The organism is Nocardioides acrostichi, from assembly GCF_015319165.1.
Lineage (GTDB): Bacteria > Actinomycetota > Actinomycetes > Propionibacteriales > Nocardioidaceae > Nocardioides > Nocardioides acrostichi.
Map to the genome: position 1 here is coordinate 1 of NZ_JADIVZ010000004.1, position 56,949 is coordinate 56,949.

The 56,949-nt window shown below is 70.8% G+C and carries 56 protein-coding genes and 1 pseudogene (1 of these 57 only partly in view); 21 read left to right on the forward strand and 36 right to left on the reverse strand.

Annotation, left to right across the window (positions count from 1 at the left end; all coding sequences use genetic code 11):
- The 3 genes and pseudogenes from ISG29_RS09840 to ISG29_RS09850 all read left to right on the forward strand — a co-directional run.
- A pseudogene (locus tag ISG29_RS09840) lies at window positions 1-772 on the forward strand (DUF222 domain-containing protein); the annotation flags it as partial.
- A gap of 24 nt (window positions 773-796) precedes the next feature.
- Entirely contained in the window at window positions 797-1,336 is a 540-nt protein-coding gene (locus tag ISG29_RS09845; protein ID WP_194503268.1) for a hypothetical protein, read from the forward strand.
- Between the two features lie 7 nt (window positions 1,337-1,343).
- The gene (locus tag ISG29_RS09850; protein ID WP_194503269.1) at window positions 1,344-2,150 is read left to right on the forward strand and encodes an Fpg/Nei family DNA glycosylase; all 807 of its coding nucleotides are present in this window, start codon (window positions 1,344-1,346) and stop codon (window positions 2,148-2,150) included.
- Here ISG29_RS09850 and ISG29_RS09855 read toward each other — a convergent pair.
- Window positions 2,147-2,563, reverse strand: coding sequence for a hypothetical protein (locus tag ISG29_RS09855; protein ID WP_194503270.1), 417 nt, complete (start codon window positions 2,561-2,563; stop codon window positions 2,147-2,149). The genes ISG29_RS09850 and ISG29_RS09855 overlap by 4 nt on opposite strands.
- A gap of 445 nt (window positions 2,564-3,008) precedes the next feature.
- Entirely contained in the window at window positions 3,009-3,788 is a 780-nt protein-coding gene (locus ISG29_RS09860; RefSeq protein ID WP_194503271.1) for an alpha/beta fold hydrolase, read from the reverse strand.
- Between the two features lie 49 nt (window positions 3,789-3,837).
- On the opposite strand from ISG29_RS09860, the gene ISG29_RS09865 reads away from it, so the two are divergent.
- Window positions 3,838-5,589: a GNAT family N-acetyltransferase gene (locus ISG29_RS09865; RefSeq protein WP_194503272.1), complete on the forward strand. Its 1,752-nt coding sequence runs from the start codon at window positions 3,838-3,840 to the stop codon at window positions 5,587-5,589.
- Here the strand turns inward: ISG29_RS09865 and ISG29_RS09870 are convergent.
- The 3 genes from ISG29_RS09870 to ISG29_RS09880 are packed head-to-tail and all read right to left on the reverse strand — an operon-like array spanning window position 5,586 to window position 8,015.
- Window positions 5,586-6,329 carry an SGNH/GDSL hydrolase family protein gene (locus ISG29_RS09870; RefSeq protein ID WP_194503273.1) on the reverse strand — a complete coding sequence of 248 codons (744 nt, stop codon included), beginning with the start codon at window positions 6,327-6,329 and terminating at the stop codon, window positions 5,586-5,588. The two genes, ISG29_RS09865 and ISG29_RS09870, sit on opposite strands and share 4 nt — an antisense overlap.
- Entirely contained in the window at window positions 6,326-7,216 is an 891-nt protein-coding gene (locus ISG29_RS09875; RefSeq protein ID WP_194503274.1) for an aldo/keto reductase, read from the reverse strand. Before ISG29_RS09875 ends, ISG29_RS09870 begins: the two co-directional genes overlap by 4 nt.
- 10 nt (window positions 7,217-7,226) lie before the next feature.
- Window positions 7,227-8,015 (reverse strand): alpha/beta fold hydrolase, encoded by a 789-nt coding sequence (locus ISG29_RS09880; RefSeq protein ID WP_194503275.1) that lies wholly within the window; start codon window positions 8,013-8,015, stop codon window positions 7,227-7,229.
- Between the two features lie 406 nt (window positions 8,016-8,421).
- Here ISG29_RS09880 and ISG29_RS09885 point away from each other — a divergent pair, with 406 nt between their 5' ends.
- Complete coding sequence (locus tag ISG29_RS09885) at window positions 8,422-9,132, forward strand: class I SAM-dependent methyltransferase (protein ID WP_194503276.1); 711 nt, start codon at window positions 8,422-8,424, stop codon at window positions 9,130-9,132.
- On the opposite strand, the gene ISG29_RS09890 is transcribed toward ISG29_RS09885, so the two are convergent.
- Together ISG29_RS09890 and ISG29_RS09895 are read right to left on the reverse strand one after the other, a co-directional pair.
- Entirely contained in the window at window positions 9,118-10,827 is a 1,710-nt protein-coding gene (locus tag ISG29_RS09890; protein WP_328828664.1) for an alkaline phosphatase D family protein, read from the reverse strand. The genes ISG29_RS09885 and ISG29_RS09890 overlap by 15 nt on opposite strands.
- Window positions 10,828-10,832: 5 nt before the next feature.
- Window positions 10,833-11,864 carry a zinc-dependent alcohol dehydrogenase family protein gene (locus ISG29_RS09895; protein ID WP_194503277.1) on the reverse strand — a complete coding sequence of 344 codons (1,032 nt, stop codon included), beginning with the start codon at window positions 11,862-11,864 and terminating at the stop codon, window positions 10,833-10,835.
- Window positions 11,865-11,950: 86 nt separating this feature from the next.
- Between ISG29_RS09895 and ISG29_RS09900 the strand changes: the two genes are divergently transcribed.
- The 4 genes from ISG29_RS09900 to ISG29_RS09915 all read left to right on the forward strand — a co-directional run bounded on the left by ISG29_RS09900 (window position 11,951) and on the right by ISG29_RS09915 (window position 16,165).
- Window positions 11,951-13,477: a helix-turn-helix domain-containing protein gene (locus ISG29_RS09900; protein WP_194503278.1), complete on the forward strand. Its 1,527-nt coding sequence runs from the start codon at window positions 11,951-11,953 to the stop codon at window positions 13,475-13,477.
- A 25-nt stretch (window positions 13,478-13,502) separates the two neighbouring features.
- Complete coding sequence (locus ISG29_RS09905; protein WP_328828667.1) at window positions 13,503-14,312, forward strand: glycerophosphodiester phosphodiesterase; 810 nt, start codon at window positions 13,503-13,505, stop codon at window positions 14,310-14,312.
- On the forward strand, window positions 14,309-15,655 hold the full coding sequence (locus tag ISG29_RS09910) for an MFS transporter (RefSeq protein WP_194503279.1): 1,347 nt from the start codon (window positions 14,309-14,311) through the stop codon (window positions 15,653-15,655). The genes ISG29_RS09905 and ISG29_RS09910 overlap by 4 nt, the downstream gene beginning before the upstream one ends.
- Before the next feature lie 123 nt (window positions 15,656-15,778).
- The gene (locus ISG29_RS09915) at window positions 15,779-16,165 is read left to right on the forward strand and encodes an RNA polymerase-binding protein RbpA (protein WP_194503280.1); all 387 of its coding nucleotides are present in this window, start codon (window positions 15,779-15,781) and stop codon (window positions 16,163-16,165) included.
- Here ISG29_RS09915 and ISG29_RS09920 read toward each other — a convergent pair.
- The 3 genes from ISG29_RS09920 to lnt are packed head-to-tail and all read right to left on the reverse strand — an operon-like array spanning window position 16,162 to window position 18,871.
- Window positions 16,162-16,632, reverse strand: coding sequence for an FxsA family protein (locus ISG29_RS09920; protein WP_194503281.1), 471 nt, complete (start codon window positions 16,630-16,632; stop codon window positions 16,162-16,164). The genes ISG29_RS09915 and ISG29_RS09920 overlap by 4 nt on opposite strands.
- Entirely contained in the window at window positions 16,629-17,369 is a 741-nt protein-coding gene (locus tag ISG29_RS09925) for a polyprenol monophosphomannose synthase (protein WP_328828669.1), read from the reverse strand. The genes ISG29_RS09920 and ISG29_RS09925 overlap by 4 nt, the downstream gene beginning before the upstream one ends.
- Complete coding sequence (gene lnt, locus ISG29_RS09930; RefSeq protein WP_194503282.1) at window positions 17,366-18,871, reverse strand: apolipoprotein N-acyltransferase; 1,506 nt, start codon at window positions 18,869-18,871, stop codon at window positions 17,366-17,368. The genes ISG29_RS09925 and lnt overlap by 4 nt, the downstream gene beginning before the upstream one ends.
- Window positions 18,872-19,308: 437 nt before the next feature.
- Between lnt and ISG29_RS09935 the strand changes: the two genes are divergently transcribed.
- The 4 genes from ISG29_RS09935 to ISG29_RS09950 are packed head-to-tail and all read left to right on the forward strand — an operon-like array spanning window position 19,309 to window position 24,019.
- The gene (locus ISG29_RS09935; RefSeq protein WP_194503283.1) at window positions 19,309-20,070 is read left to right on the forward strand and encodes an enoyl-CoA hydratase/isomerase family protein; all 762 of its coding nucleotides are present in this window, start codon (window positions 19,309-19,311) and stop codon (window positions 20,068-20,070) included.
- Window positions 20,063-21,514, forward strand: coding sequence for an AMP-binding protein (locus tag ISG29_RS09940; protein ID WP_207792977.1), 1,452 nt, complete (start codon window positions 20,063-20,065; stop codon window positions 21,512-21,514). Before ISG29_RS09935 ends, ISG29_RS09940 begins: the two co-directional genes overlap by 8 nt.
- On the forward strand, window positions 21,504-23,132 hold the full coding sequence (locus ISG29_RS09945; RefSeq protein ID WP_194503284.1) for an amidohydrolase: 1,629 nt from the start codon (window positions 21,504-21,506) through the stop codon (window positions 23,130-23,132). The genes ISG29_RS09940 and ISG29_RS09945 overlap by 11 nt, the downstream gene beginning before the upstream one ends.
- 23 nt (window positions 23,133-23,155) lie before the next feature.
- Window positions 23,156-24,019, forward strand: a complete 864-nt coding sequence (locus ISG29_RS09950; RefSeq protein WP_194503285.1) for an SURF1 family cytochrome oxidase biogenesis protein — start codon at window positions 23,156-23,158, stop codon at window positions 24,017-24,019.
- On the opposite strand, the gene ISG29_RS09955 is transcribed toward ISG29_RS09950, so the two are convergent.
- Complete coding sequence (locus ISG29_RS09955; protein WP_328828673.1) at window positions 23,968-25,809, reverse strand: ABC transporter ATP-binding protein; 1,842 nt, start codon at window positions 25,807-25,809, stop codon at window positions 23,968-23,970. The two genes, ISG29_RS09950 and ISG29_RS09955, sit on opposite strands and share 52 nt — an antisense overlap.
- Before the next feature lie 81 nt (window positions 25,810-25,890).
- Window positions 25,891-27,489 carry an ABC-F family ATP-binding cassette domain-containing protein gene (locus ISG29_RS09960; RefSeq protein ID WP_194503551.1) on the reverse strand — a complete coding sequence of 533 codons (1,599 nt, stop codon included), beginning with the start codon at window positions 27,487-27,489 and terminating at the stop codon, window positions 25,891-25,893.
- 102 nt (window positions 27,490-27,591) lie between these two features.
- Between ISG29_RS09960 and ISG29_RS09965 the strand changes: the two genes are divergently transcribed.
- Window positions 27,592-27,732, forward strand: a complete 141-nt coding sequence (locus tag ISG29_RS09965) for a neutral zinc metallopeptidase (protein ID WP_328828853.1) — start codon at window positions 27,592-27,594, stop codon at window positions 27,730-27,732.
- On the opposite strand, the gene ISG29_RS09970 is transcribed toward ISG29_RS09965, so the two are convergent.
- The 14 genes from ISG29_RS09970 to ISG29_RS10035 form a co-directional block, all read right to left on the reverse strand.
- A complete protein-coding gene (locus tag ISG29_RS09970) occupies window positions 27,713-27,862 on the reverse strand; it encodes a hypothetical protein (protein ID WP_194503594.1) in 150 nt (49 codons plus the stop codon). The genes ISG29_RS09965 and ISG29_RS09970 overlap by 20 nt on opposite strands.
- Before the next feature lie 8 nt (window positions 27,863-27,870).
- On the reverse strand, window positions 27,871-28,791 hold the full coding sequence (locus ISG29_RS09975) for a phosphotransferase (RefSeq protein WP_194503287.1): 921 nt from the start codon (window positions 28,789-28,791) through the stop codon (window positions 27,871-27,873).
- A gap of 19 nt (window positions 28,792-28,810) precedes the next feature.
- A complete protein-coding gene (locus ISG29_RS09980; RefSeq protein ID WP_194503288.1) occupies window positions 28,811-29,464 on the reverse strand; it encodes an acVLRF1 family peptidyl-tRNA hydrolase in 654 nt (217 codons plus the stop codon).
- 114 nt (window positions 29,465-29,578) lie between these two features.
- Window positions 29,579-30,097 carry an ASCH domain-containing protein gene (locus ISG29_RS09985; RefSeq protein ID WP_194503289.1) on the reverse strand — a complete coding sequence of 173 codons (519 nt, stop codon included), beginning with the start codon at window positions 30,095-30,097 and terminating at the stop codon, window positions 29,579-29,581.
- 18 nt (window positions 30,098-30,115) lie between these two features.
- Window positions 30,116-30,508: a metal-sulfur cluster assembly factor gene (locus ISG29_RS09990; RefSeq protein WP_407940187.1), complete on the reverse strand. Its 393-nt coding sequence runs from the start codon at window positions 30,506-30,508 to the stop codon at window positions 30,116-30,118.
- On the reverse strand, window positions 30,505-30,972 hold the full coding sequence (gene sufU, locus ISG29_RS09995) for a Fe-S cluster assembly sulfur transfer protein SufU (RefSeq protein WP_194503290.1): 468 nt from the start codon (window positions 30,970-30,972) through the stop codon (window positions 30,505-30,507). The genes ISG29_RS09990 and sufU overlap by 4 nt, the downstream gene beginning before the upstream one ends.
- A 12-nt stretch (window positions 30,973-30,984) precedes the next feature.
- Window positions 30,985-32,241 carry a cysteine desulfurase gene (locus ISG29_RS10000; protein ID WP_207792997.1) on the reverse strand — a complete coding sequence of 419 codons (1,257 nt, stop codon included), beginning with the start codon at window positions 32,239-32,241 and terminating at the stop codon, window positions 30,985-30,987.
- Between the two features lie 132 nt (window positions 32,242-32,373).
- Window positions 32,374-33,132 (reverse strand): Fe-S cluster assembly ATPase SufC, encoded by a 759-nt coding sequence (sufC, locus tag ISG29_RS10005; protein ID WP_194503291.1) that lies wholly within the window; start codon window positions 33,130-33,132, stop codon window positions 32,374-32,376.
- Window positions 33,129-33,464, reverse strand: a complete 336-nt coding sequence (locus tag ISG29_RS10010) for a non-heme iron oxygenase ferredoxin subunit (RefSeq protein ID WP_194503292.1) — start codon at window positions 33,462-33,464, stop codon at window positions 33,129-33,131. The genes sufC and ISG29_RS10010 overlap by 4 nt, the downstream gene beginning before the upstream one ends.
- On the reverse strand, window positions 33,461-34,645 hold the full coding sequence (sufD, locus tag ISG29_RS10015; protein WP_194503293.1) for a Fe-S cluster assembly protein SufD: 1,185 nt from the start codon (window positions 34,643-34,645) through the stop codon (window positions 33,461-33,463). The genes ISG29_RS10010 and sufD overlap by 4 nt, the downstream gene beginning before the upstream one ends.
- Window positions 34,646-34,692: 47 nt before the next feature.
- On the reverse strand, window positions 34,693-36,138 hold the full coding sequence (gene sufB / locus ISG29_RS10020; protein ID WP_194503294.1) for a Fe-S cluster assembly protein SufB: 1,446 nt from the start codon (window positions 36,136-36,138) through the stop codon (window positions 34,693-34,695).
- Window positions 36,135-36,818: a helix-turn-helix transcriptional regulator gene (locus tag ISG29_RS10025; protein WP_194503295.1), complete on the reverse strand. Its 684-nt coding sequence runs from the start codon at window positions 36,816-36,818 to the stop codon at window positions 36,135-36,137. The genes sufB and ISG29_RS10025 overlap by 4 nt, the downstream gene beginning before the upstream one ends.
- 59 nt (window positions 36,819-36,877) lie before the next feature.
- Window positions 36,878-37,285, reverse strand: coding sequence for a hypothetical protein (locus ISG29_RS10030; RefSeq protein ID WP_194503296.1), 408 nt, complete (start codon window positions 37,283-37,285; stop codon window positions 36,878-36,880).
- On the reverse strand, window positions 37,278-37,643 hold the full coding sequence (locus ISG29_RS10035) for a hypothetical protein (protein WP_194503297.1): 366 nt from the start codon (window positions 37,641-37,643) through the stop codon (window positions 37,278-37,280). The genes ISG29_RS10030 and ISG29_RS10035 overlap by 8 nt, the downstream gene beginning before the upstream one ends.
- 57 nt (window positions 37,644-37,700) lie before the next feature.
- Here ISG29_RS10035 and ISG29_RS10040 point away from each other — a divergent pair, with 57 nt between their 5' ends.
- Genes ISG29_RS10040 through ISG29_RS10050 form a run of 3 tightly spaced genes read left to right on the forward strand, consistent with a single transcriptional unit; the run spans window position 37,701 to window position 40,233 of the window.
- On the forward strand, window positions 37,701-38,633 hold the full coding sequence (locus ISG29_RS10040) for an ABC transporter ATP-binding protein (RefSeq protein ID WP_328828682.1): 933 nt from the start codon (window positions 37,701-37,703) through the stop codon (window positions 38,631-38,633).
- On the forward strand, window positions 38,630-39,400 hold the full coding sequence (locus ISG29_RS10045; protein WP_194503298.1) for an ABC transporter permease: 771 nt from the start codon (window positions 38,630-38,632) through the stop codon (window positions 39,398-39,400). Before ISG29_RS10040 ends, ISG29_RS10045 begins: the two co-directional genes overlap by 4 nt.
- Window positions 39,391-40,233: a COX15/CtaA family protein gene (locus ISG29_RS10050; RefSeq protein ID WP_328828684.1), complete on the forward strand. Its 843-nt coding sequence runs from the start codon at window positions 39,391-39,393 to the stop codon at window positions 40,231-40,233. Before ISG29_RS10045 ends, ISG29_RS10050 begins: the two co-directional genes overlap by 10 nt.
- Here the strand turns inward: ISG29_RS10050 and ISG29_RS10055 are convergent.
- From ISG29_RS10055 to ISG29_RS10075, 5 genes are all read right to left on the reverse strand, one after another.
- Complete coding sequence (locus ISG29_RS10055; RefSeq protein ID WP_194503299.1) at window positions 40,202-41,512, reverse strand: glycosyltransferase family 4 protein; 1,311 nt, start codon at window positions 41,510-41,512, stop codon at window positions 40,202-40,204. The genes ISG29_RS10050 and ISG29_RS10055 overlap by 32 nt on opposite strands.
- 259 nt (window positions 41,513-41,771) lie before the next feature.
- Window positions 41,772-44,087, reverse strand: a complete 2,316-nt coding sequence (locus ISG29_RS10060; protein WP_194503300.1) for a hypothetical protein — start codon at window positions 44,085-44,087, stop codon at window positions 41,772-41,774.
- Entirely contained in the window at window positions 44,084-45,277 is a 1,194-nt protein-coding gene (locus ISG29_RS10065) for a glycosyltransferase family 4 protein (RefSeq protein WP_207792978.1), read from the reverse strand. The genes ISG29_RS10060 and ISG29_RS10065 overlap by 4 nt, the downstream gene beginning before the upstream one ends.
- A complete protein-coding gene (locus ISG29_RS10070) occupies window positions 45,274-46,134 on the reverse strand; it encodes a glycosyltransferase family 2 protein (protein WP_194503301.1) in 861 nt (286 codons plus the stop codon). The genes ISG29_RS10065 and ISG29_RS10070 overlap by 4 nt, the downstream gene beginning before the upstream one ends.
- A gap of 171 nt (window positions 46,135-46,305) precedes the next feature.
- Window positions 46,306-47,289: a heme o synthase gene (locus ISG29_RS10075; RefSeq protein ID WP_194503302.1), complete on the reverse strand. Its 984-nt coding sequence runs from the start codon at window positions 47,287-47,289 to the stop codon at window positions 46,306-46,308.
- A gap of 105 nt (window positions 47,290-47,394) precedes the next feature.
- Between ISG29_RS10075 and tkt the strand changes: the two genes are divergently transcribed.
- Genes tkt through pgl form a run of 4 tightly spaced genes read left to right on the forward strand, consistent with a single transcriptional unit; the run spans window position 47,395 to window position 52,963 of the window.
- Window positions 47,395-49,494, forward strand: a complete 2,100-nt coding sequence (gene tkt, locus ISG29_RS10080) for a transketolase (protein ID WP_328828689.1) — start codon at window positions 47,395-47,397, stop codon at window positions 49,492-49,494.
- 12 nt (window positions 49,495-49,506) lie between these two features.
- A complete protein-coding gene (gene tal, locus ISG29_RS10085) occupies window positions 49,507-50,607 on the forward strand; it encodes a transaldolase (protein WP_194503303.1) in 1,101 nt (366 codons plus the stop codon).
- Entirely contained in the window at window positions 50,604-52,211 is a 1,608-nt protein-coding gene (pgi, locus tag ISG29_RS10090; RefSeq protein WP_194503304.1) for a glucose-6-phosphate isomerase, read from the forward strand. Before tal ends, pgi begins: the two co-directional genes overlap by 4 nt.
- On the forward strand, window positions 52,208-52,963 hold the full coding sequence (gene pgl / locus ISG29_RS10095) for a 6-phosphogluconolactonase (RefSeq protein WP_194503305.1): 756 nt from the start codon (window positions 52,208-52,210) through the stop codon (window positions 52,961-52,963). The genes pgi and pgl overlap by 4 nt, the downstream gene beginning before the upstream one ends.
- A 5-nt stretch (window positions 52,964-52,968) precedes the next feature.
- Here pgl and ISG29_RS10100 read toward each other — a convergent pair whose 3' ends face one another.
- The 5 genes in view from ISG29_RS10100 to ISG29_RS10120 are tightly spaced (at most 30 nt apart) and all read right to left on the reverse strand, a layout consistent with a single transcriptional unit that may run on beyond the window.
- Window positions 52,969-54,981 (reverse strand): ATP-binding protein, encoded by a 2,013-nt coding sequence (locus ISG29_RS10100; RefSeq protein WP_194503306.1) that lies wholly within the window; start codon window positions 54,979-54,981, stop codon window positions 52,969-52,971.
- 4 nt (window positions 54,982-54,985) lie between these two features.
- Window positions 54,986-55,348 (reverse strand): RNA polymerase-binding protein RbpA, encoded by a 363-nt coding sequence (locus ISG29_RS10105; RefSeq protein WP_328828692.1) that lies wholly within the window; start codon window positions 55,346-55,348, stop codon window positions 54,986-54,988.
- Window positions 55,349-55,377: 29 nt separating this feature from the next.
- Complete coding sequence (gene secG / locus ISG29_RS10110; protein ID WP_194503307.1) at window positions 55,378-55,608, reverse strand: preprotein translocase subunit SecG; 231 nt, start codon at window positions 55,606-55,608, stop codon at window positions 55,378-55,380.
- Window positions 55,609-55,638: 30 nt separating this feature from the next.
- The gene (tpiA, locus tag ISG29_RS10115; RefSeq protein ID WP_235959200.1) at window positions 55,639-56,448 is read right to left on the reverse strand and encodes a triose-phosphate isomerase; all 810 of its coding nucleotides are present in this window, start codon (window positions 56,446-56,448) and stop codon (window positions 55,639-55,641) included.
- 3 nt (window positions 56,449-56,451) lie between these two features.
- On the reverse strand, window positions 56,452-56,949 hold the 3' portion of the coding sequence (locus ISG29_RS10120) for a phosphoglycerate kinase (RefSeq protein WP_194503308.1). Its footprint extends 717 nt past the window's final position; the window shows 498 of its 1,215 coding nt (coding positions 718-1,215); the start codon falls outside the window, past its right edge; its stop codon occupies window positions 56,452-56,454.

Consider the following 56,949-nt stretch of genomic DNA (forward strand, 5'->3'; position numbering starts at 1 on the left):
CGAACAGATCGACGGCTCGGTGAAGCACGCCGCCGCCCAGATCGCTGCGACCGAGTCCGACCTGCCGGTCGATGAGACCCGGGTCCAGGCCGTGCTCCGACTCCTCACCAGCACCCCGGTCCAGGAATCGGCACCCGCACCGAAGGTGGATGTGTGGGTCCACCTGCCCTTCGACCCCCGCGACCTCGCCGAGAACCCCGAGACCGGCCAGATCGTCCAACAGCCCCGCACCACCCGTACCGGTGGGGCCGCGACCGGGGTGCAGCCGGTGACCGAGGACTGGGTCCGCGACACCCTCGGCCCCACCGCACGCTTCACCATCCGGCCGGTGTTCTACCCCCGCGAGCAGGCGCCCGTGGATGCCTACGAGATCCCCACCCGCACCCGCAAGGCGGTCGAGCTGCTGACACCGGCCGACTGCTTCCCCTACGCCTCAGCCACCCTGGCGGCGGGTACAGCGTTGCAGCTCGACCACACCCAGCCCTACCAGGCACAAGGTCCACCCGGACAGACAGCCGTGGAGAACCTCGGACCCCTCTCGGTCACCCACCACCGCATCAAGACCCACGGCCGCTGGCACGTGGTCCAACCCATCCCCGGCATCTACCTGTGGACCGACCCCCACAACCACCACTACCTCATCGACCACACCGGCACCCGACCACTCCCCACCACACGCAGAACCCGAGCACGCCCCAAACCACTCGTAGCCGAGATCTACCGCCCCATGCCCCACCTCGACCTCGACCTCGACTACCCCCACGCCAGCTGAGCCGCCCGACCTAGAGTCGATGCCGTGCAGGTGTTGCTCGAAGGAGCCAGCGACGTCGCGGCCGTCGAGACCGCTGCCGAGGTAGCAGGCGTCGCCCTCGATGGCGTCGATCTCGTGTCCATGGGAGGGGTGACCAACATCGGCCGACACCTGCGGGCCGCCGACAGCGAGGGCATCGACCTGCGTGGCATGTGCGACGCCGCCGAGTCACCGTTCGTGGTGCGAGCGCTGCGTGCGATCGGCTACCGGGTCGACGACCCCGACCATCTGCCGAGCGCCGGCTTCTGGGTCTGCGACCGCGATCTGGAGGACGAGCTCGTCCGTGCCCTTGGAACGGCCCGCATCCTCCAGGTGCTGGAGGCCCAGCTCATGTTGCGCTCCTTCCAGTCCCTCCTCGTGCAGCCCGCTTGGCGCGATCGCCCCTTCGCCGACCAGGTCCACCGCTTCGTCGGTGCCGGGTCGGGTCGGAAAGTGCGCCTGGCTCGGGCCTTCACCGCGTGCCTCTCCCCCGACGAGCTGCCGGCTCCCCTGGCCGGACTGCTGCTCTCACTGCCCCGGGCATGATCGACTCATGCCCGAGGGACACACCATCCACCGCCTCGCCCGCCGACACCGGCGACTGCTCCGCGGGCATCGCGTCGAGGCGTCGAGCCCCCAGGGCCGGTTCGCCGAGGGTGCCGCCCTGCTCGACGGTGCGCGCCTGACCACCACCGACGCGTGGGGCAAACACCTCTTTCACGTCTACGACGACCAGTGGCTGCACGTGCACCTCGGACTGTTCGGTCGTTACCGCGACGGACGCGGGCAACCGCCGACACCCCGGGGCGCGCTCAGGCTGCGGTTGGTCACGAGGACTCCGGACAGCGACACCGTGTGGCTGGACCTGCGCGGTCCGACGGCATGCGAGCTCCTGACGGAGCCCGAGGTGCGGGCCAGGATCGCTCGGCTCGGGCCGGACCCGCTGCGGCCCGACTCCGACCCAGACGCCTTCTACGACCGTGTTCTCCGCAGCCGCTCCCCTATCGGCACCCTGCTCATGAACCAGTCGGTCATCGCGGGCGTCGGCAACGTCTATCGGTCCGAGGTGCTCTACCGTGCCGGCCTCGAGCCACACCGCCTCGGGCGGGAACTGGACGCCACCCAGATCGAGGGCATCTGGGACGATCTGCGGCACCTCATGAACGCGGGCGTGAAGGCCGGGCGCATCGTCACGACCGAGCCCGTCGACCGCGAGCGGCCCGTAGGCCGGGCACGGCGGGTCGACGCGCACTACGTCTACGGTCGCGCTGGCGAGCCGTGCCGCCGTTGCAGCGCTGAGGTGCTCGCGGCCGACCTGGCCGCGCGCACGGTCTTCTGGTGCCCGGTGTGTCAGCCCTAAGAATCGAAGGCTGACAGCGCAGGCTCGATGGCGGTGCGTGCCTGGTCGGCGGCGTTGCGGTCCTCCTCGTTGCACGAACGCACGTCCTGCTTGCCGAGGGTGCCGCTGTCGTCGCCCCACGTGAGGGTGTAGGTGGTGCCACCCGCGCAGTCACTGGCGCTGTCTCGGTGGTCGAGCGCGTCGACCGACGTGATCACCTGCTGGAGAGCGTCCGAGGAGAGCTCCACCGTCTGGTCGGTCGTCTGTTCGCCCTTCTCGGTGACCACGAGATGGGCTTCGCGTCCGTCGATCTCGAGCGAGGTCGAGCGCTGGTAGGTCGGAGCGACGGCCCCGTTGCTGGTGGAGTAGGTCAAGGTGAACGAATCGGGGTCGATCCGATGTTCGTCGCACCCCGCCAACGTGAGCACTGCCACGAGTGTCAGAAAGCCGCCGAGAAGCCTGTGCACCGGGCCCATGCTGCCAGACGTCGTTGACGGTGGGGGCCGCGTTCGCTCCCCTGCACGAGGCGCCCGGGTGCCCGACGACCCCCGGCGCAACCTCGTCGTGCCGCACCGCCACGACGACGCCAGGGCCGACCCGCCTCCGGTACGGGCGCGCGTCGCGTGACGAGGATCATGCCTCGAACGGCCTCGTGAACTTGGGTCTGACCTGCGACGACATGCACCATTGAATCGTTCACTCATGACGTCGCGTCGGGCATGAGGAACGCTCCTGACGAACCCGACGCACCGACCCCGGGAGGTGTCCTGCCATGACCTCAGTCTTCGCTCTCATCCGCCGTTTCGACGGTTCCCTCGACCCCTTCGTGCCGTGGCACGTGAACACCTGGAGCCGCCGGGGTCGCTGAGCCGACCACGTCTAGAGGACGCCGGTCACCTCGTACATCAGGCGGGCGGGCCAGCCCGCCACGTCGTCGGGCGTTTCGGCCACCCGCAACCTGGATCCGGCGATCAGCTCCACGAGCCGCTCGGCCGTCGAGACGGGGTGCGAGGGGTCATCGACCCACGCGAGCACCAGTGTCGGCACCCGGAGCGCCTCCAGCGCGTCGGGTGCCGGCAGGTCCGTGAGGGCCGCACCCCGCAGCAGCGTGGGGAGCAGTTCCTCGCGCACATCCGGCACCGTCTCCGGCACGCCGACGGTGGCGGGCGGGGTCGGGGCGAGACGCCCGGCCTCGACGAATGCCACCATGCCCTCGCGCTCCACGAGATCCGCTGCCTCGCGGTAGTCCTCGGCCTTCGCCGCCCGCGTCTCCCACGCCGTCGGAGGCACGAGCAGGGTGAGCCCGCTGAAGCGGTCCGGGTCGCGCACCGCCGCATGCAGGAGCGTGCCGCATCCCATCGAGGGCCCGACCCCGTGCACCTGCTCCCCCGGGAACCACGCGTCGAGCAGGCGCAGCAGATCCTCGGCCAGCACCGACCAGCGATAGTCCTCTGGCACGAGACGACCCGTCGACCGGCCATGGCCGCGCGCGTCGTAACGCAGCAGGCGCGTGCCCGAGAGGCCACGCCCCAGGTCCAGGTCGAGCACCCGGTCGCGGTAGCGGCTCGACGTGAGGCCGTGGAGTTGCACGACAGGCTGCCCGCCCTCGTCGCTGAACTCGACATCCAGCGTGGCACCCGGCACATCGAAGGTCGGCACGCGCGGCTCCTGGGGCGTGGGTCGGACGCAGGCCCCTAGAGTACCGAGCATGCGGCTCACCAACGTCGCCCACCTGCGGCTGCCGTTCGGTCAGCTGCTCGGCTACGACCTCGCCGTCGACTCGTTCGTCGACGACGCGCCCGTCTCCTTCGACCAGGCGCGCCACGTCGGCGCGGGTGATCGGCCCGGCTCGTGGATGGCGCTCTCCTTCCACCTCGACCACGCCGTCGACCTCGTCGACCTCGAGACGGCATGGCTCGCGGTGGTGCAGCGCCATGGCACCCTGCGCACGGTCTTCTCCCCCGCCACCCAAGGCCCGCGGCTGCACCGCGTCACCCTGCGCCCCCGCGGCTGGGTCGAGCATCCCATCGAGCCGGGGCAGGCGGTCAACGACGCCTTGCGTGAGGTGCTCGACGCCACCTGCCGCCCCTACGCCACGCCCTCACATCGACTCTGCCTGCTGCGCACGGCGGACGGGCCGACGATCGTGGTGGCCGCCGACCACGCCCACGTCGACATGTGGTCGATGCTCGTCATCGCCCGCGACCTGCTCGCCGCCCTCGACGGCCGCTCGCTGCCTGCCGTGCCACCGTTCGCCGACCACACCCGGGCGCTGCGTGAGCGACCCCAGGCCCCTGCCGAGATCCGACGCCGCTGGTCGGAGGTTCTGGGCGCCTGCGGCGGTGTGATGCCGCGCTTTCCCATGCCGCTGGGCGACCTGAGCACCCTCCAGGTCGAGCGCGTCGAGCTGCGCGACGTCTTGGACGTCGACGCCATCGCCGCGTTCGCCGTCCGGGCCCGCGAGGCCGGGGTGTCGACCCTGGCCCTGGTCGTCGCGGCGATGACCGAGGTGACCCGCGAGCTGGCCGACACTCCCCTGCGCGCCGTGTTCCCGGTCCACAGCCGCTACGACGCCCAGTGGCACGACTCCGTCGGCTGGTTCATCACCAACTCGGTGCTCGAGTCACCCGACACCGACCCCCGAGCCTGCGGTGAAGCGGTGAAGGAGGCCGTGCAGATGGGCTCCTGGCCGCTCGAGGACGTGCTGGAGCCGTGGGGTGGCATGCCCGACGCGCCCGGCATGTTCGCCATCTCGTGGCTCGACCTGCGCCGGCTCCCGGTTCGGGTGGACTCGACGGGGCTGCAGGCGCAGTACGTCGGGGCCGCGGTGCTCACCGATGGCGTGATGCTCTGGTTCATCCTCGACGAGTCCGGGCTGCACCTGCGCTGCCGCTACCCCGACACCCGCGAGGCCAGGCGCAACGTGGGCCGCTGGCTCGACGCCCTCGTCGCCCGGCTGCGCCGATGGGCGATCGAGGCGACGGGCGGCCACTGCCACCTCGAGGGCCGCACGTACCGCATCGAGCGTGCCCAGCGCGAGGATCTGCCGGCCATCGTGCGACTGCTCGTCGAGGATCCCGTCGCGGCGACGCGCGAGTTCGCCGACGACCCCACGCGCTACGAGGCCGGCTTCGACCGGGTGGCCCGCGATCCGGCCCAGTTCCTCGCCGTGGTCCGCGACGACACCGGCGCCGTGGTCGGCACGATGCAGCTCACGATGCAGCCGGGCGTCTCGCGCGGCGGGGCGACGCGCATGCAGGTCGAGGCGGTGCGAGTGGAGGCCTCGCTGCGCGGCAGCGGATTGGGCAGCGCGATGCTGGAATGGGCGCACGACCACGCCCGGGCGCGCGGGGCGCACTTGGCCCAGCTGACCAGCGACAAGCACCGCGAGGACGCGCACCGCTTCTACGAGCGACTGGGGTACGAGCCCACCCACGTGGGGTTCAAGAAGCCCCTCTAGCCGACCCCGCTGGCCGACCCCGTGGTGGTGTCGAGGGCGGCGAGCAACACCGGCTCGAAGGCGTCGGCCAGTGCCGCGTAGCCGGCGTCGTTGGGGTGGAACCAGTCAGCCGCGACCAGGCCGCGCCACGACGACGGGCCCGACGTACGGAGGTCGACCAGCCGCAGGTGCCCGGAGCGGGCGGAGGCCTCGAGCTCACGGTCGGCCAGCTCCGCCGCGCGCCGCGGCTGCGGCAGCGTCGCGACCACGGAGCCGACCGGGAGCGCCCGCGCCAGTCGCGACATCGACGCGGGTAGCGCCCGACGATGCCGAGGGCGTCCGAACAGGTCGTTGGAGCCGACCACGACGGTGACCAGGTCGGCCGTCAGCGCCGCCAGCAGTGGCACCTGCTGGTCGAGGACGTCGAGAACCCGCGCGCCGGTGGCGGAGAGGTTGACGACGTCGAGCCCGTGACCCGCCGCCGCCAGCCGACGCTCCAACTGCCCCACCAGGCCACGGTCGAACACGGTGGCGCCCACGCCCTGGGCCAGGGAGTCCCCGAGCACCACCCAACGGGGTCGGCGATCTAGGAGACCCGTCGACGAGAGGACGGCCTGATTGTGCGCGGTCCAGGCGTCGGCGTACGGCTCGGCCTGGGCGCGGACGCTCGCCACGCCGGGCGCGACCGCGCCCAGTGCCCGCAGCAGCGGGCCGGACGGTCGACCGGTGCGGTTCGCGTAGCCCGCCAACGGGTCGCTCACGAGGCGTCGAGCCGGGCCATCTCGTGGTCGCTGAGCTCGAGACCGACGGCGGCCGCGGAGTCGCGCACGGAGGCGGGACGCTTGGCTCCCGGGATGGGCAGGACGCACGGCGAGGTGGCGAGCTCCCAGGCCAGCGCGACCTGTTGCGGTGAGACGCCTCGCTCGGAGGCGACCTCGGCGAAGGCCGGGTGCTTGTCACCGAGCTCCTTGGCGTCGTTCAGGCCACCCAGCGGACTCCATGCCAGGAACGTCAACCCGAGCTCCGCGCAGACGTCGATCTCCGGGGCGCTGGTGCGGAACTTCGGCGAGTACTGGTTCTGCACACTCACCAGCGCGTCGCCGAGCACCCCGTGCGCCAGCCGGATCTGCTCCGGGTCGGCGTTCGAGAGACCGATGTGTCGCACCTTGCCGGCTTGATGCACGGCCTTGAGGGTCTGCACGACCTCGTCGTAGGACACGTCGGGGTCGGGACGGTGGTGCTGCCACAGCGCGATCTCGTCGATGCCGAGGCGCGTGAGGCTGGCGTCGACCGCAGCCCGGAGGTGGGCGGCGGAGGAGTCGGTGTCCCACCCGCCGCCGTCGGTACGCACGTGACCCGCCTTGGTGGCCAGGAGGACGTGCTCGCGCAGCCCGGCCTCGTCGAGCAGGGAGGCCACGAGTCGCTCGTTCTCGCCCTGGGCCCGCTCCCCCAGGTCGGCACCGGGTCCGTAGGCGTCGGCCGTGTCGACCAGGGCCAACCCGACGTCGGACCACGACTCCACGGCCGCGCGCAACGTGTCGAGCAGCTGGTCGCGGGGCTGGGCACCGGACTGGTCGAAGGTCATGGCCCCGAGTCCCACGGCCCCGACCGTGTGCGGACCGACCTGGCGCGAACGAGAGACAGACATGCCTCCAGTTCTAGCGCGCCGCTCCGACACCGAGGAACACCCGCAGGGCCGACACGAACGCCTCCGGCTGCTCGGAGTGCACCCAGTGACCCGCGCCCTTGATCGTCACCTGGGTCGTACGCGGGAACAGCGCGCGCATGGCCGGCTCGTGCTCCGGCCCGATGTAGGGCGAGTGCTCGCCGGCCACCCACAGCACCGGATGGTCGAACTCCAGGCCCTCCAGTTCGTCCGGCCACCCGCCGATGACGCCGAGATCACGCCGGAGCAACTCCAGGTTCGCCTGCCAGGCCCAGCCGTCCGGGCCGGCGCGTAGGTTCTGGAGCAAGAACCCCCGCACCCGCTCGTCGTCGACCCACTGCGCGAGCTGCTCGTCGGCGTCCGAACGCCGCTCGAGCCGCGTCAGGTCGATCCGAGCCAACGAGTCCAGCAGATGCTCGAAGTCACCCGCTCCCTCACTCGGCGCCGGCGCGATGTCGACGACCACCAGCCGCTCGACGAGGTCGGCGTGCCGCAGGGCGAGCACCATGGCGACCTTGCCGCCCATGGAATGTCCGACGACGTGGGCGGGTAGGTCGCCCTGCTCGGCCAGACGATCGGCGACGAGATCGGCATATCGCGCGTAGTCGACCTCGTCGGTCCAGGCCGAGCGACCATGGTCGGGCAGGTCGACCAGCGTCGAGGCGGCCCCGGGAACCAGCGCCTTGGCGATCTGGGTGAAGTTGCGGCCCTGGCCGAAGAGGCCGTGCAAGAAGACCACCGGCGCTCCGGAGTCGCCGACATGGGTGGTGTGGAGCCTCACCGGGCCACCCTCCCATGGCCCGCTCGGGCTACTCGCCCCTGCCCATCACGACGATTTCGTGGCTCACGCGAGGAAACTCGGCGATTTCAGCGACGAATCTCACATGTGATGGCGCATCCTGATAGCGCCTCCCCCGCACCGATAGGGAAACACCATGTGGGACAACGTCCAGATCTCCGAGCACAACGGAGGGGTCCACCTCTCCCACGACCGCCCCTGCCCGCGGTGTGGTCACGCTCTGCACACCTTCTTGGCGTGCGATTCCGACTGCGGCTGCCAGCCCGTCTCGGCCACTCGCCCGGTGGCCGCCATCGCCTGAGTCCCATCCTTGGGTTCGGGGGGATTTCCTCAGGAAACGCGCGGATAAGGTAGATGTGCGTCAACCAGCTTTCGTACAGTCCGCGCCATGGGTTTCTTCGACTTCCTGGACGAAACGCAAGACCACAAGTACGCCGAGGCGAACATCGCGCGGCTCAACGCACGGTTCGAGATGATCGTCGAGCCCTACCGTCGCGATCTCGAGGATGCGCGCGTGCTCGACCTCGCCTCGCACGACGGCCGGTGGGCCTACGCGCTCAGTGGTGCCGGTGCCCGTGAAGTCGTCGGCATCGAGGGTCGGCAGGATCTCATCGACCAGTTCGAGTCGAGTTACCCACGCGGTGAGATCGCCGACCGCGTGCACCTCCAGCAGGGCGACATCTTCGAGACCCTGCCCACGATGGTCGAGCGCGGCGAGCGCTTCGACGTCGTCGCCGTGTTCGGCATCTTCTACCACATCATGGAGCACTACCGACTGCTCAAGTTGATCAAGCACGTGGGCGCCAGGCTCGCCGTGATCGACAGCGAGTTCATCATCCGCGAGGGCCCGTTCATCCGGATCGGCGAGGAGGAGACCTCCAAGGAGCTGAACTCGATCCCGCACGAGCAGGGCCAGGACCGCGCACCGGTCGGGGTTCCCAGCCGAGAGGCGGTCGAGCGGATGGCCGACACGCTCGGGTACGACACCGCATGGACCGACTGGTCGGCCCGGCGAGCCGACCAGCGTCGCGGTCTGAGGGACTACTACCGCACCGATCACTGGAAGCGCCGCGGAACCTGCGCCCTACGGCTGCGCTGACCCCCGGTCGGCGCCCTCGACGCGCACCCGGGCGATCTGGCTCAACCGAGGGCGAGCATGGTCGCCGTCGCGGACGGCGGCGGTCGTCCACCACATCTCCAGCGACGTCTCGTCGATCTCGAGCATCGCGAGCGCGTTGTCGAACCACGGGCCGTCGGTGACGTGCCAGTGCACGGGCGAACGTGGCACGAGCCGACCCAGCAGTCGGCCCGTGGGGCGTGCCCAGCCCCGGGTGGCCACCGCCAGCGCCCCACGCATGTACCAGGGCAACGGGTTGCGGATCGGCGAGCAGACCGCCTGCACGATCCGAGACGCCGCCCGCTCACGTCGGTCCTCCTCAGCCGGCACCGCCTCGGCCACGTAGGAGTGGTGCACGTCGCCGGAGAGGAAGCAGACGGTCGACGGCGCCCTGCCACGCTCCCCGGTGGCGACGGACACGACCGACTCCCCCACCGAGGCGAAACCCTCCTGGAACGCGGCCCAGTGCTCGGTGTCGGCGAAGCGCCGCACCCGTTCGCCGAACCGGGCGACCCGGCGTCCGAGCGCTCCTTGAGCCAAGACCTCGACCAGCGCCTCCACGTGGTGGAACCCGGGCGCCATCAAGAACGGCAGCGAGGTGCCGATCAGCAGGTGCTCGACATCGCCACGCAGCTGCTCCTCGAGCCAGACCTTCTCCTCGTCATCGAGCATCGAGCGCCGTTCGTCTTCGAGCACCCGGGCAGATCGGGAGTCCACGACCACGAGACGGGCCTGCGGGCCCAGGTCGCGCGCGTAGCTCCACCGGTAGGTGTCTGGCTCGGCGTCGGCTCGTTCGGCCAAGGCATCGAGGTCGGCGCCGAGATCGAGCTCGTCGGGGCCGTCGCGGTCGAGCACCCGCCGCCACAGCGGATCCTCGGCGCGCTCGCTCGGAGTCAGGTTGCCGAGGTGCTGGTAGACCCAGTACGACGCCAGGCCGCCCACGATCCGGTCGTGCCACCACGATGTCGCGGCCATGTCGCGACGCCAGGCGGCGCTGGTGTTCCAGTCGTCGCGCACGTCGTGGTCGTCGAAGATCATCAGGCTGGGCAGGGTCGAGAGCAGCCAGCGGGTGGCTGGGTCGCGCCACGCGATCCGGTACAGCTGGGCGTACTCCTCGTAGTCCTTGAGCTCGTACCCCGGCTCCTGCTCGGGGTCACGTCGGCCGCGGATGACGGCACGCATCTCCTCGCTCGTCTCGTCGGCGTACACCTGGTCGCCGAGCATCAGCACCAGGTGCGGCCAGTGCACGTCGGGGGCGGGGTGCTCGGGATCCTCCTCGGCCTGGTGCGAGAGCCCGAGCCCGACCGCGCGCAGGGTGTCGACCCCGTACCGCGCGTGCCCCGCGGCGTCGTGCGGGGCGGCGACACGGCAGGAGCCGAAGGCCAGACGCAGCGGCTGCCCCAGGTCGAGGGTGGCCAGCACCGGTGCCGGGAACGGGGAGTCGGCCTCGGGCCAGACCTGGTCGCCGGCCACCTCCACGACGTACGGAGTGCGAGTGCCCGGCGCGAGACCCTCGACGTCGACCAACGCGTAGTGGTGGCCGTGCACCGCGAAGGTCGCTGCCGACGCCTCGAGGTCCCCGGCCCGCACCACGACCGTGGTGGCCTCGTCGGTCTCGACCCAGACCGTCGCCGTGGTCTCGTCGACGTGCCGGACGAGCGGCCCGAGAACCAGCACGGCGCTCAGCCGACGTCCAGCAGCACCTTGATGGCGCGCCGTTCGTCCATCGCCCGGTAGCCCTCGGCCACCTGGTCGAGCGGGAGTGAGAGATCGAAGACCCGGCCCGGCTCGATGTCGCCGGCCAGCACGAGGTCGAGCAGGTCGGGCAGGTACTTGCGCACCGGCGCCATGCCACCGGCCAGACCGACGTTCTTGGAGAACATGGTGCGCACCGGCAGCTCCACGCCGTGCGGGACGCCCACGAACCCGACGGTCGAGCCCGGCCGGGCGACGTCGAAGGCCGTGGTCATCGCCTGGCCGGTACCGACGCACTCGAGGACGGCGTCGGCGCCGATGCCGTCGGTGAGGTCCATCACCGCGGCCGTGGCGGCGTCACCTCGCTCGGCGATCACATCGGTCGCCCCGAAGGCACGACCCACCCGCTGCCGCGACTCGTGCCGCGACAGGAGCACGACGCGCTCGGAACCCATCTGGGCCGCAGCGAGCACGCCGCACAGACCGACGGCGCCGTCCCCCACCACCACCGTGGTGCCGCCGGCGCGCACGCCGGCGGAGACGGCCGCGTGCCATCCGGTCGGCATGACGTCGGAGAGCGCCATCAGGTGCGGCACCATCGTCGGGTCGGGCCGCTCCTCGATGTCGGGCACCTTGACGAGCGAGCCGTCGGCCTGCCGGACCCGGGCGAACTCTCCCTGACCGGACTGGGTCATGCCGATGTTCACGCACCCCGACTGCATGCCGGCCCGGCAGTGCGCACAGGTGTTGTCGCAGTGGTCGAACGGGACCACCACGAAGTCACCGACCGCGACGCGGGTGACGGCCGATCCGACCTCGGCCACGACGCCGATGCACTCGTGGCCGATCGTCGAGCCAGGCTTGACGGGATTCTCGCCGCGATAGGGCCAGAGGTCGGACCCGCAGATGCAGGCGGTCGTGACGCGCACGATCGCGTCGGTGGGTTCCTCGACGACCGGATCCGTGACGTCGTCGCGGAACCGGATGTCACGGGGGCCGTGGATGGTCGTCGCTCGCATGGTGCCCAGCATGGCACCGTTGCCCGCGGCCACCGACACCCGGCAGATGTGCAGGTCTATCTCACATATGAGTTACCGTCGGACGCATGGCTGACGACTACCTCGGCAGGATCGGCAACATGGTCCGCGACGCGCGCAAGCACCGCGGCCTGACCCAACAGCAGCTCGCGGAGCGGCTCAGCACCAGCCAGAGTGCGATCAACCGGATCGAGAAGGGACAGCAGAACCTCTCCCTCGAGATGCTCGCCCGCATCGGCACCGCGCTCGACTCCGAGATCGTCGCCCTGGGTGCCGGCCCGACGCACCTGCGCATCACCGGCCCCACCACGCTGCGCGGCAGCATCGAGGTCAAGACCTCGAAGAACGCCGGCGTCGCCCTGCTGTGCGCCTCGCTGCTCAACCGGGGCCGCACCACGCTGCGCAAGGTCGCCCGCATCGAGGAGGTCAACCGGCTGCTGGAGGTGCTGGGCAGTCTGGGCGTGCAGACGCGCTGGCTCGGCGACGAGGGCGACCTCGAGATCGTCCCACCCAAGCAGTTGCGGCTGGACTCCATCGACGAGGACGCCGCCCGCCGCACCCGCTCGGTCATCATGTTCCTCGGTCCGCTGCTGCACCGCGCCGACGACTTCGAGCTGCCCTACGCCGGCGGTTGCAACCTCGGCACCCGCACCGTCGAGCCGCACATGGCCGCGCTGCGCCCCTTCGGGCTCGAGGTCAAGGCCACCGACGGCATGTACCACGCCTCCGTGGCCGACAGCGTCCACCCGGCGCGGCCGATCGTGCTCACCGAGCGCGGAGACACCGTCACCGAGAACGCCCTGATGGCCGCCGCCTTGCACCCGGGCACCACGATCATCCGCAACGCGTCGTCGAACTACATGGTGCAAGACCTCTGCTTCTTCCTCCAGCGCCTCGGCGTCGAGGTCGAGGGCGTCGGCACGACGACGTTGACCGTCACCGGTCGCGAGGTCATCGACGTCGACGTCGACTACGCCCCCGCCGAGGATCCGATCGAGGCGATGTCGCTGCTCTCGGCCGCGATCGTCACCGACTCCGAGATCACCATCAAGCGGGTTCCCATCGAGTTCCTCGAGATCGAGCTCGCGACGCTGGAGGAGATGGGCTTCTCCTACGATCGCTCCGAGGAGTACGTCGCCAGCAACGGCCGCACCCGGCTGGTCGACCTCACCACGCACTCCAGCGTGCTGCACGCCCCGCTCGACAAGATCCACCCGATGCCGTTCCCCGGGCTCAACATCGACAACCTGCCGTTCTTCGCGGTCATCGCGGCGGTCGCGACGGGTCAGACGCTGCTGCACGACTGGGTCTATGAGAACCGCGCCATCTACCTCACCGAGCTCACCAAGCTCGGCGCCCAGGTCAAGCTCCTCGACCCGCACCGGGTGATGATCGAGGGCCCGACCCACTTCTCCGGCACCGAGATCGTGTGCCCGCCCGCGCTGCGCCCCGCGGTGGTCATCCTGCTCGCCATGCTCGCCTCGAAGGGCACCTCGGTGCTGCGCTCGACCTACGTCATCGCCCGCGGCTACGAGGACCTGGCCGAGCGTCTCAACGAACTCGGCGCGCAGATCGAGACCTTCCGCGACATCTAGGCGCTCCGGCGCCATACTCAGCCCCGTGAGCTACCTGAGGGCCCCCGGCTCGGGCGGGGTGATCGCCTTCGCGCACCGTGGCGGTGCGCTGCACCCCGACCTGATCGGGATGGAGAACACCGAGCGCGCCTTCGCGCACGCGGTGTCGCTGGGCTACGGCTACCTCGAGACCGACGTGCACCTCACGCGCGACGGCGTACTCATGGCCTTCCACGACGCCGTGCTCGACCGGGTCACCGACGGAACCGGGGCCATCGCCGACCTCACCCGCGAGCAGGTGCAGCACGCCCGGGTCGCGGGTCGCGAGGAGATCCCGACGCTCGCCCAGCTCATGTGCCGCTGGCCGGAGGAGCGGTTCAACATCGACCTGAAGTCCGCAGACGCCGCCGAGCCGCTGGCTGCCCTCCTCGACGAGGCCGGCGCGACCGACCGCGTGCTGGTCGGCTCGTTCTCACCGCGTCGGCTCGCGGCCTTCCGCCGTGCCTGCGGACCCCGTGTCTTGACGTCGGCCCACCCACTCGAGGTGCTGGCGTTCCTGCTGCTCCCCGCAGCGATCGCCGGCCGGATCACGCGCCGCCGGGTCGCCGCCCTCCAGGTGCCGCACACGCGCTCGCTGGCGCTGGGCCCGCTGCGATTCACCGTGCCCGTCGTCACCCGTGCACTGGTCCGCCGCGCGCACGCAGCCGGCGTCCACGTGCATGTGTGGACCATCGACGACCCCGAGGAGATGGAGCAGCTGCTCGACCTCGGCGTCGATGGGATCTTCACCGACCGCACCGACGTGCTCAAGGGCGTCCTGGTGCGCCGTGGTCTCTGGGAGGGAGCTGGGCGATGAGTGAGCCGTTGACCGCAGAACAGCGGGCCTGGAACTGGTACGACTGGGCCAACTCCGCCTTCTACACGACCGTGCTGACGGTGCTCTTCGCGCCGTACATGATCACGGTCGCCGGACGAGCGGCCGGCTGCCCCGACCCCGACGAGACGTGCAACAAGACCGTCGACCTGCTCGGGCTGCACCTGGCCGCCGGATCGCTGCCCGCCTACCTGACGAGCTTCGCGACGATCGCCAGCGCCTTCGTGCTGCCGATCGTGGGCGCCATGGTCGACCGGTCGCCGCGCAAGAAGCTGCACATGGCCGCCTTCGCCTGGTCGGGCGCCTTCTTCGGAGCCCTCCTGTTCTTCATGAAGGACGACCAGTGGCAGATCGGGGCCTTCGCCGTGGTCGCCAGCTCGATCCTCGCCGGGTGCTCGTTGGTGAGCTACTACGCCATCCTGGTCGAGATCTCGACCGCCTCCGAGCGCGACCGCGTCTCCTCGCGCGGGTGGGCCTTCGGTTATCTCGGCGGCGGCCTGCTGCTCGCGCTGAACCTCGTGATCGTGCTGGGGCACGGCGCTTTCGGTCTCTCGACCGAGATGGCGGTGCGCATCTCGATGCTCTCGGCCGCGGTGTGGTGGGCTGGCTTCACCATCATCCCGTTCGTGCGGCTGCGCGACTACGTGCCGCAGGACGTCGTGGCGAGCGAGGGCGGGCTCTTGACACGCTCGTTCGGGCAGCTGTTCGCCACGCTGCGCGAAGTGCGCGGCTTCCCGATGACCATGACCTTCCTGTTGGCCTACCTCTTCTACAACGACGGCATCCAGACGGTGGTGGCGAGCGCCTCGACCTACGGCTCCAAGCAACTCGGCTTCTCCAGCTCGGTGCTCATCGGCACCATCCTGCTCATCCAGTTCGTGGCCTTCGGCGGAGCCCTGTTCTTCGGTCGGCTCGCGTCGCGGCATGGCGCCTACCGGTCCCTGCTGTGGGGCACGTTCGGGTGGATGGCGATCGTGGTGGTGGCGATCTTCCTGCCCCGCGGCAACGTGGCCCTGTTCTTGGTGGTCGGCATCGCCATCGGGCTGGTCATGGGGGGCACCCAGGCACTGTCCCGCTCGTTCTTCAGCCAACTCATCCCCCGCGGCCGGGAGGGGGAGTACTTCGCCCTCTACAACGCTGCCGAGCGCGGCACATCGTGGTTCGGCACCCTGCTGTTCGGGGTCGTGTTCCAGCTCACCGGCTCCTATCGGCCCTCGATCCTGGCCCTCATCGTGTTCTTCGTGCTGGGCGCCGTGCTACTGCTGAGGCTCGACCCCGAGCGCGGCATCCGCGAGGCCGGGAACGAGATCCCCGCCCAGGTGTGAGACCCCCTCCGCCACCCGGGTGAGACGGGAGGTGATTGGGGGAATCGTGTCGATCCCGGTACCGTTGACCTCTTGACAGACCGCGACCGGTCGGTCAAGAAAATCGACGTTGGGAGTCTCGACATGGCAGACCGCACACTGCGTGGAGCCGGCCTCGGCAGCCAGAGCTTCGAGGACGAGCGCGGCATCGAGTTCGCCGCCCGGCAGCAGGTCGGCTATCGGTGCCCCGCACAACACGAGTTCGAGATCACGATGTCCGTCGAGGCGGAGATCCCGGCCACCTGGGAGTGCCCGCGCTGCGGCGCCGAGGGCTTGAGCATCAGCGGCATCAAGCCGGAGGAGAAGGCCGAGAAGCCGGCTCGCACCCACTGGGACATGCTGCTGGAGCGCCGCTCGGAGAAGGAGCTCGAAGACATCCTCAAGGAGCGGCTCGACCTGCTTCGCGGCGGCGAGATCGGCCCCGCCCACCTGCATAAGGCCAACCGCAAGCGCAGGACCGCCAAGGCCTAGTCCTCGGGCTTCTCAGGGTCCACGACCTCACCCTCCACCACGTCGCCCCGCGTCCGGTCGGACCCGGGGCGACGTGCTCTCGGGCTCGCGATCCGTGCGGCCACGATCTCGGTCAGCGCGCCGCGGAACAGCGGGCGGGTGACCGGCAGCACGAGCAGCGCGCCGAACGCATCGGTGACGAAGCCCGGGGTCAGCAGCAACGTGCCGCCGATCAGCACCAGGCCACCGTCGGCCAGTTCGCGTGCGGGCAGGCGCCCGGCCGAGAGCGTCTCGACCAGGGCCCGCCAGGCGCGCGCGCCCTCTCTGCGCACGATCATGGCGCCGAGCACGCTGTCGACCACCAGCAACGTGATCGTCCAGAACGCCCCGATGACCTGGCCGACCTGCACGATCACGTAGACCTCGACGAGCGGCAAGACCACGAAGAGCAGCGCCAGGATCAAGCCCACGTGGCGACGTCGGCTCACCGGTGCCACCTGCGCCGCAGCTGTTCACGCCGCTCCGCGAGGCCCCATGCCGTGATCCGGCGCAGCGACTCCCCCGCCACGCGACCACTCATCTTGGAGTCGCCCCGCTCGCGCTCGACGAACTCGATGGGCACCTCGCGCACCGTGAGCCCGGCGTGCAGGGTGCGCACCACCATGTCGGTCTGGAACACGTAGCCGGTCGAGCGCACCGAGGCCAGGTCGATGCGCTCCAGGGTCGATCGACGAAACAGCCGGTAGCCGGCGGTCGCGTCGCGCACCGAGATGCCCAACAGCATCCGCACGTAGAGGTTGCCCCCACGAGAGAGAGCCTGGCGGTGCAGGGCCCAGTTGGTGACCGAGCCGCCCGGGATCCACCGTGAGCCGATGACGAGATCGGCGTCCTCGAGCGCCGTCCGGAGTCGGTGCAGCTGCTCGGGCTGGTGCGACCCGTCGGCGTCCATCTCGCCGATCACGTCGTAGCCGGCCGCGAGAGCGTGGGCGAAGCCGTGCCGGTAGGCGGCGCCTAGGCCCTCCTTTCCGGTGCGGTGCAGCACCCGCACCTGCGGGTCGGTGGCCGCCAGGTCGTCCGCGATCCGCCCGGTGCCGTCGGGCGAGTTGTCGTCGACCACGAGCACGTCGATCTCGGGCTCGGCGGCGCGGAGCCGGCCCACGATCCAGGCCAGGTTGGCCGCTTCGTCGTAGGTCGGTATCACCATCACGGTGCGGCCGCTGCTCACGTCTTCTCCTCCGGCGTCGGGCGCAAGCGACGATAGGGCACGAAGCCTGCGCAGAGACCGACCAGGGTGACGACCAAGGCCACCCATCCGATCCAGGGGGTGAGCACGACGCCGGGCGTGGCGCCGGTGCGCAGCCCGACGCGGTGCACCATCACGGCGGTGGTGCGTGGGTCGGCCGTGGCGACGACGTGCCCCTCGGGGTCGATGATGCCGGACAGGCCGTTGGTGGAGGCCACCACGAGCCACTTCTGGGTCTCGATCGCGCGCAGCCTCGTGATCGCGAACTGCTGCTCGATCTGGTCGGTGAAGATGAACGTCGCGTTCGACGTCTGCACCGTGAGCATCTGGGCACCGTGACGCACCTGGGCGTCGATGCCGTCGTCGTAGGCGACGTCGAAGCAGATGGCGTCGGCGACGGGCACCCCGGCCACGTCGAGTGGCTCGGTGCGGGTGCCGGCACGCATGTCGCGGCTGATCCGCGCCAGCTCACCGAAGTTGAAGTCGGCGAACCGGCGCGCGGGAATGTACTCGCCGTAGGGCACGGGGTGCCGCTTGGTGTAGCGGTCGCCGGCCCCCGAGACGGGGTCCCAGACGATGCCCTGGTTGAGCACGTAGTCGGCGCCGTCGTCGACGATGGCCCCGACCAGCACCGGGACGTCGATCGCGCTCACGGCGGCCTCGATGGCGCTGTGGGTCTCGGCGTCGGCGAACGGGTCGACGGCCGTGGAGTTCTCCGGCCACACCACGAAGTCCGGTCGCGGTTCGGTGCCGGCAGCCACCTGGGCGGCCAACTGCTCGGTGGCCTCGGCGTGGTTGCGGGTCACCTGCTCGTAGTCGTAGAGCACGTCGTTACCCGGGCCGGGCACGTTGCCCTGCACGGCTGCCACGGTGGCCTCGCCGTCCTCGGGACCGGGGTCGTAGGGCACCGCGACGCTCAGCGCGATCACCCCGCCGACGATGAGCAGCGGCACGAGCACCAGCGCCCGCCGGTGCAGCACGAGGTGGGCCAGCAGCGCGCCGAGCAGGGCGACCACCCCGGAGACCCCCACCATGCCGATCCAGGGCAGCAGGCCGGTCAGGGGTGTGTCGACCACCGAGAACGCCAGCCGGCCCCAGGGCATGCCGCTGAAGGGCCAGCTGCTGCGCCAAACCTCCATCGTGACCCAGGCGGCCGTGACGGTGAGCGGCCACCAGCGGCGCCGCACCAGCACGACGACCACCGCGCCGAGCAGGCCGTAGAACAGCGCCTCGAGACTCGCGAGACCGATCCACGCGGCGGTGGCCACGGCGCGCATCCACCAGATGTGGGTGAAGTAGAAGCCGACGCCGAACGCGAGCCCGACCCCGAAGCCCCGGCGCCGCGCGCGCCGACCTCCGGCCAGGCCGTGCAGGCACAACACATAGCCCGCGACGCAGAACGGCGCGACGACGGGGATCGCGACCGGCTCGAAGGCCAACGAGAGCGCGACGCCGACGACGAAGGCCACCAGCGCGCGGATCACGCTGACACGCTACAGAGGCACGCTACGAAGGCACGCTCAGCAGGCGCGCGGCAGAGCGACGGGAGGGCTTTCGGGGCCGTCGGTCCGACCCGATGTCCGGACTGGCTGCCGGGGCGTGTCGTTGTCTAGGGCACCGAAGCCCTCCCGTATCCGCTCACGCGGGACGAACCGACCTCCGCGAACCAAGTCGGACAGGTGTTTGGCACCCCACCCTCCGACGCGGCCACTCGGACGCCGGTCCGTCTCCCGCGATCTGCACGAGCGAACGCGTTAACGTTGCGGCCTACGACGGTTCTCCGTCAACTGGCGGCTGACCTGCGACGACGCGCAAAAGCGCAGGTCACGGGCAGGTGAACAGCAGGCAGAAAGATGTGAAAAAGTTGTCGTCTTCCGGCGTGTCGCGCGTGACACGCCCGTCTTGCATCGAAGGAGTCTCGTTGGAGTCCGTCTCCTACCACCTCGACGACCGGTCCACCGGGCCGATCGCCGTCATCCACCTCGACCGCCCCGACCGGCTCAACGCCGTCGACGTGGGTCTGACCCGCGGGCTGGTCGAGGCGTTGCGCCGGGCCGGGCGCGACGGGGCGCAGGCGGTCGTGCTCGCCGGACGCGGTCGCTCGTTCTGCGCCGGCCACGATCTCAAGGCCGAACCCCTCGAGGAGACACCGCTCCAGGCGCGCGAGCGGCTCGAGGAGATCCACGACGTGACCCGGCTGATCCGACGGCTGCCGGCCCCGGTGATCGCGGCGGTGCACGGATACGCGCTGGGAGCCGGAGCCGAGTTCGCCCTGGCCTGCGACGTCGTGGTCGCCGCCGAGGACGCCTCCTTCGGCTTTCCCGAGGTGTCGGTCGGGCTCTCGGTCACCGGCGGCATCTCCAAGCTGCTGCCGGCCCTGGTGGGCTGGGCGAAGGCCAAGGAGCTGCTGCTCCTCGGCGAGCGCGTCAGCGGCCGTCGGGCCGCCGAGATCGGCCTCGTGGCGCGCGCGGTGCCGGCCGGCGAGCACGAGACGGTCGCGCTCGACCTGGCGGCCCGGATGGCGCAGCGGCCCGCACTCGCCCTGAGTCTGGCCAAGCAGACCCTCGACCACGGTCTCGACAGCACGGTCGAGGGCGCCATGGCGCGCGAGACCGAGAACGCACTGCTCACCGCGCTCTCCGGCGAGAACGACGCACCCCGCGAGCAGTTCAACCGTGACTGACCCGCTGTCCCCCACCCCTGCCTCCAGCCCTACCCGCACCCCTGCCAGCACCCTGGTCGACCTCCTCGACTCGCGCGCCGCGGAGCACCCCGATCGGATCGCGTGGGTCTTCGACCTGCCCGAGCGTCCGCGCGAGAGCCTCACGTACGACGAGATCGCCCGGCGCAGCACCCACCTCGCTCAGGCGCTGAGCGAGCGCGGGGTCCGGACAGGCGACCACGTCGGCGTCCAGCTCGGCAACGTCCCCGCCACGGGACTGGTCTGGTTCGCGCTCATGCGGCTCGGGGCGGCGATCGTGCCGCTCAACGTGCGCTATCGCTCGACCGACCGCTCGCACATCCTCGACGACGCCGGCGTGCGCCTGCTCGTGGACGACGCCACGTACGCCGAGTTGAGCGCCGCGGCGCCGCAGCATCCCTGGCGAGAGGCGCCGCTCGACCCCGAGACGGTCGTCAACGTGCAGTACACCTCCGGCACCACGGGCCGCCCCAAGGGTTGCCTGCTCACCCACCGCTACTGGACGACCCTGGGCGACTCGCTGATCAGCGGTCACCCGCACCTGGACGAGAGCGACGTGCTGCTCACCGCGCAGCCGTTCCACTACGTCGACCCGCAGTGGAACGTGGTCGCGGCGCTCATGGCCGGTGCGCGACTGGTGGTGCTCGACGCGTTCCACCCGTCGTCGTTCTGGGCCAAGGTGCGCGAGCACCAGGTCACCTACGTCTATTGCCTGGCCTCGATGCCGGTGCTGTTGCTGCGCATGCCGCCCGCGCCCACCGACCGCGACCACCGCGTGCGCGTGGTGCAGTGCTCGGCGATCCCGCCGGCGGTGCACGCCGGGTTGGAGGAGCGTTTCGGGGTGCCGTGGTTCGAGTGCTTCGGCATGACCGAGACCGGCGCCGACATCAGGGTCGGTGCCGACGAGCACGACGCGCTCGTGGGTTCGGGCTGCCTGGGGCGCCCGGCGGCGCACCGCGAGACTCGGGTCGACGAGGCCGGACAGCTGTGGCTGCGGGGGCCGGGCATGATGCTCGGCTACCTCGGCCACCCCGCCCCCTTCGACGAGGACGGCTGGTTCCCGACCGGGGATCTGGCCCGCACCGACGACGAGGGTCGGCTCTACCTGGCGGGCCGGCTCAAGGACATGATCCGCCGCTCGGGCGAGAACATCGCGGCCGTCGAGGTCGAGGAGGTGCTGCTCTCGCATCCCGCCGTCCAGGTCGCCGCGGTGATCGGCGTACCCGACGAGGTGCGCGGCGAGGAGGTCGCCGCCTACGTCGTGGCTCCCGGCGCCGACGAGGCCGAGCTGCACGCCTGGTGCGCGGAGCGCCTCGCGCCGTTCAAGGTGCCGAGCATCTGGCGGTTCCGCGACGAGCTGCCTCTCACGGCGTCCCTACGGGTCGAGAAGGCGGCGCTGCGGCGGGAGGTGGCCGGTGCGAGCTGACCTGCTGCTCACGAACGCCCGGGTTCGCACCCTGGAGGGCGTGGACCGCGCCGACGTGGCGTCGTCCGTGGCGATCTGGCGCGACCGGATCGTGGCCGTCGACGAAGAGCTGCCCGCCCACCGCACGCTCGATCTCGACGGCGCTGTGGTCGCTCCCGGCTTCCACGACGCTCACAACCACATGGCGTGGTACGGCCTGAGCCTCGCGGAGGTGGACCTGCGCGTGGGGTCGCTGGATGCCCTCTACGACGCGGTGGCCCGCCGCGCTGCGGAGCTCGACGCTGCCGGTGACGCCGACGCCTGGGTCGTCGGCTCGGGCTACGACGAGAACAAGACCGGCGCCCACCCGACCCGCGAAGGGCTCGACCGCGCCGCCGGAGGCCGACGGGTCTGGCTCAAGCACACCAGCGGCCACATGTGCGTGGTCAACACAGCCCTGCTCGCCGAGCTCGGGCTCTCCGACTCCGCGCGCGACGTGCCCGGCGGTCGCGTGGTGACCGACGAGGCGGGGCGGCCCACCGGGCTCCTGCAGGAGCAGGCCCAGCAGCTCCTCGGCCCGCTGACGCTGCCCTACCCTCTCTCCCAGCTCGTCGACGCCATCGAGCGCGCGGGCCGGGTCTACCTGAGCGAGGGCATCACCTCGGTGGTCGAGGCCGGGATCGGCGGCGGCTGGATCGGCAAGAGCCCGGTCGAGGTGGCGGCCTACCAGACGGCTCGCGACACTGGCCGGCTACCGGTGCGGGTCGAGCTGATGGTCGCCGCCGACGCCCTGCGCGAGCTGACCGGTCACCCCGCCGACGGGCTCGGCATCGGTCTCGACCTCGGCATCCGCACCGGCCTCGGCGACGACCGACTGCGGCTGGGCCCGGTCAAGGTGTTCAGCGACGGCTCGCTCATCGGTCACACCTGCGCGCTCACCGACGACTTCGCCGACACCCCCGGTCAGCGCGGCTACCTCCAAGACGACGCCGAGGCCCTGCGTACCCGCATCCTCGACGCGCACCGCTCCGGGTGGCGGGTCGCGACGCACGCCATCGGGGACGCCGCCATCGACTTGGTGCTCGACGCCTACGCCGAAGCCCAGCGGCGATGGCCGCGAGCCGACGTCCGGCACCGCATCGAGCACTTCGGCGTGAGTCGCCCAGAACACGTGGCCCGCGCCGCGGAGCTCGGGGTGGTGCCGGTGCCCCAGGGGCGTTTCGTCAGTGAGATCGGCGACGGCATGATCGCCGCGCTCGGCGCGGAGCGGGCCGGCTGGGCCTACCGCGGCCGGTCGCTGCTCGACGCCGGCGTGGTGCTGCCCGGGTCCTCGGACCGTCCCGTCGTGAGCGGCGCCCCGCTGCTGGGCATGCACGACCTGGTCAACCGGCGCACGGACTCAGGAGCGGCGTGCGGGCCCGAGGAGGCCATCACCGGCCTCGAGGCGCTGGTGGCCTACACCCACGGGTCGGCCTACGCCTCGCACCAGGAGCACGAGCGCGGCACGATCGCCTCGGGCAAGCTGGCCGACCTGGTCGTGCTCTCCGACGACCCGGCGACGGTCGCGCCGGAGGACATCCGCGACATCGAGGTCATCGCGACCCTCCTCGGCGGCGAGCCGGTCTGGCAGGCCCGCTGAAGCCGGGCGGGTAGCCTCGCAGGGTGCGCTCCTGGGCCTTCCTCGTCTCCCGGCGGTGGATCCTCTTCGCGATCATCGTGGCGTTCCTGGCCTACGCGGCCTGGTGGCTCGGCGAGTGGCAGTTCGGCCGCCTGGCCGACCGCAAGGCGAGCAATGCGATCGTCCGCACCAACGAGAGCCTCTCCCCCGCACCCGTCGGCGACGTGCTGGCGCCGGATCGACCCGTCTCGGACGACGACGAGTGGCGGCTGGTGAGCGCCACCGGCACCTATGACACCGCCGACACCGTGATCGTGCGCTACCAGACCATGGACGGTGCCTCGGGTGTCGACGTCGTGGTGCCGCTGCGCACCGACGCCGGCCCGGTGCTCCTGGTGAACCGGGGCTGGCTCGCCACCGAGAACGCCGGCACCGCCGACCCCGGCGACGTGCCCGACCCGCCGTCGGGCACCGTGACCGTCACCGGCTACGTGCGTGTCGACGGCTCCGGTGACAGCACGATCGTGACCGATCAGTCGACCAGGGCGGTGTCGAGCAGCGCCATCGGCGACGCTCTCGACCTCCAGACCTACGGCGGGTTCGTCGACCTGGAATCGGAGGATCCCACGCCGGCGACCGCCCTGGAGCCGGTCGAGCTGCCCGAGCTCGACAACGGGCCGCACTTCTTCTACGGCCTCCAGTGGTGGTTCTTCGGTCTGCTGGCCGTCTTCGGCTTCTTCTACCTGGCCTGGGACGAGCGACGCCACGGTCCGCGCGGCGAGCGGCCGGACGGGGGGGCAGACGGGGGGCCCGCGAAGCCGACCAAGGAGAAGAGGCCCCGGCAGAGCAACCACCCCTACGCGCGGGCGGCCGCCTCCTCGGAGACTGCGGAGTCGTCGAGGAACTGAGTGCGGTAGAGGTCGGCGTAGAGGCCGCCCTCGGCGAGCAGCTCGCCGTGGGTGCCCTGCTGCACGATCCGGCCCTCGTCGAGCACGAGGATGCGGTCGGCCTCGCGCACCGTGGAGAGGCGGTGGGCGATCACCAGCGACGTGCGCCCCTCGAGCGCGGCATCGAGTGCGCGCTGCACCGCGGCCTCGGACTCCGAGTCCAGGTGGGCCGTGGCCTCGTCGAGCACCACGATCGCCGGCGACTTCAGCAGCAGCCGCGCGATCGCCAACCGCTGTCGCTCGCCGCCCGAGAGCCGGTAGCCGCGGTCGCCCACGACGGTGTCGAGTCCGTCGGGCAGCCGGTGCACCATCGTGGCGATCTGTGCCGCCTCGAGGGCACCCCAGATGGCGTCGTCTCCGACGCCGGGACGCGCGTAGAGCAGGTTGTTGCGGATGGTGTCGTGGAAGAGGTGGGCGTCCTGCGTCACGTACCCGACGGCGTCCTCGATGGACTGGAGCGTCACGTCGCGCACATCGCTCCCGCCCACCAAAACGGCGCCCGAGTCGACGTCGTAGAGCCGGGCGACCAAGTGGGTGACGGTGGTCTTGCCGGCGCCGGACGGACCGACGAGAGCGACCATCTCGCCCGGTCGTGCCGCGAAGGTCAGGCCCTGCAGCACGGGTCCGCTCGACCCGGACTCGGGGCGGGCCACTCCCTCGAGCGACGGCAGCGAGAGCTCTTCGGATCCGGGGTAGGTGAACGAGACGTCGTCGAACTCCAGGCTGGCAGCGCCGGGCGGAACCTGCTCGGCGTCCGGGCGCTCCTGAACCAGGGAGGGGAGGTCGAGCACCTCGAAGACGCGCTCGAAGCTCACCAGCGCGGTCATGATGTCGATGCGCACGTTCGAGAGACCCTGCAGCGGGCCCAGCAGGCGCAGCAGCAGCGTCGCCAGGGCTACCAGCGTGCCCACGGAGAGACTCTTGCTGATGACCAGCTGGCCGCCGACGCCGTACACCAGCGCGGTCGCGAGCGCGGGCACCAGCACCATCGCAGCCCCGAAGACGCGGGTCGTGAGAGTGATCTTCACACCGAGGTCGCGCACGACCGCGGCCTTCGAGGCGAACAGCGCATCCTCCTCGTGGCGACGTCCGAAGAGCTTCAGCAGCATGGCGCCGCCGACGTTGAACCGCTCGGTCATGACGTTGCCCAGGTCGGCGTTCCCGTTCATCTGCTCCCGCGTCAGGCCCGCGAGCCGGGCGCTGACCCAGCGGGAGGCGAGGAAGAGGAACGGGAACAGCGCAACGCACAGCAGGGTCACCTGCCAGCTCAGCGCCAGCATCGTGACACCGACGACGAGCACGGCGATGACGTTCGAGACGGTGGTCGACAGCGTCGAGGTGAAGGCCCGCTGGGCGCCGATGACATCGTTGTTGAGGCGGGAGACCAGGGCGCCGGTCTGGGTGCGGGTGAAGAACGCCATCGACTGGCGCTGCACGTGGCCGAACACCTGCGTGCGCAGGTCGTAGATCAGGCCCTCACCGATGCGCGAGGAGAGCCATGCGCTCACGACGCCGAGGACCGCGCTGAAGATCGCGAATCCCGCCATGGCCAGCGCCACCCAGGTGACGACGGACCGGTCGCCGGCGGCGATGCCCTTGTCGAGCACCTTCTGCACCAGCAGCGGCGTGACGATCACGGTCGAGGCGTCGATCACGGTGAGGGCCAAGAAGACGGCGATGATGCGGCGGTGCGGGCGCGCGAACCCGACGACCCGCTTCACCGTGTCGCGGGCGACACGCTGGTCGCCCACGCTCGGGTCGGTGCGCAGAAGCCGCCAAGCCGCCCCCGCGTTCATCATCCCTGACATCCGGCTCCCTGCTGGTTGCTCGTCCTACGCGAGGGAAACCAGATCGGCGTACCCGTCATTCCACAGGTCCTCGTCGCCGTCGGGCAGCAGCAGCACCCGGTCCGGCTCGAGGGCCCGTACGGCGCCCTCGTCGTGGGTGACCAGGACGATCGCCCCCTCGTAGCTGCGGATCGCCGCCAACACCTCCTCGCGGGAGGCCGGGTCGAGGTTGTTGGTGGGCTCGTCGAGCAGCAGCACGTTGGCGCTGGAGACCACCAGCGAGGCCAGCGCCAGCCGGGTCTTCTCGCCGCCGGAGAGCACCGAGGCGGGCTTGTGGGCATCGTCGCCGGAGAACAGGAACGAGCCGAGCACGCTGCGCGCTTCGGTGTCGGTGAGCTGCGGCGCGGCCGACTGCATGTTCTCCAAGACGGTGCGCGAGGTGTCGAGGGTCTCGTGCTCCTGCGCGTAGTAGCCGATCTTGAGGCCGTGACCCGGCACGACCAGGCCGCTGTCGGGGGCGTCGACGCCGCCGAGGATGCGCAGCAGGGTCGTCTTGCCGGCACCGTTCAGGCCGAGCACCACGACGCGGGAGCCGCGGTCGATGGCGAGGTCGACGCCGGTGAACACCTCCAGGGAGCCGTAGGCCTTCGACAGCGACGACGCCGTGAGCGGTGTCTTGCCGCAGGCGGCCGGCTTCGGGAAGGCGATGGCGGCCACCTTGTCGGCCTGCCGCTCGCCCTCGACGCCGTCGAGCATCTTCTCGGCACGCTTGAGCATCGACTGCGCCGCCTGGGCCTTCGAGGCCTTCGCGCGCATCTTGTTCGCCTGGTCCGTGAGCTGCTTGGCCTTGTTCTCGGCGTTCATGCGCTCGCGGCGACGGCGCTTCTCGTCGGTCTCGCGCTGGGTCAGGTAGTGCCGCCAACCCATGTTGTAGACGTCGATGACCGACCGGTTGGCGTCGAGGTGCATCACCTTGTTCACCGTGGCCGAGAGCAGGTCGTTGTCGTGGCTGATGATGATGAAGCCGCCGGAGTGCTGCTTGAGGAAGTCGCGCAGCCAGATGATCGAGTCGGCGTCGAGGTGGTTGGTCGGCTCGTCGAGGATGAGCACGTCGGCGCCGGAGAACAGGATGCGCGCCAACTCGACCCGGCGGCGCTGCCCGCCCGAGAGCGTCTTGAGCTGCTGACCCAGGATCCGCTCGGGGATGCCCAGGCTCGCGGCGATCGTGGCCGCCTCGGACTCCGCGGCGTACCCGCCCGCGGCGTGCATCTCGTCGTCGGCCCGGGCGTAGCGGCGCATCGCCTTGTCGCGCACGGCCGGGTCGTCGGAGGCCATCTGCGCCTCGGCGTCACGCAGCTTGGCCACGACGGCGTCGAGGCCCCGTGCGGAGAGGATGCGGTCGCGGGCCAGCACCTCGGGGTCGCCGGTACGGGGATCCTGCGGCAGGTAGCCGACGTCGCCGGTGGTGTGCACCTGACCTCCGGCCGGCAGGCCCTCGCCAGCGAGGATCTTGGTGAGGGTGGTCTTGCCGGCGCCGTTTCGGCCCACGAGGCCGACCTTGTCACCGGCCCCGACGCGGAAGCTGACGTCGCTCATCAGCAGGCGTGCGCCGACGCGGACCTCGAGCTGCTGGGCGGTGATCATGACGGTGGTCGAGTCTAGGTCTGGCAGGCTGCTGCCAACGAAACGTCGACGGTCGAGAGAGAGCTGGCGCTCCAGGCGGCGGCGTCCGTCGGCGACGACCGGATCCAGCAGCGCACGCAGGGCCAGGTCGACGAGGAGTCGTGGACGCATGGCTCGGCCGACGAGCGGATGCGCTGGTTCCAGACCGGCTACACCACCGGCACTCTCCAGGCGTGCGACACGTTCAGCGCCGCCGCGCTGTGAGTCCGAAGCCACCGCCATAGAGGGCCCGGACGCCGAACTCCTCGCGCCCGACCGTCAGGTGCGTGAGGCCAGCGGCGGTCATGAGGATGCCGAGCACGAGGCGTGCGCAGGTTCTGGAAAGGGAGCCCATGGATCGTCCTAGGGCCCGAGCAGGATCTCGATGAGCGGGAACTGTCGTTGGAGCGCGCGCAGGTGCGGCGCGACGGCGGGGTGGCGGAACTTGCCGGCGAGCGCGCCCTCTCCCCCGGCGACGCGCGCCAGCGCCCACTCCGCGCGGCTCATGGCGGTGTAGACGGCGGTGATGCGGGCTCCCTCGGCCGCCTGCTCGGGAGTGGCTGGGCCGCACGGCAGGTCGTCGGGTAGGCCCATGAGGTAGGTGTCGAGCAGCGGCCCGAGCTCCTCGCGGGCCGAGAGCAGGTAGTAGCCGAGGTCGCCACCCACCGGCCCCGTGCCCAAGCAGGCCCAGTCGATCGCGACGACGTCGTCGCCCTCGCGACCGATGAGGTTGCGCGGGGTCGGGTCACCGTGCTGGAGCACTTGCGGCAGGGCGTCGAGCCTGGCGAGCCAGTGGTCGCGCCGGGTCCAGAGGTGTTCGGCGACGTCGGCCATCGTCGTCCGCGAGAGCGTGCGCCAGCCCCCGTGGCGGGCGGTGCGGGCCAGGCGATCTCGCAGTTGGTCGCGAGCCAGCCACGACACGTTGGGCACGGGCGTGCCCGCGAACCGGCCGAGCGCGTGGGCGACGAAGAGGCCGTTGAGGGCGGCGTCCTCGACCCAGTCCTCGGTCAGCGTGATGCCGTCGCCATCGTCGACCGCCTGGCTGCGCACGGGCGGCCGCAGACCCCGGCTACGGGCGAGGACGCCGCTGGTCACGATCTCGGCGGGTCGTCGCCAGTAGGCGAAGTGGTGCGCCTCAAGGAGTTCGGCCGGGTCGCCCGGCCCAGGCATTGCGAGTCGCTTGACGGCCACGGGCTCGCCGTCGACATCGGCACGCCAGACCCCCACGGTGGACGGGGAGGCGCCGCCGGGAAGCGGGTGCCAGCCGGGCTGGGGCTGCCACATGGGCGTGACGCTAGTGCATTCAGCGGCCCGGCCAGGGCTCGTTCGCGCTGTTGTGCACGGAGATTTCGACGCACTGGGCGCTCTCGATCGCGGCGAGCAGCACGTCACGGCGGGGCTCGGCGACCGCGAGCCATCGCTCCACGGGCTCGAGGTGGCGCAGTCGCGGGTGCTCGAGAACCTCGGCGACGGCCTGCTTGTCACCGCCCGTCACGAGAGGCCCGCGCAGGTCACCGAGCAGCCGGACGGCGTGCTCGGCTGCTGCCTCGTAGGCCACCCGCGCCTGGTTGGCCCGGCGACGCGCGAACCGCTGCTGGCTCTGGCCACCGGCCTTGGTGCGGCCCTGCACGTGTCGGCTCCCCACCTTGGTGGCGGTGGCCCGGGCCCGGCTCATGCGGGCCACGCCGTAACCGCCCTTGCGCACCAGCAGCACTCCCCACTGCCCCGGCGCGGCATCGCGCGCGTGCGCGGCGAAGGCCGCAGGCTCGGCCAGCCCGAGGTAGCGCCCCCCGAAGGGTGCCGCCGCGGTGAACGTGCTGCCGTCGCTCGCGGAGCCGGCCAGCGACCCGTCCCGCGTGGTGAGGGCGGTCGTGCCGTGCCGACCCTGGAAGTTCTGCACCCACCGCTCCACGCGTGCCGGCGGTACGAGGACGCTCTCCGCGGTGTTCTCGGGCATGCGCGCGACGCTACCCGCGCCCTCCGTACCGGCCCCGCCAGCTCGCGTGGGTGTTCGTCGCGGTCGCGGTGGATCTTGAACCGGTGATGAGTGGTGATCTCGTAGCCGAGGGGCCTACTCCTGGTGCAGCACCTTGAACCGCTCGCACACCACGAGCATGTCGGGCGCCCAGGTGCCCTCCTCGCGGAAGAACCGCTCGTGGATCTCACGCCAGGAGGCGAGCGAACGATCCGCCTCTCCCTCGAGATAGGCGTGCTCCTCGCTGATCTCGCCGAAAGGGTGCACCTCGACCGACGTGCAGGAGATGAGCGCCCGCGGGTGGCCGGCGCCGTCGAGGACGATGCTGAGGTTGCCCTGCGCGGGCAGCGGCTCGGCCGCCTCGTCGTCCGGCCGGTCGTCGGTATACCAGGCGTGGGCGCTGGCGGTGGCCGTCTTCGTGCCGCCGAGCACCAGCGCGAGCAGTTCGTCGGCCATCTCCGGCGAGCTGCCGAACGCCCACGCCGGAGGCGTGAGCGACTCCAGCGCCGAGGGCCCGAAGTAGGCCGGGACGGCGTTCGTGAGGCGCGCGTGCACTCGCGCGACCTCCCAGAACTCCTCGACGGGTCCGCGTTGGGGCTGGTCGGAGGCGCTCATCGGGTCACGGTAGCCCGCTCAGACGTTGAACCCGAGCGCACGCAGCTGCTCACGGCCGTCCTCGGTGATCTTGTCGGGGCCCCACGGCGGCATCCAGACCCAGTTGATGGCGACGTCGTTGACCAGGCCCTCGAGCGCGCCGTTGGTCTGGTCCTCGATGACGTCGGTCAGCGGGCAGGCCGCGGAGGTCAGGGTCATGTCGACGACGACGTTGGTCTTCTCGTCGACGTGCACGCCGTAGACGAGGCCGAGGTCGACGACGTTGATGCCGAGCTCGGGGTCGACGACGTCCTTGAGGGCTTCGGTGACCTCGTCCTCGCTCACCGTGGCGGTGGCGGCACCGCCGGTGGCTTCGGGCACCTCGGGCAGGTCGCTGTGGTCGGTCACGGGGTCGGTCACGGGGTCGGTCACTGGTCGTCTCCGTTCGTCAGGGTCTGGGTCGTGGCGTCCTTCCAGGCCATCCAGCCGAGGAGGGCGCACTTCACGCGGGCGGGGAACTTGGCGACACCGGCGAAGGCGATGCCGTCCTCCAGCACCTCCTCGTCGGGCTCGACGGTGCCCTTGCCCTGCATGAGCGTGAGGAACTCGGCGTGGACGTCCATCGCCTCGGCGACGGACTTGCCGATGACGAGGTCGGTCATGACCGAGGTGGCGGCCTGCGAGATCGAGCAGCCGAGCGCGTCGTAGGAGACGTCGTCGACCACCGGGCCGTCGGGACCGTCGGTGAGGTGCACCCGCAGGGTGACCTCGTCACCGCAGGTCGGGTTGACGTGGTGCACCTCGGCCTCAAAGGGGTCGCGCAGCCCTTGATGGTGTGGGTTCTTGTAGTGGTCCAGGATGATCTCCTGGTACAGCGCGTCGAGTTCGGCGCTCATCGGTGTCTCCCCCTAGCCCAACGTGAAGTAAGAGCGGGTGTAGTTCAGGGCCTCCACCAGCGCGTCGATGTCGGCCGGCGTCGTGTAGAGGTACGACGACATCCGCGAGCTGCTCTGGACGCCGAAGCGGGCGTGCGCGGGCTTCGCGCAGTGGTGCCCGGCCCGGACGGCGACGCCGCGCGAGTCGAGAACCTGGGCGACGTCGTGCGGGTGCACGCCGTCGATCTCGAACGACACCGCTCCCCCGCGTGCGTGCGCGTCGGTCGGGCCCAACACCTTCAGACCCGGCACGGTCGCGAGCCCCTCGAGGGCATAGCCGGTGATGGCCTGCTCGTGGCGCTGGATCGCCTCCATGCCGATGCCGTCGAGGTACTCCAGCGCGGCGCCGAGACCCACGGCCTCGACGATGGGCGGGGTGCCGGCCTCGAACTTGTGCGGGATGCCCGCGTAGGTCGAGCGCTCCATGGTCACCGTCTCGATCATCTCGCCGCCCCCGAGGAACGGCGGCAGCGACTCCAGCAGCGCCCGGCTGCCCCACAGCACGCCGATGCCGGTCGGCCCGACCGTCTTGTGCCCGGTGAACACGAGGGCATCGGGACGCTCGGCCTCCGGCATCGCGGCCAGGTCGATCGGCAGCTGGGGTGCGGCCTGCGAGGCGTCGAGGACGACGACCGCGCCGACCTCGTGCGCCCGCCGGGTGATCTCGGCGACCGGGTTGATGGTGCCGAGCATGTTCGACACCCAGGTGAGGGTCACGACCTTGGTGTGCTCGGTGAGCAGCTCGTCGATGTTCGTGAGGTCGAGCTGGCCGTCGTCGGTGAGCCCGAACCAGCGCAGCTCGGCGCCGGTGCGCTCGGTGACCAGCTGCCACGGCACGATGTTGGAGTGGTGCTCCATCTCGGTCGTGACCACCACGTCGCCCGGCCCGAGCTGATGCTCGCCGGCCCAGGCGAAGGTGTTCGCCAGCAGGTTGAGCGCCTCGGAGGCGTTCTTGGTGAACACGACCTCCTCGCGCGAGGGCGCACCGAGGAACGAGGCCACCCGGTCGCGGCCACCCTCGAACGCCTCGGTGGCCTCGGCACCCAACAGGTGCATGGCCCGCGCCACGTTCGCGTTGTGCCGCTCGAGGTGGTCGACCATCGCGTCGATCACCACCTGCGGCTTCTGCGAGGTGTTGGCACTGTCGAGGTAGACCAGCGGCAGGCCCGCGGGCGTCGTCCGCGTGAGGATCGGGAAGTCCTTGCGGACCACCTCGAGGTCGGGCAGCAGTCCGTCGATCACGATCGAACTCCCTTCAAGTGGTCCGGTGGTGCGAGAGGTGGTGCTGCGCAAGGCGGAGGAGCGAAGGCGGCCTTCGAGCGGAGCGGGCCGTCGAGCGACGACAGCGCAGCGCAGTGCCGCCTATCGCGCCACCGGAAGGTAGGACTCGTAGCCCTCGGCTTCTAGCTTGTCGGCCAGCTCGGGGCCACCGGACTCCGCGACCTTGCCGTCGACGAAGACGTGCACGACGTCGGGGGTGATGTAGCGCAGGATGCGGGTGTAGTGCGTGATGAGCAGCACGCCCTTGCCCTCGCGCTCGCGGAAGCGGTTGACGCCCTCGGAGACGATCTTCAGCGCGTCGATGTCGAGACCGGAGTCGGTCTCGTCGAGGATCGCGACCTTGGGGTCGAGCAGCTCGAGCTGGGCGATCTCGTGGCGCTTCTTCTCCCCACCGGAGAAGCCCTCGTTCACCGAGCGCTGCGAGAAGGTGGAGTCGAGGTTGAGCCGGTCGAGGGCGCCGTTGACGTCCTTGACCCAGGTGCGCAGCTTGGGCGCCTCGCCGTCGATGGCGGTCTTGGCGGTGCGCAGGAAGTTCGCCACCGAGACGCCGGGCACCTCGACGGGGTACTGCATCGCCAGGAAGAGGCCGGCCCGGGCGCGCTCGTCGACGCTCATGGCCAGCACGTCCTCGCCGTCGAGGGTCACCGAGCCGCCGGTGATCTCGTACTTCGGGTGGCCGGCGATCGAGTAGGCCAGCGTCGACTTGCCCGAGCCGTTGGGGCCCATGATGGCGTGGGTCTGGCCGTCGTCGATGGTCAGCGTCACGCCCTTGAGGATCTGCTTGGGGCCGTCCTCGGTGCTGACCGAGACGGCGAGGTCGGTGATCTCGAGCGTGCTCATGCGGGGGTCACTCCGTTCAGGGTGGTGGTGGTGTCGATGAAGACGTCGTCTCCCCGGACGTCGACGGGGAAGGTGGCCACGGGCTCGGTGGCCGGGAGGCCGCTGGGCTTGCCGGTGCGGACGTCGAAGCACGAGCCGTGCAACCAGCACTCGACGCGCCCGCCCTCGACCTCGCCCTCGCTGAGCGCCACCGCGGCGTGCGAGCACAGATCCTGCAGCGCGAACACCTCGTCGCCGTCGCGGACGACCGCCACGGTGTACTCCTCGACCTCGACGGCCAGCGGCTCGTCGTCGGGTACCTCGGCCAAGGCGCACGCGCGCTGGAAGCTCATGCGGAGCCCTCCAGGGCGCTGGCGAACTCCCCGGGTGCGGCGAGCATGTTCTTGGCCAGCTCCTTCTCGACCGTCTCGGTGAGCTGCTCCTCGAGGAACGGCACACCGATCTTGCGGATCAGGTCGGCGAAGAAGCCGTGCAGCACCAGCCGGCGGGCCTCCTCGACCGAGACGCCGCGGCTCTGGAGGTAGAAGAGCTGCTCGTCGTCGAAGCGAGCGGTGGCCGAGGCGTGTCCCGCACCCTCGATCTCACCCGTCTCGATCTCGAGGTTCGGCACCGAGTCGGCCTGGCAGCCGTCGGTGAGCACGAGGTTGCGGTTCTCCTCGTACGTCTCGATGCCCTCGGCCTCCTTGCGGATCAGCACGTTCCCGATCCAGACCGTGTGCGCCCCCTGACCCTGCAGGGCGCCCTTGTAGTTCACGTTGCTCGAGGTCCGAGGAGCGTTGTGGTCGGCGAAGAGCCGGTGCTCGAGGTGCTGGCCGGCGTCGGCGAAGTAGAGGCCGAGCAGCTCGGCCTCACCGCCGGGGCCGTCGTACTCGACGTTGGCGTGCAGCCGCACCAGGTCTCCGCCGAACGAGACCGACGTGTGCTTGACGCGCGCGTCGCGGCCGACCCGAATGGCGTCGCGGCCCAGGTGGACGGCATCGTCGTCCCAGTCCTGCACCGACACGATGTCGACCTGGGCGCCGTCGCCGACCACGAAGGTCGAGATGGCGCAGTAGCGCGCCGCCCCGGTGTGCACGAGCACGATCGTGACCTTGGCGTGCGCGCCGATGCGGTAGAGCAGCTGACCCCACACCAGGTCCTCGACGGTGTTGCCGGAGAGGCGGATCACCACCGGCTCGTCGCACTCCAGCTCGGCCGGGACGTCGAGCAGCGCGGCACCGCCGGAGAGCGACGCGGCCAGCGCGGCCGGACGCTCGTTGGGGCCGAGCTCGCCCAGGGCGCGGGCCTCCTCGGCGGTGACGGTCGAGAGGGTGACGCCCTCGGGCAGCGTGGTGTCCCACTCCAGACACGCGTCGGAGGGCTCACCGTCGAGCAGGCCACGCAGACGCTTGAGCGGGGTGAACCGCCACACCTCCTCGCGTCCGGTCGGTGCGGGGTGGTCGGCGAGGTCGTAGCTCGGCGGCGGGTTGAGGTGGCTCTCCACCCGCGCGGGGGCAGCAGCAGTCACGGTCACGTGGTGTTCTTCCTAGCTTCGGGGGTGCGGGTGGCGGGTCGGCGAGGTCAGCCGACGGCGCCCTCCATCTGCAGCTCGATGAGGCGGTTCAGCTCGAGGGCGTACTCCATCGGCAGTTCCTTGGCGATCGGCTCGACGAAGCCGCGCACGATCATGGCCATCGCCTCGTCCTCCTCCATACCGCGCGACATGAGGTAGAAGAGCTGATCGTCGGAGACCTTCGAGACGCTCGCCTCGTGGCCCATGGACACGTCGTCCTCGCGGATGTCGACGTAGGGATAGGTGTCGGAACGACTGACCTGGTCGACGAGCAGTGCGTCGCACAGCACGTTGGACTTCGAGCCGTGCGCGCCCTCGTTGACCTGGATCAGGCCGCGGTAGGAGGTGCGGCCACCGCCCCGGGCCACCGACTTGGAGAGGATCGAGGAGGAGGTGTGCGGCGCGGCGTGCACCATCTTGGCGCCGGCGTCTTGGTGCTGGCCCTCGCCGGCGAACGCGATGGAGAGCGTCTCGCCCTTGGCGTGCTCGCCCATCAGGTAGACGGCCGGGTACTTCATGGTGACCTTGGAGCCGATGTTGCCGTCGACCCACTCCATGGTCGCGCCGGCCTCGCAGGTGGCGCGCTTGGTGACCAGGTTGTAGACGTTGTTCGACCAGTTCTGGATGGTCGTGTAGCGGCAGCGGCCGCCCTTCTTGACGATGATCTCGACGACCGCGGAGTGCAGCGAGTCGCTGGAGTAGATCGGCGCGGTGCAGCCCTCGACGTAGTGCACGTAGGCGTCTTCGTCGACGATGATGAGGGTGCGCTCGAACTGGCCCATGTTCTCGGTGTTGATGCGGAAGTAGGCCTGCAGCGGGATGTCGACGTGCACGCCGGGCGGCACGTAGATGAACGAGCCGCCCGACCACACCGCGGTGTTCAGCGCGGCGAACTTGTTGTCGCCGACCGGGATCACGGTGCCGAAGTACTCCTCGAAGAGCTCGGGGTGCTCCTTGAGCGCGGTGTCGGTGTCGAGGAAGAGGACGCCCTGCTCCTCGAGATCCTCTCGGATCTGGTGGTAGACGACCTCGGACTCGTACTGCGCGGCGACCCCGGCGACCAGGCGCTGCTTCTCCGCCTCGGGGATGCCGAGCTTGTCGTAGGTGTTCTTGATGTCCTCGGGCAGATCCTCCCAGCTGGTGGCCTGCTTCTCGGTGGACCGCACGAAGTACTTGATGTTGTCGAAGTCGATGCCCGAGAGGTCCGAGCCCCACGTGGGCATGGGCTTGCGGCCGAAGAGCTTCAGACCCTTCAGGCGCAGGTCGAGCATCCACTGCGGCTCGGACTTCTTGCCGGAGATGTCGCGGACGACGTCCTCGTTCAGGCCGCGCTTGGCTCCTGCGCCGGCGTCGTTGGCGTCGGACCAGCCGAACTCGTAGCGGCCGATGCCGGCGAGCTCGGGGTTGAGCTGCTCGACCTTGGTCTGGGTCTCGGAGTCCTGCGTGGAGGTCATGAGGTGACCTGCTCCTTCTGGGTTGAGGACTGGCTGACGGGAGTGGGGGTGGGCGGGATGCAGGTGGTGCAGACGCCGTCGCCGTGGGCGATGGTGGCCAGGCGTTGCACGTGGCGGTCGAGCACCCGGCTGATGGCCGCGGTCTCGGCCTCGCACAGCTGGGGGAACTCGTGGGCCACGTGCGAGACGGGACAGTGCTGCTGGCACAGCTGGAGCGGCTCGTCGCGCACGGACGCCGCGTAGCCCTCGTCGGTGAACACCTGCGCGAGCACCTGGGCCGGCGTCAGGTCGGGGTGTGCCTCGCGCGAGGCCTCGAAGTTCTCCTCGACGAAGGCCACGCGCTGCTCGGCGAAGGCGCGCAACGCGTCGTCGCCGCCCGTGGCGGCCAGGAAGCGCAGCGCCTGCACGGCGAGGTCGTCGTAGGCCTGGTCGAAGCCCTCACGGCCCTTGGTCGTGAGAGCGAAGACCTTGGCCGGGCGCCCCCGCCCGCGGGCACCGAGAATGCGGGGCTCGCGGGCCTCGACGGACCCGTCGTCGACGAGCTGGTCGAGGTGGCGTCGCACCGCCGCCGGCGTGAGATCGAGTCGGTCGGCGAGGGCCGCCGCCGTAGACGGACCGTGGTCGAGGATCGACCGGGCGACACGCTGGCGCGTGCTGAGCTCGTCCCGGCTGAATTCCACAACGCCAGTGTGCCGTTAATGCCGGAAGAGCTTCAAGGAAGGGTCACCTAACCCAAGGCCTACCTCGTCGCGCGCTCCCGGGCGTGGTCGCCCCGCAGCAACCAGAGCAGACCGAGGAACGGCAGCACGAGCGGGAGGAAGCCGTACCCCTGGCCGAAGTGCGACCACACCGTCTTGTCGGGGAACAGCTGGGTCTCGGTGTAGCTCAGCACTCCCACGACCAGCACGCCGACGGCTTCGACGGCGCACGAGACGATGGCCACGAGGCGTGCCCGGTCGCCTCCCAGGAGCAGGCACGTCGTGGCGACCAGGTAGACGATCGCCGCCAACAGCGAGAGCGAGTACGCCAGCGGCGCCTTGCCCGGCTCCAGACCGAGCTGCACCAACGAGCGGCCGGTCGCAGCGACCGCGAACACGCCGTACACCGCGACGAGCACGCGGCCCGGCCCACTCTTGAGGTCACGCATGCGGGTTCCACAGCGCCCAGAGGCGCAGCTCCATCGCGGCCACCGTGAGCAGGGCCACCAACAGCACGGTGGTGCCCCACCGACTGCGCTCGACCAGGGCCAGGGCGGCGCCGACCGGGAGCACCAGCAGCGCCGTCACGTCGTAGGCCGCGAAGGTCACCTTCTCGACGACCCGGTCGGAGACGCCCAGGGAGACCAGACCCGTGACGACCTGCACCGCCAACACCAGCATCAGGGCGCCCAGGAGGCCGAAGTAGGCGTCGCCGGGCGGGCTCTGGTCGCGCACGATCATCACCACCGTCCACACCGCAGCCGCCAGCGACAGCACGAGCACGATGCCCAGCAGCCACACGTTCACGCCCGTCACTGTAGGGGCGGCCCGCAGCGCCCTGGACGCCTCCCTACACTTCCTGGCGTGGATGGTGCAGCGGTGCAGGTGATCGACCTCGCCATGCGCTACGGCGACAAGGTCGCCCTCGACGGTCTCTCCCTCGAGGTGGCCCGCGGCAGCATCACCGCGGTGCTCGGCCCGAACGGGGCCGGCAAGACCACGACGCTCGAGACCTGCGAGGGCTATCGGCGCCCCCAGTCCGGCACCGTGCGGGTGCTCGGCCTCGACCCGGTGCGCGACCGGCGCGCGCTGCTGCCGCGCATCGGCGTGATGCTGCAGGGCAGCGGCGCCTGGAGCGGCGCCCGGGCCGTCGAGATGCTGCGGCACGTCGCCTCGCTGCACGCCCACCCCGTCGACGTCGACCTCCTCGTCGAGCGGCTCGGTCTCGCCGACTGCGGACGCACGCCCTACCGTCGGCTCTCCGGCGGCCAGCAACAGCGTCTCGGGCTGGCCATGGCGGTCGTGGGCCGCCCCGAGCTCGTGTTCGTCGACGAGCCCACGGCCGGCATGGATCCGCAGGCGCGCCGCGACACGTGGGCGCTGCTCGAGGAGGTGCGTCGCGACGGCGTCACCGTGGTGCTCACCACGCACTACATGGACGAGGCCGAACAGCTCGCCGACACCGTGCACATCATCGACCGGGGCCGCCTCGTGGCCAGCGGGTCACCGACCGAGCTGACGCGGGGCAGCCAGGTGTCGACGATCCGGCTCGTGGTCACCCGACCCTTCCCGCCCGGCGCGCCGGCATCGCTCACCGCCGCGCTCGGCCCCGACGTCGTCGTCCGGCTCATCGACGAACTGAGCCTGGTGGTGACGGGCCCGGCGGACGCCAGCACTCTCGCGCGGGTCTCACGGTGGTGCGAGGAACAGGGCGTGTTGCCCGAGTCGCTGCACCTGGGCACCCGCAGCCTGGAGGACGTGTTCTTGGATCTCACCGGACGCGAGCTGGCCGTATGAGCACCTTCACCCCGCAGCCGGGCGCGGCTCCTCTGCACCGGATGATCGCCGCCCAGGCCCTGATGGAGACCCGGCTCCTGCTGCGCAACGGCGAGCAGTTGCTGCTCGCCGTCGTGATCCCCGTCGTGGTGCTCGTCGGCGGGGTCGCCGGGTCCGAACGGGTCGGCCTCTCGTTCTCGGATCCGGCCGTCGACATGTTCACCCCCGGCGTGCTCGCGCTGGCCGTGATGTCGACCTCGTTCACCTCGCTCGCGATCGCCACCGGCTTCGAGCGACGCTACGGCGTCATCAAGCGCCTCGGCGCCTCGCCTCTGCCCCGCTCGGGTCTGCTCGGCGGCAAGGTGCTGGCCCTGCTCGCGGTCGAGGTGCTCCAAGCACTCGTCGTCGGCGGTGTCGCGCTGGCTCTCGGCTGGAATCCGCAGGGCGGCCCGGGCGCGGTCGTGGGCGCGCTGCTCACGGCGCTGCTCGGAACGGCGGCCTTCGCCTCGCTCGGCCTCTTCGTCGCCGGCGCGCTCCGAGCCGAGGCCACGCTCGCGGCCGCCAATCTCGTCTACCTGCTGCTCATGGCCGGTGGGGCGGTGGTACTCCCCCGCAGCGCGTACGGCAGCTTCGGCTCCGTCGTGCAGTGGCTGCCCTCGGGGGCCCTCGGCGACGGGTTGCGCGCGGCCCTGCTCGACGGGCACGTCGCCGTCCTGCCGGCCCTCGTGCTGCTCGGCTGGACCGCACTGGGCACGGCCCTGACGGCGAGGACGTTCACGTGGGAGTAGACACCGCGCGTGCGGCGCGATGGGCCGGCCGGGCCTCCCTGGCCGCCAACATCGGCATCGTCGTCACCGGCGGCGCCGTGCGACTGACCGGGTCGGGGCTGGGGTGTCCCACCTGGCCGCGGTGCACCGACGAGGGTTTCACGCCGCACGGTTCACTGAGCTACCACTCGGCCATCGAGTTCGGCAACCGGATGCTGACGTTCGTGCTCGTCGCCGTCGCGGTGGTGACGGTCGTGGCCGCGTGGCGTACCGGACGCCGCGACCTGCGCGTCCTTTCGGTCGTGCTCGCCCTGGGCATCCCGCTGCAGGCGGTCATCGGTGGCATCACCGTGCTCACGGACCTCAACCCGTGGATCGTCTCGCTGCACCTGCTGCTGTCGCTGGCGATGATCGGCCTCTCGGTGCGCTTCCTCCAGGTGCTCGACCGGCCCGTCCCCGCCGAGCGGGGGCCGACCGTCGTGTTGGCCTGGGCGACGTTCGCCGCCGCGTGGATCGTGCTGTACCTCGGCACCGTGGTCACCGGGTCCGGTCCCCACGCCGGCGACGCTCAGGCGCCGCGCAACGGGCTCGACCCGCTCCAGCTCAGCCAGTTGCACGCCGACGCGGTGTTCCTGCTCGTCGGCCTGAGCGTGGCCATGCTCGTGATGCGTCCCGCGCGCGCGGCCTGGGCGCTCGTCGGGGTCGAGATCGGGCAGGGCGCCGTCGGCTTCGTGCAGTACTTCACCGGGCTGCCCGAGGTGCTGGTCGGCCTCCACGTGTTGGGCGCGGCCCTGACGTCGGCCGCCGTCACCTGGCTGTTGCTCAGCGTGCGGCACCCGCCGAGCGCCGGGTAGCCAATTCCTCGTAGATGCCGTGGAGATCCTCGGCCACCTGCCCCTGCAGGAAGTCACCGACCTCGACGCTCGCCTGCGCCGCGAGGCGACGCCGCAGCCCGTCGTCGGCGCGCAGCCTACCGACGGCCTCGACGATGTCGTCGACCGAGCCGGGCCGCACCACGAGCGCCGACTCCTCGCCGGTCACCATGTCGGCGATGCCGCCCTGCTGCGTCGTCACGAGCGCCGACCCCAGCGCCATCGCCTCGAGCACTGTGGTCGGGCACGGGTCTGGCCACTCGCTCGGGAGGACCGCCGCCACGCAGTGCTGGAAGGCGTTCACGACGTTCTCGTGGTCCCAGTAGTGATGCACGTGGAGCCCGTCGGCGGCCGTCTCCGGCACGCCCTCGAGCCCGTCGGCCGGGCGGCCGGCCAGCACCAGGTCGGGTGCGTCCTCGCCGTGCAGCTGCTTGATCCGACGCCACGCCCGCACCAGCGTGTGCACGCCCTTTTGCCGACTCAGGTCACCAGCGAAGAACAAGAACTCGCCGGCGGGAAGCCCGGGCAGCCGGTCGCCGCGCGGGCGGGCCGTCAGGTCGTCCGGCACGAAGTTGGGCACGGTGCGCCAGGCGACACCGGCCTCTTGGAGCCGGTTCGCCCGGGCCACGAAGGAGGAGACCGGGGTGAAGAGGTCGACGGCCCGCTCACGCACCCCGATGCCGGCCCGCACCATGCCCCAGATGACCTGGCCGCGACCGCGGCCGTAGTGCTGGTCGACGCAGGGGATGCACCGCCTCGGCGTCGGACCCGGGCACACGTCGTCGGCGAAGACCAGGCGCTTGGTCGCGCACACGTGGGAGTAGTCGTGCAACGAGTGCACCAGCGGGGTGCGATATGCCGAGGGCAGTGCCAGCCACGAGTTCACCAGCCAGTTGTGCGAGTGCACGACATCGGGCTGCACCTCGCGGCGCACCCGCGCCAGCGCACGCGTCGTGATGGGGTCGGGCACGGGCAGCGACAGCGGTCGGTCCGCGGTCGGATAGAGCGCGGGCACCTTGCGACCTACACTGTCGAGTTCGTGCACGGTCACGCCCGGGTCGCGCTGGGGCTCCCCGAAGTCGGTGCCGAGGGTGGCGACGTGCACGTCGAGCCCACGAGCCGCCAGCGCGACCGCGAGGTTGCGCACGTGCCGTTCCTCGCCCCCGATCACCGGAGGGTAGAACTGAGCGAGCAGCAGGACGCTCAAGGAGCGCGTCGACGAGGGCCTAGCCGAGTCGAGGCCGCCGGTCGCTTGCTGCATCTCTACTCCTGCCTCGCAACGTCGTGCTCATCTTCTCGCACGCGCACAGCGCGCAGTCAGAGCCTCGACGATAGTGCTCGTGCGCCGCTCCACTGTGGCCGCATCGGCACGTGGCGCCGTGCTGGGGTCGGAGCAGGAACACCGAGGGAACCTTCCGGAGCAGAGACATTCGGTCCGGACCGCGCCCCCCACGGTCTACCTCCACGGTAACAGCGCCCCGCGAGACCGTCCGCGACCTGTCCAGACCGGCCAGCGCGGCTCAGCCCGGCGCGGGGAGCACCGCAGCGGCGTGCAGGCCGTGCCAGGAGGCCATCACGGCCACCACGACGGCGACCGCGAGCAGGAGGCCGGCTCCGCCCAGGAGCGCGGCCGTGAGACGACCCCCGCCAGCCGAGGCTTCGCTCGCCGTCGTCGGCCACGGCCGTTCCTCGGGGGCCCTGCCCCGACGGCGGGCCACCCACAACAGTGCACCCAGGCCCACGGTCAGCACGATGCTGCCCGGCAGCGGACGACAGCCCGTCGCCGCCGCGACCACCCCGACGACCAGGGAGGCCGGCACCAGGGCGCAGGCCAGCCAGAGGTGACGACCGTCGGTACGGCGCAAGGCACTCACGACCTGGCGCCGCCGCAGGATCACGGTGGCGCCCACCAGGAGCACCAGGGCCGCGACCTGCCCCGGGTGCCAGGTGCCCGGCATGCCGACGGGGCCGCGATCGACGAAGGTCTCCGGCTCACCGCGCAGGGCTCGCACGTCGTAGACCTTGATCGTGCCGTCCAGCACCACCTTGACCCCGGGCAGTCCGCTGAACTTGAGCAGCATCTGCCGCGACGGCTTGACGCCGCCCTCGCCGAAGTCGCTGCCGGCGTCGTAGTAGGTGGAGTAGGCGGTCTTGTCGATGATGCGGGTGTCGACGATGACGAAGTCGACCTGGTTGCGCTGGAGCAGGTCGATGACGTCGTCGTCGATGCGCGGCGCCACGAAGATCTGGGCCATGTTGTCGTCGCCCGCCGACACGGTGACCGGGGAGATCGGCCCGAAGTCCGGCATCACCCGGCTCAGCGTCAGGTCGGCGGCGGTGCGCGAGCCGGTGGGCAGGTAGCGAGCCGTCCACTGCGCGAACGCCACCGTCGTCGCGTCGACCGAGCGCGCCTCGGCTCCCGGCAGGAATGGGCCGGGGACCTTCTGCCAGTCCTGCCCGCCACCGAGCAGCACGCCGCCGACCACGAGCAGCAGCACGCCGGGCACGACGACGTCGCGCAGTCGTTCCAGCCGCGGCGCGAGCCACAGGGCCACGAGCAGCGCCAGAGCCAGCGTGACGAAGGTGAACGCTCGCTCCCCCACCTGCGCCGCGGTCGGGAAGACCCGGATGACGAACAGCAGCGGGAACACGGCCGACAACCCGACGAGCAGGTAGCGGCTGCTGGTGCGGTTGACGGTCGTGCCACGCATCGCGCCGAGGGTCGCCGGGACCAGCAGCAGGCACCACAACGCGATGGCGGCGAACATCACGCCGATCTCCCACAGCGGGGTCGCCTGACCGGCGCTGTCGGTGAACAGCTGCCGGCTGCCCGAGCTGTCGCCCGTCAGGAGCGACACGAGCTCCTGGTTCGTGGCGTCGAAGATCGGGCCCAGGTAGCCGACGAGCAGCGGGGCGATGACGGTGGTCCAGGCGGCAGCGGCGGCCGTGCCGATCTCGGCCGTGACCAGCAGGATCCGTGCCCGGTGCTGCTCTCCCCCGGCCCGGAACAGCCCGGCGAGCACCCACAACGCGCCCAGGGTGAGCCAGTTGGTGAGGTGGTGGGTGAGGGCGAGCGTGGCCAGGCACAGCTGGGCGATCGTGAGGAGGAAGCGGGCGCGCCGCTGCTCGGCGTCGGCCGCCTGCAGCACCAGCGCCAGGGTCGCCACCAGCATCGAGATCGCCAGGGTCTGGTAGGAGAACATCGCGTTGAAGAAGTAGAACTGCGAACTCGCGCTGTAGAGCAGGACGACCAGGCCGCCCACCCGGCTGGAGCGCCCGATGCGCGAGCCGAGCCAGAACAGCGCGAGCACGAAGACGGTGCGCGAGAGCATCACCGTGAGGATCTGACACAGCATGAGCGGCAGGCCGGTCACCCAGACCAGGCCGGCGGCCACCAGCTCCAGGCCCGGATAGTGCGGACTGATCGGGAGCATCGTGTTGGCGGTGAAGAAGCCGTCGCCGTCGACCAGGGAGAGCAGGGTCTGCACGTGCAGCGTCTCGTCGAAGGCGGTCGCCAGCACGGGCGACTTGAGCATCCACGAGAGGTAGAACAGCTGGGTGTAGACCAGCGACCCCAACAGCCGTGTGCGTCCGGACAGCCCGGCCGCCGTGAGCAGGCGTGCGAACGGCAGCACCAGCCCGATCAGCCCGACGTAGAACAGCGCGATGGCGACGCCCGTGCGGCCCGCCCACCCGTAGGCGTAGCCGACGACCTGGACGAGCAGGAAGACGGTGGCGACGAGCGTGGCCGTGCCGATGGGGGCCGACCGGGCCCAGACCCTCAGCAGCGCGGCCGGCGTGCGGGGTCTCGGGACGGTGGGCGACCCGGTGCTCACGCGGGCAGCCTCCGACCCGGGTCGGCGAGCCGGGCGTAGACGTCCTCCAGCGCCGACACGCACCCCTCCCAGGTCGGAAGCTCGGCGACGTCCGGAAGGAGTGGGCTCTCGAGCTGTTCGGCGAGGGCGGCAGCGATCTGCTCGGGGTCGCCCTCACCGGACGGCCCGAGGTCGACGCCACGTGCCCAGTCGAGCTCGGTCAACTCGGTGAGGCCCGAGGTGAGGGCCACCACGACCGGTCGCCCGACGACGAGCGCCTCCATCACCGAGACCGGGTGCGCCTCGTAGTCGCTGAGCAGGACGACGACACCGGCCTTCGCCAGCGACCGCGCCATCTCGGCCCGGTCGGGTGGTGGGATGAAACGGATCGACACGCGGTCCGAGACCCCCAGTCTCTCGGCGAGGGCCAGGAGCTCGGACTCGTACGCGCCGCTGCCGAGGATCTCCAGGCGGATGCCGGGTCGGGTGCGCGCCAACACGGGCAGCGCCTCGATGGCACGGTGGTGCCCCTTGTAGCGCTCGAGTCGGCCGATGCTGACGACCAGATCGAGATCCGGCTCCGGGGCGATGCTCAGCGCGGGCAGCGAGCCGCCGTTGCGGACCAGCTGGATCCGGCCGTCCTCCGGGTCGTCGCCGATCGCCGCGTTGAACCGTCGTCGTTCGTAGAGGGACACCCCGACGAGGGCCGAGGCGCGACGCAGCAGCGGGGCGAGGAGTCTCCACTGCATGCCGCGCGAGCGCTCCCGGAAGGCACTGGAGTGGCCACCGGAGTGGAAGGTGAGCAGGTAGGGCACGCGGCGCAGCCAGGCGGCCAGCATCGCGAGAGGTGGAACCAAGGTGTGCACGCCCTGCACGTGGACGAGTCGGTGCCGACCGGTCAGCAGCGCCCAGAACAGACCCGGGCTGACGTACCAGTCGCGCTCCCTCGGGAATGCGCGGTAGCGCCGGACGACGTAGGACCGGTCACCGGCCGGCACCCGCTCCGTGCGCGGCAGCGACCCCGACCGGTCGGTCGTCAGCACCTCGAGCTCGTAGCCGCGGGCCGCGAGACGGCCGGCGACCTCCTCGACGTGCGACTCGACGCCACCGATCTCGGGGAAGCACCGGTGGGCCACCATCGTGACCCGCGGCGGCTTGCCGGACCGGGAGCGAGCCGGCTCGCTCCGGGAGGAACGAGCCGACCCGGTCATGAGGCGATTCGTACCACGTTGTCGGCGGTCGGGTTCACCCGGGTCTCGGCCGACCGGGCCAGCACTGCGAGACCGTCGCGGGCACGCTGCCACTCCGTGCGGACCGTGCGCAGCACCCGGAAGCCGTCGCTGACGGCATGCAGGTTGCTGTCACCGAAGATCCGCTCACGCTCGACGCTGGGCACCTCGGCGATGAGGCCCTGCGAGGCGGCGAAGCGGCAGGCGATGACGGTCTCGATCTCGAAGCCGTCGCCCCAGAGCATCGCCCCGTCGGCCGGGCCGGAACCGGTGTGCTCCGGCAGGTCGAGCACGTGCAGCATGTCGGCCCAGAAGGCGTTGTAGCCGTAGCAGAGGTCGCTGAATGCGGTGCCGAAGGACTTGTTCATCACCGTGTTGAGGAACTTGTTGCCGGTGCCTCGGATCAGCGTGATGTCGGCGCTGCCCCCGCCGACGCAGAACCGACTGCCCTTCGCGAAGTCGGCGCCGTCCGTGAGCGCCTTGACGAAGGACGGGATCTCGGCCGGGTCGGCGGAGCCGTCGGCGTCGAACATGACGACGATGTCGCCGGTGACCTCGGCGAAGCCGGTGGCCATGGCGTTGCCCTTGCCCCGTCGGGCCTGGGTGAGGATGCGGGCCTCGGGCAGGATGCGACGAGCGGTCTCGACGGTGTCGTCGACCGATCCCCCGTCGACCACGATGATCTCGTGGACACCGGGGTGCGCGTGCGGCAACTCCGGTAGGACGACCTCGAGGTTCCGTGCCTCGTTGAGCGTCGGTACGACGATGCTGATGCGTGGATCCGATGGACGAACGGCCTTGTGGCGGTACGCCGAATCGGACCGCCGGTGCGCGGTCATGTGTTACCCCCCATATTGTGTGGAGCGCAGAATCGCTTCCACAGCCAGGTGTTCTGGCTTCTGCCCCAGAGTAGCGATTCGCCTTGTCGACGGCTACCTTGCCCCGTCGTTCTCAGGCTTACACCCGTCCTTGCCGTAGGAATCCGCAAGATTTCCGAGAGACGGATCACATCAGGAGAACAGCGGGTCCAGCGCCACGGCCACGAACAGCAGGCTCAAGTAGAGGTTCGAGGAGTGGAAGAGGCGCATCGGCGCCAGCACGCTCAACTCGTCGGTGCGGGTGGCGCGACGCGCGAGGGCGTGGGCCTGCACCAAGAACACGGCACCCAGGACACCCGCGGCCACCGGGTAGAGCACTCCGGTGCCGGCCACCGGCCACAGCACCAAGGACGTCGCCACCATGACATAGGAGTAGGCGAGGATCTGCCGCGTCACGGTGCGCGCCGGAGCCACGGCGGGCAGCATCGGCACGTCGACCTGGGCATAGTCCTCGCGGTAGCGCAGCGCCAGCGCCCACGTGTGCGGCGGCGTCCAGAAGAACACGACCAGGAACAGCACCACGGGCGTCCAGGCCAGCGAGCCGGTCACCGCCGTCCAACCGATCAGGGCCGGGAAGCACCCCGCGAGGCCGCCCCAGACGATGTTCTGGGTCGTGCGGCGCTTGAGCACCATCGTGTAGCCGAACACGTAGAACGCCTCGGCGCCCACCGCGAGCGCCGCGGAGAGGGGGTTGACCCACACCAGGAGGACCACCACCGAGAGCACGCCCAGTACCGCCCCGAACACGAGCGCCGAGCGTGGGCCGACGATGTGGCGGGGCAGAGCGCGGCGCCGGGTGCGGCGCATCTGCTCGTCGATGTCGCGGTCGTAGACGCAGTTGAAGACCGAAGCGGATCCCGCCGAGAAGGTACCGCCCACCACGGTGGCGACCACCAGCCCCAGGGCCGGGACGCCCCGGGCCGCGAAGAACATCATCGGGACCGTCGTGAGGAGCAGCAGTTCGATCACGCGAGGCTTGGTCAGCCCCACGTAGGCGGCCACCACGTCACGCGCCCGGACCCGGTCCGCCGCCGAGGCGGTGCGTCGTCCGACCGCCCCGGTCGCGTGTCCCTCGGTCGCGGGCTGCTCGGTGGCAGCCGGGCCGGCGTGGGTCACGTGGGGTTCCCGGGGGGTTCGAAGGGGTGGGCGCGGGGAGTCTACGCCGGGGCGAGAGTAGGGTCGGAATCGACCGGTAGACCTTGCCTGGAAGGAACACTTTTCGTGAGCACGAGCCAGCAGCTTGACTGGACCGATCTCGACGCGAAGGCCGTCGACACGGCGCGCGTGCTGGCCATGGACGCCGTGCAGAAGGTGGGCAACGGCCACCCGGGCACCGCGATGAGCCTGGCTCCCGTCGCCTACCTGCTCTTCCAAAAGGTCATGCGTCACGACCCGGCCGACCCGAGCTGGATCGCCCGTGACCGCTTCGTGCTCTCCTGCGGACACTCCTCCCTGACCCTCTACCTCCAGCTCTTCCTCGGCGGGTTCGGCCTCGAGTTGGCCGACCTCGAGGCGCTGCGCACCTGGGACTCCAAGACGCCCGGTCACCCCGAGCACGGACACACCGCCGGTGTCGAGACGACCACCGGCCCCCTGGGTCAGGGCGTCGGCAACGCGGTCGGCATGGCGATGGCCGGGCGCCGGCTGCGCGGCATGCTCGACCCCGACGCCGCCGAGGGCGCCTCCCCCTTCGACCACCAGGTGTACTGCCTGGCCAGCGACGGTGACATCGAGGAGGGCATCAGCGGCGAGGCGTCTTCCCTGGCCGGCACCCAGCGGCTGGGCAACCTGACACTGATCTACGACGACAACCAGATCTCGATCGAGGACGACACCTCGATCGCACTGTCCGAGGACACCGCCGCGCGTTACGAGGCGTACGGCTGGCACGTGCAGACGATCGACTGGACTGCCGGGGGCAGCTACCACGAGGACATCCCGGCCCTCTGGGAGGCCATCTCGGCCGCGCAGGCAGTGACCGACCGGCCCAGCTTCATCCGGCTGCGCACCATCATCGCCTGGCCGGCGCCGAACGCCCAGAACACCGGCGGGGCGCACGGCTCGGCGCTCGGCGACGACGAGGTGGCGGCCACCAAGGAGGTGCTCGGGTTCGACCCCGAGCGCAGCTTCGAGGTGCCCGACGGTGTGCTCGAGCACACCCGTGACCTGGCCCGGCGCGGATCCGAGGCGGGCGACGCGTGGGACGTCGGCCTCCAGGCGTGGCGCGAGGCGAACCCCGACAAGTTCGACCTGCTGATGCGTCTCAACGCCCGCACGCTGCCCGACGGCTGGTCCGAGGGGCTGCCCACCTGGGAGCCCGGCAAGGGCGTCGCGACCCGCAAGGCCTCCGGCGCCGCCATCAACGCCCTCGCCGCGAGCCTGCCCGAACTCTGGGGCGGCTCCGCCGACCTCGCCGGCTCCAACAACACCACCATCGACGACGCCGAGTCCTTCTTGCCGACCGACCGGTCGAGCAAGAAGTTCGCGGGCGATCCCTACCGGGGCCGGGTGCTGCACTTCGGCATCCGCGAGCACGCGATGGGCTCGATCATGAACGGCATCGCCCTGCACAGCGGCACCCGCGTGTTCGGCGGCACCTTCTTGACGTTCTCCGACTACATGCGCCCCGCCGTCCGGCTGGCGGCCCTGATGAAGTTGCCCGTCACCTACGTGTGGACCCACGACTCCATCGGTCTCGGCGAGGACGGTCCGACCCACCAGCCCATCGAGCACCTCGCCGCGCTGCGCGCCATCCCGGGGCTCGACGTCGTCCGACCGGCCGATGCCAACGAGACCGCCGCCTGCTGGCAGGCGATCATCGAGCACCACGACCGGCCCGCGGGTCTGGCTCTCTCGCGGCAGGATCTGCCGGTGTTCCCCCGGGGCACGCTCGACGGGGCGCACTGGGGCGAGGCCTCAGAGGCGGCCAGGGGCGGCTACGTCCTCGTGGACACCGAGGGCACGCCCGACGTCGTCCTGGTCGGCACCGGCTCGGAGGTGCAGCTGGCCGTCGAGGCCCGTGAGGCCCTGGCCGCCGACGGCATCGCCGCGCGCGTCGTCTCGATGCCGTGTCGTGAGTGGTTCGACGCCCAGGACGCCGCCTACCGCGACTCCGTCCTGCCGCCGACCGTGAAGGCGCGGGTCAGCGTCGAGGCCGGCATTGCGATGGGCTGGCGCGAGGTCGTCGGTGACGCCGGCCGCATCGTCTCCATCGAGCACTACGGCGCCTCCGCCGACTACGCCCGGCTCTATCAGGAGTTCGGGATCACCGCGCAGGCCGTGGCCGACGCGGCCCGCGACAGCATCCGAGCAGCGTCCTAAGAGGAGGACACCATGACTGACCGACTCCAGGCCCTGGCCGACGCGGGCGTCTCGATCTGGCTCGACGACCTCTCCCGAGAGCGCATCGAGACAGGCAACCTCGCCGAGATGGTCGAGCAGAAGTCCGTGGTGGGGGTCACCACCAACCCGACGATCTTCGCCGGCGCCATCAGCGACGGCGAGCGCTACGACGAGCAGGTCAAGAAGCTCGTGAGCGACGGCGAGCCCGTCGACCGGGTGATCTTCGAGCTCACCACCGAGGATGTCCGCAACGCCTGCGATGTGCTCGCTCCGGTGGCGGCGCGCACGGCCGACGACGGCCGGGTGTCGATCGAGGTCGAGCCCGACCTCGCCAACGACACCGAGCGCACCATCGCCTCGGCCCGCTCGCTGTGGAAGGCCGTCGACCGCCCCAACGCGCTGATCAAGATCCCGGCGACCCTCGAGGGCCTTCCGGCGATCACCGCCGCGATCGCCGAGGGGATCAGCGTCAATGTCACCCTCATCTTCGGCGAGGGCCGGTACCGCGAGGTGATGGACGCCTACCTCACGGGTCTCGAGCAGGCCCGCGACGCGGGCCTGGATCTCTCCGCGATCCGCTCCGTGGCGTCGTTCTTCGTCTCGCGCGTCGACTCCGAGGTCGACTCCCGCCTCGAGGAGATCGGTGGCGACGCCCTGACCCTGCGCGGCAAGGCCGCCGTGGCGAACGCGCGGGTCGCCTACGCCGCGTTCGCCGAGGTGATGGCCTCCGACCGGTGGAAGATCCTCGCGGAGGCGGGGGCCAACGCTCAGCGTCCGCTGTGGGCTTCCACCGGGGTGAAGAACCCCGACTACCCCGACACCCTCTACGTAGCGGATCTCGTCGGCGCCGACACCGTCAACACCATGCCGGAGAAGACGCTCGAGGCTTTCGCCGACCACGGCGAGGTGACGGGCGACGAGGTGTCGGGTCGTGGCGAGGAGGCGCGGGGCGTGCTCGACGCGGTCGTGGCAGCCGGCGTCGACTGGGACGACGTGCTGGTCGTGCTCGAGACCGAGGGCGTCGACAAGTTCAAGAAGTCGTGGTCTGAGCTGGTGGACACCGTGCAGCAGCAGATGGACGCCCAGGCGTGACCCCCGTCGACCCCACGGAGCTCGGAGCCTGGGGACGGTTGCGAGACCGGGCGGACGGCTTCTCCCCCGACCTGCGTGCGTGGTTCGACGACGACCCGGGGCGCGCCGAGCGGTTCTCGTTCGAGGCAGCCGATCTGTTCGTCGACTTGTCGAAGAACCTCCTCGACGCCGCCCTGCTCGATGATCTGCTCGAGATCGCCGCCGCCGCCGGAGTCGCCGAGAGGCGCGAGGCGATGTTTGCCGGTGAGCACGTCAACGTCACCGAGGACCGTGCCGTGCTGCACACCGCGCTGCGGCTGCCGGTGACGGCCTCGCTGGAGGTCGACGGGCAGGACGTCGTGGCCGACGTGCACGAGGTACTGGGCCGGGTGTACGAGTTCGCGCGCTCCGTGCGATCGGGCGAGTGGACCGGTGTCACCGGTCGACCGATCGCCACCGTGGTGAACATCGGCATCGGCGGCTCCGACCTCGGGCCGGTGATGGCCTACGAGGCGCTGCGCCCCCACGCCGACGGGCCCGCCTGCCGGTTCATCTCCAACATCGACCCCACCGACGCCGCCACGACCCTCGAGGGACTCGACCCAGAGACCACGCTGTTCATCGTCTCGAGCAAGACCTTCGGCACGCTCGAGACGCTCACCAACGCCCGCCTGTGCCGGTCATGGCTGCTCGACGGTCTGGCGTCGTCCGACGCCGGAGAGGCCGTGCGCAAGCACTTCGTCGCCGTGTCGACGGCGCTGGACAAGGTCGAGGACTTCGGCATCGACCCGGCCAACGCGTTCGGCTTCTGGGACTGGGTCGGGGGGCGCTACTCGATCGACTCCGCCATCGGTACGTCGCTCGTCGTCGCGATCGGTCCCGATCGGTTCGCCGACTTCCTGGCCGGCATGCACGCCATGGACGAACACTTCCGCACCGCGCCTGCAGAGCGGAACGTGCCCTTGCTGATGGGGCTGCTCAACGTCTGGTACACCGACCTGCTCGACGCCCAGACCCACGCGGTCCTGCCCTACTCCCAGCTGCTGCACCGGTTCCCGGCCTACCTGCAGCAACTGACGATGGAGTCCAACGGCAAGGGCGTGCGCTGGGACGGGTCGGCGGTCACGACCGACACCGGCGAGGTGTTCTGGGGCGAACCCGGCACCAACGGGCAGCACGCCTTCTATCAGCTCATCCACCAGGGCACCCGGCTGATCCCGGCCGACTTCATCGCCTTCGCGGAGCCCGCCTACCCGTTGACCGACGGCGACCAAGACGTGCACGAGCTGTTCCTCGCCAACTTCTTCGCGCAGACCCAAGCCCTGGCGTTCGGGCAGGACCACGAGAACCCCGCGCGGGTGTTCACCGGCAACCGGCCCACCACCTCGATCATGGCGCCGGCGCTCACGCCTTCGGTCCTCGGGCAGCTGATCGCGCTCTACGAGCACATCACCTTCACCCAGGGTGCCGTGTGGGGCATCGACAGCTTCGACCAGTGGGGCGTCGAACTCGGCAAGAAGCTGGCCCAGGAGCTCGGCTCCGCCGTCGCCGGCGACGCCGAGACGCTCGCCGCGCAGGACTCCTCCACACGTTCCCTCATCGAGTACTACCGGAGCCGGCGATGACCCGCCCCGAGCCTCGCGTCGAGGTGCATCCCGACGCCGACACCCTGGCCACCACCGTCGCCGGCGCCCTGCTGGAGCGACTGGTGGAGGCGCAGGCCGCGGGCCGGGAACCGAACCTCGGTCTCACCGGCGGCACCATCGCCGAGGCGATCCACCGCGAGGTCGCCCGGCTCGGTCCGGCGTCGGGTGTCGACTGGTCGCGGGTGGTGATCTGGTGGGGTGACGAGCGGTTCGTCGAGGCCGGCTCGCCGGAGCGCAACGCAGCGCAGGCACGAGCCGCCTTCATCGACCCCCTCGGCATCCCACGGCATCGGGTACACGAGGTTGCGTCGAGCGGGGAGTGTCCCACCGCCGAGGAGGCCGCCGACATCTACAGCGCCGCGATCAGGGAGCACGGCGCCGGCGAGTTCGAGGTCTTGATGTTCGGGCTCGGACCCGACGGGCACCTCGCCTCCCTCTTCCCCGGGCACGCGGGACTGCGCGCGACGGACCGGATCGCCATCGCCGTGCACGACTCCCCCAAGCCGCCACCCGAGAGGGTGTCCCTCACCTACGAGGCCTTCGACCGCTCCCGTGCGGTGTGGTTCCTGGTCAGTGGCGAGGGCAAGGCCGACGCCGTGGCTCGCACTCTCGGCGCCGACGCCACTGACGGTGACCTGGCGACTCGGCGCGAGACCACCCCCGCGGTCGGCGTCCACGGCGTCCAGGAGACCGTCTGGTTCCTCGACCGGGCCGCCGCCTCCCGACTCTGAGATCCCTACCCCGGACTGGCGGCCAGCGAGGACGCCGTCAACGGTAGGTCGAACGCGAACCGCGACCCCGGTTGGTCGGGGGCGGACTCGACCCAGATGTGCCCACCGTGCCGCTCGATGATGCGGCGGCAGATGGCCAGGCCGAGTCCGGTGCCGGAGTAGCCCTCGGGCTGCAATCGCTGGAACTCGTCGAACACCTTGTCCCGCTCGCCCTCGGGGATGCCGATGCCGTTGTCGGTGACCCGCAGGGTCGCAAAACCCGCAGGCCCCGGGACCGAGTCGACGCACACGTGGGGCACGGTGCCGGGGGCGACGTACTTGACGGCGTTGCCCAGCAGGTTGTCGAAGAGCTGACGCATGAGGAACGGGTCGACGAACACCCGGGGCAGCGGTGACACCTCGATGGCCGGACCTCCCGCGGCGGGGGTGACGTCGCGCCGCAGCGCGGCCAGCTCTCCCACCAGCAGCGAGAGGTCGACGGGCCGGGGCTCGATCGCCCGATCGCGTGCCGTGGTGAAGGCCAGCAGATCCTGGACGAAGTGCTGCATCGAGCGGGCACTGCGGCGCACCCTCTCGACCATCGGGCTTCCGACGTCGGAGGTCACCACGCCGTGGTCCTCGAAGGCCTCTTGGAGAGCCTCGGCCCACCCGTCCACGACACCGATGGGGTTGAGCAGGTCGTGCGCCACGATGCCTGCGAAGGACGCCAGACTGCGACGCTCCTCGTCGACCAGGGTCACGTCGGTCAGGACCACGACGACGCGGCGCTGCGGATCCTCGGCAGGTCCGTCGATGGGGGTCGCGATCACGCGCAGCACTCGATCGGGCCGCCCGTCGGCACGCTGGGTCACCGTCTGGACCACCACCTCCCCCGTGCGCATGGCCAGGAGCGAGGGCCGGTCGTCGCGCGTGAGGGGCCGGCCGTCCGCGTGGAAGGTGCGGTATGACCCGGCAGCAGGAGACTCGTCCTGCTCGGCGAGCGCCGCACCGACGAGTTGGAGACCGGCCGGGTTGGCCAAAGGCACGGAGCCGTCCTGCTTGATCACGACGATGCCGTCGTGCACCGTCTCGATGATCGTCGACACCTCGTCGAGGCGGACCTCGCTGTCGCGGGCCCGCTCGGCCAGCCGGTCGGCCAACTGCCGGCTCTCGGCTCGCACCAACGAGAGACTCAGACCGGTGACGACGATCAGCATGGCGCAGAGCTGGGCAATCGAGGTGTAGGCCTCCCCCGCCAGCGCGCGTGAGAAGGGTCCGGAGCCCGCGAGGGTGAAGCACACCGCGGCGGTCGCCGAGATCACCCCGTGCGCTGCGGCACCGGCGGGTCGGAGCAGGGTGCCCGCCGCGATGGAGGGCACCAGCAGTGCGTAACCGAGCGGGGTCCCCGAGAACCACCAGAACGCCGCACCGAACACGACGGCCGAGGTGGCACCGACCGCCATCAGGCCGAACCGGCCCGACCGCCGGGAACGGTCGTCGCCATGCCACAGCACCAGGAGCGGCAGCCCCAGGCACACGACGCCGGCGACCTGACGGGTCCAGAGGTTGACGGCGTCGGACCAGGCGACCTCTCCGTCGGGCAGGAGGACGACGAGCGCGACCAGCGTGTTGACGAGCGCCCCGACTGCGGCGACTGCAGTGAGCCGTCCGAGGTCGGCCAGGTTGGCCATGACCGGGCGCCCGAGCGCATCCCGGCTCGTCGCCGTCCGGCGCAGTACCTCGACCATCACCAGGAACTGGAGCACGGCACCCAGCGCGCGGTCGAGGGCCATGGTCCAGGTCGCGGCGGTGGCGAGGAGAACGATGAACGTGATGCCGGCGAGCGCGACATAGTCGATCAGGATGCGCCGACGCGACGCCACCGGCGTGAGCGACCAGAACCAGGCCGCCGCCACACCGGCAGCCGGCCAGACCAGGCTGAGCGTCCCGGGTCCACCGACCGTGAGACGGCCGAGCAGAACGGTGATGCCGTATCCGACGACGAGCCATCCGAGATTCGGAAGCCGGGCGCGGGACAACGGATCAGAAGATGAGGTCGCCGGACTTGCGACGAGAGCGCAGGGTGGAGAGCGCCTCGTCGAGGATGACAGCCGCCTCCTGGTCGGAACGACGCTCCTTCACGTAGGCAAGGTGCGTCTTGTAGGGCTCGATCTTGGGCGCCGGCGGCGGGTTCTCGCAGTCGAGACTGGCGGGAAGACCGCACTTGGGGCAGTCCCACGAGCCGGGCACCTCGGCCTCGACCGAGAACGCGATGACGGAGCGGTGCTCCTGGGAGCAGAAGTAGGTCACCGTCTGGCGCGGCGCGGTCTCGCCGCGCTCGTGCTCACCCATGGGCCCGGAACCGATCCGGCTGCCCCGGATCGCCTGGCCTCCTCCAGTAGCCACGTCGTGTGCCCCTCTCGTGGGTCCGTTGGTCAGTAGGCGAGCAGCAGGCCCATGGCGATGACGGTGGCGAACCAGATGCCACCGATGCCGATGGTGAGTCGGTCGAGGTTGCGCTCGGCCACCGAGGAGCCACCCAGGGAGCTCGAGACCCCACCGCCGAACATGTCGGAGAGGCCGCCGCCGCGGCCCTTGTGCAGCAGGACGAGCAGGATCATCAGCAGGCTGGTGATGACGAGGATGATGGTGAAGAGCAGTTCCACGAGAAGGAGCCTACGTGATCCGGGGCGGTCTCAGAGGACCGGCATGTCGTAGAACCGGCACACGCCGCCGAACTCGTCGGCCTGGAGGCTCGCGCCCCCGACCAGTGCTCCGTCGACGTCGGCCCGGGCCATGATGCCGGCCACGTTGGCGGCCTTGACCGAGCCGCCGTAGAGGATGCGCACGCCCGCTGACGCCGCGTCGCCGTGCAGCTCACCGATACGACCCCGGATCGCTGCGCACACCTCCTGGGCGTCATCGGGCGTGGCCACCTCGCCGGTGCCGATCGCCCACACGGGCTCGTAGGCGATGACCAGGCCCGAGACCTGCTCCGCGCTGAACCCTGCGAGCGAGCCCTCGACCTGGGTGAGGGTGTGGGCGACGTGCTCGCCGGCTTGGCGCACCTCGAGCCCCTCGCCCACGCAGACGATCGGCGTCATGCCGGCGTCGAGCGCCTGGTGCGCCTTGGTGTTGACGACCTCGTCGGTCTCGGCGTGGTACTCGCGACGCTCGGAGTGTCCGACCACGACGTAGGAGCAGCCCAGCTTCGCGAGCATGGCCGCCGACACCTCACCGGTGTAGGCGCCGGAGTCCTGCGTGGAGACGTCCTGGGCGCCGTACTTGATGGCCAGCCGGTCGCCGTCGACGAGGGTCTGCACCGAGCGCAGGTCGGTGAAGGGCGGCACCACGACGACCTCGACCTTGCCGTAGTCGTGCTTCTTGTCCGAGAGGGTCCAGGCCAGCTTCTGGACCAGGACCACCGCCTCCTGGTGGTTCAGGTTCATCTTCCAGTTGCCCGCCATCAGCGGGGTGCGGCCGTGGCCGCCGGGCCTGCTCGCCATCTCTCAACCCTCCAGGACGTCGATGCCGGGGAGGGTCTTGCCCTCCAGGTACTCCAGGCTGGCGCCGCCGCCGGTCGAGATGTGACCGAATGCCGCCTCGTCGAAGCCCAGCGTGCGCACCGCAGCCGCCGAGTCGCCGCCGCCCACGACCGAGAGGCCGTCGACCCGCGTGAGCGCGTCCGCGACGGCGCGCGTGCCGTCGGCGAACTCGGGCACCTCGAACACGCCCATCGGGCCGTTCCAGAACACCGTGCGGGCGTCCGCGAGCGCAGCGGCGAAGTCGGCGCCGGAAGCGGGTCCGATGTCGAGACCCATGGCGTCGCCAGGAATCTGGTCGGCCGGCACCACCTGGGGGTTCGGCGAGCTGTCGCCGGACGGGAACGTCGTGTCGACGACGAGGTCGCCCGGCAGCAGGATCTGCACGCCGAGCTCCTCGGCTCGCGCCAGGTAGTCACGGCAGGTGTCGAGCTGGTCCTTCTCGAGCAGGGAGGCGCCGACCTC

Excerpts from the sequence above, each read along its gene's own strand:
- ISG29_RS09850 (WP_194503269.1), top strand. The coding sequence starts at position 1,344 with ATGCCCGAGGGACACACCATCCACCGCCTCGCCCGCCGACACCGGCGA.
- ISG29_RS09865 (WP_194503272.1), top strand. The coding sequence starts at position 3,838 with ATGCGGCTCACCAACGTCGCCCACCTGCGGCTGCCGTTCGGTCAGCTG.
- ISG29_RS09875 (WP_194503274.1), bottom strand. The coding sequence starts at position 7,216 with ATGTCTGTCTCTCGTTCGCGCCAGGTCGGTCCGCACACGGTCGGGGCC.
- ISG29_RS09885 (WP_194503276.1), top strand. The coding sequence starts at position 8,422 with ATGGGTTTCTTCGACTTCCTGGACGAAACGCAAGACCACAAGTACGCC.
- ISG29_RS09895 (WP_194503277.1), bottom strand. The coding sequence starts at position 11,864 with ATGCGAGCGACGACCATCCACGGCCCCCGTGACATCCGGTTCCGCGAC.
- ISG29_RS09900 (WP_194503278.1), top strand. The coding sequence starts at position 11,951 with ATGGCTGACGACTACCTCGGCAGGATCGGCAACATGGTCCGCGACGCG.
- ISG29_RS09910 (WP_194503279.1), top strand. The coding sequence starts at position 14,309 with ATGAGTGAGCCGTTGACCGCAGAACAGCGGGCCTGGAACTGGTACGAC.
- ISG29_RS09915 (WP_194503280.1), top strand. The coding sequence starts at position 15,779 with ATGGCAGACCGCACACTGCGTGGAGCCGGCCTCGGCAGCCAGAGCTTC.
- ISG29_RS09960 (WP_194503551.1), bottom strand. The coding sequence starts at position 27,489 with ATGATCACCGCCCAGCAGCTCGAGGTCCGCGTCGGCGCACGCCTGCTG.
- ISG29_RS09970 (WP_194503594.1), bottom strand. The coding sequence starts at position 27,862 with ATGGGCTCCCTTTCCAGAACCTGCGCACGCCTCGTGCTCGGCATCCTC.
- ISG29_RS09975 (WP_194503287.1), bottom strand. The coding sequence starts at position 28,791 with ATGTGGCAGCCCCAGCCCGGCTGGCACCCGCTTCCCGGCGGCGCCTCC.
- ISG29_RS09980 (WP_194503288.1), bottom strand. The coding sequence starts at position 29,464 with ATGCCCGAGAACACCGCGGAGAGCGTCCTCGTACCGCCGGCACGCGTG.
- ISG29_RS09985 (WP_194503289.1), bottom strand. The coding sequence starts at position 30,097 with ATGAGCGCCTCCGACCAGCCCCAACGCGGACCCGTCGAGGAGTTCTGG.
- sufU (WP_194503290.1), bottom strand. The coding sequence starts at position 30,972 with ATGAGCGCCGAACTCGACGCGCTGTACCAGGAGATCATCCTGGACCAC.
- sufC (WP_194503291.1), bottom strand. The coding sequence starts at position 33,132 with ATGAGCACGCTCGAGATCACCGACCTCGCCGTCTCGGTCAGCACCGAG.
- ISG29_RS10010 (WP_194503292.1), bottom strand. The coding sequence starts at position 33,464 with ATGAGCTTCCAGCGCGCGTGCGCCTTGGCCGAGGTACCCGACGACGAG.
- sufB (WP_194503294.1), bottom strand. The coding sequence starts at position 36,138 with ATGACCTCCACGCAGGACTCCGAGACCCAGACCAAGGTCGAGCAGCTC.
- ISG29_RS10030 (WP_194503296.1), bottom strand. The coding sequence starts at position 37,285 with ATGCGTGACCTCAAGAGTGGGCCGGGCCGCGTGCTCGTCGCGGTGTAC.
- ISG29_RS10045 (WP_194503298.1), top strand. The coding sequence starts at position 38,630 with ATGAGCACCTTCACCCCGCAGCCGGGCGCGGCTCCTCTGCACCGGATG.
- ISG29_RS10055 (WP_194503299.1), bottom strand. The coding sequence starts at position 41,512 with ATGCAGCAAGCGACCGGCGGCCTCGACTCGGCTAGGCCCTCGTCGACG.
- ISG29_RS10065 (WP_207792978.1), bottom strand. The coding sequence starts at position 45,277 with ATGACCGGGTCGGCTCGTTCCTCCCGGAGCGAGCCGGCTCGCTCCCGG.
- ISG29_RS10070 (WP_194503301.1), bottom strand. The coding sequence starts at position 46,134 with ATGACCGCGCACCGGCGGTCCGATTCGGCGTACCGCCACAAGGCCGTT.
- tal (WP_194503303.1), top strand. The coding sequence starts at position 49,507 with ATGACTGACCGACTCCAGGCCCTGGCCGACGCGGGCGTCTCGATCTGG.
- pgl (WP_194503305.1), top strand. The coding sequence starts at position 52,208 with ATGACCCGCCCCGAGCCTCGCGTCGAGGTGCATCCCGACGCCGACACC.
- tpiA (WP_235959200.1), bottom strand. The coding sequence starts at position 56,448 with ATGGCGAGCAGGCCCGGCGGCCACGGCCGCACCCCGCTGATGGCGGGC.